The 56,166-nt window shown below is 73.9% G+C and carries 47 protein-coding genes and 3 pseudogenes (1 of these 50 only partly in view); 23 read left to right on the plus strand and 27 right to left on the minus strand.

Going from position 1 to position 56,166, the window contains the following annotated elements; all coding sequences use genetic code 11:
- Positions 1-937: the 5' portion of a penicillin acylase family protein gene (locus tag ABZ576_RS24250; RefSeq protein ID WP_360744498.1), read on the minus strand. 1,853 nt of this gene lie to the left of the window's left edge; 937 of the gene's 2,790 nt are visible here — the first part of the coding sequence; its start codon is at positions 935-937; the stop codon falls past the left edge of the window.
- Between the two features lie 206 nt (positions 938-1,143).
- Here ABZ576_RS24250 and ABZ576_RS24255 point away from each other — a divergent pair, with 206 nt between their 5' ends.
- Positions 1,144-1,746, plus strand: coding sequence for a hypothetical protein (locus ABZ576_RS24255; RefSeq protein WP_360744501.1), 603 nt, complete (start codon positions 1,144-1,146; stop codon positions 1,744-1,746).
- A 218-nt stretch (positions 1,747-1,964) separates the two neighbouring features.
- Positions 1,965-3,032 (plus strand): RNA ligase (ATP), encoded by a 1,068-nt coding sequence (locus ABZ576_RS24260; RefSeq protein ID WP_360744504.1) that lies wholly within the window; start codon positions 1,965-1,967, stop codon positions 3,030-3,032.
- 16 nt (positions 3,033-3,048) lie between these two features.
- On the opposite strand, the gene soxR is transcribed toward ABZ576_RS24260, so the two are convergent.
- Complete coding sequence (gene soxR, locus ABZ576_RS24265) at positions 3,049-3,507, minus strand: redox-sensitive transcriptional activator SoxR (protein ID WP_360744507.1); 459 nt, start codon at positions 3,505-3,507, stop codon at positions 3,049-3,051.
- 105 nt (positions 3,508-3,612) lie between these two features.
- On the opposite strand from soxR, the gene ABZ576_RS24270 reads away from it, so the two are divergent.
- A complete protein-coding gene (locus ABZ576_RS24270) occupies positions 3,613-4,074 on the plus strand; it encodes a MaoC family dehydratase (protein ID WP_360744510.1) in 462 nt (153 codons plus the stop codon).
- A 2-nt stretch (positions 4,075-4,076) separates the two neighbouring features.
- Here the strand turns inward: ABZ576_RS24270 and ABZ576_RS24275 are convergent, their stop codons facing one another.
- From ABZ576_RS24275 to ABZ576_RS24285, 3 genes are all read right to left on the minus strand, one after another.
- Complete coding sequence (locus ABZ576_RS24275) at positions 4,077-4,700, minus strand: TetR/AcrR family transcriptional regulator (protein WP_360744513.1); 624 nt, start codon at positions 4,698-4,700, stop codon at positions 4,077-4,079.
- A gap of 133 nt (positions 4,701-4,833) precedes the next feature.
- Positions 4,834-5,121 (minus strand): YiaA/YiaB family inner membrane protein, encoded by a 288-nt coding sequence (locus ABZ576_RS24280; protein ID WP_360744516.1) that lies wholly within the window; start codon positions 5,119-5,121, stop codon positions 4,834-4,836.
- Positions 5,122-5,181: 60 nt separating this feature from the next.
- On the minus strand, positions 5,182-6,333 hold the full coding sequence (locus tag ABZ576_RS24285; protein WP_360744775.1) for an acyl-CoA dehydrogenase family protein: 1,152 nt from the start codon (positions 6,331-6,333) through the stop codon (positions 5,182-5,184).
- Between the two features lie 102 nt (positions 6,334-6,435).
- Here ABZ576_RS24285 and ABZ576_RS24290 point away from each other — a divergent pair, with 102 nt between their 5' ends.
- Entirely contained in the window at positions 6,436-7,077 is a 642-nt protein-coding gene (locus ABZ576_RS24290) for a TetR/AcrR family transcriptional regulator (RefSeq protein ID WP_360744519.1), read from the plus strand.
- Positions 7,078-7,126: 49 nt separating this feature from the next.
- Here the strand turns inward: ABZ576_RS24290 and ABZ576_RS24295 are convergent, their stop codons facing one another.
- From ABZ576_RS24295 to ABZ576_RS24345, 11 genes and pseudogenes are all read right to left on the minus strand, one after another.
- Positions 7,127-8,452, minus strand: coding sequence for an MFS transporter (locus tag ABZ576_RS24295; protein WP_360744522.1), 1,326 nt, complete (start codon positions 8,450-8,452; stop codon positions 7,127-7,129).
- A gap of 134 nt (positions 8,453-8,586) precedes the next feature.
- Positions 8,587-9,669, minus strand: a complete 1,083-nt coding sequence (locus tag ABZ576_RS24300) for a Zn-dependent alcohol dehydrogenase (RefSeq protein WP_360744524.1) — start codon at positions 9,667-9,669, stop codon at positions 8,587-8,589.
- Between the two features lie 14 nt (positions 9,670-9,683).
- A complete protein-coding gene (locus ABZ576_RS24305; RefSeq protein ID WP_360744527.1) occupies positions 9,684-11,072 on the minus strand; it encodes an aldehyde dehydrogenase family protein in 1,389 nt (462 codons plus the stop codon).
- 154 nt (positions 11,073-11,226) lie between these two features.
- Positions 11,227-11,910, minus strand: a complete 684-nt coding sequence (locus tag ABZ576_RS24310; RefSeq protein ID WP_360744530.1) for a class F sortase — start codon at positions 11,908-11,910, stop codon at positions 11,227-11,229.
- Positions 11,897-12,577 carry a hypothetical protein gene (locus tag ABZ576_RS24315; RefSeq protein WP_360744533.1) on the minus strand — a complete coding sequence of 227 codons (681 nt, stop codon included), beginning with the start codon at positions 12,575-12,577 and terminating at the stop codon, positions 11,897-11,899. Before ABZ576_RS24315 ends, ABZ576_RS24310 begins: the two co-directional genes overlap by 14 nt.
- A 103-nt stretch (positions 12,578-12,680) precedes the next feature.
- A complete protein-coding gene (locus ABZ576_RS24320; protein ID WP_360744536.1) occupies positions 12,681-13,922 on the minus strand; it encodes an MFS transporter in 1,242 nt (413 codons plus the stop codon).
- A gap of 19 nt (positions 13,923-13,941) precedes the next feature.
- Positions 13,942-15,324 (minus strand): citrate:proton symporter, encoded by a 1,383-nt coding sequence (locus ABZ576_RS24325; protein WP_360744539.1) that lies wholly within the window; start codon positions 15,322-15,324, stop codon positions 13,942-13,944.
- 124 nt (positions 15,325-15,448) lie between these two features.
- Positions 15,449-17,689, minus strand: coding sequence for a molybdopterin oxidoreductase family protein (locus ABZ576_RS24330; RefSeq protein ID WP_360744542.1), 2,241 nt, complete (start codon positions 17,687-17,689; stop codon positions 15,449-15,451).
- Between the two features lie 184 nt (positions 17,690-17,873).
- A pseudogene (locus ABZ576_RS24335) lies at positions 17,874-18,206 on the minus strand (TetR/AcrR family transcriptional regulator); the annotation flags it as partial.
- A gap of 330 nt (positions 18,207-18,536) precedes the next feature.
- A pseudogene (locus tag ABZ576_RS24340) lies at positions 18,537-18,803 on the minus strand (helix-turn-helix domain-containing protein); the annotation flags it as partial.
- A 169-nt stretch (positions 18,804-18,972) separates the two neighbouring features.
- The gene (locus ABZ576_RS24345) at positions 18,973-19,614 is read right to left on the minus strand and encodes a hypothetical protein (protein ID WP_360744545.1); all 642 of its coding nucleotides are present in this window, start codon (positions 19,612-19,614) and stop codon (positions 18,973-18,975) included.
- A 153-nt stretch (positions 19,615-19,767) separates the two neighbouring features.
- Between ABZ576_RS24345 and hmgA the strand changes: the two genes are divergently transcribed.
- From hmgA to ABZ576_RS24365, 4 genes are read left to right on the plus strand one after another with little or no spacing between them, the layout of a single operon-like run.
- On the plus strand, positions 19,768-21,078 hold the full coding sequence (hmgA, locus tag ABZ576_RS24350) for a homogentisate 1,2-dioxygenase (protein WP_360744548.1): 1,311 nt from the start codon (positions 19,768-19,770) through the stop codon (positions 21,076-21,078).
- Between the two features lie 45 nt (positions 21,079-21,123).
- Positions 21,124-21,873, plus strand: a complete 750-nt coding sequence (locus ABZ576_RS24355) for a GntR family transcriptional regulator (RefSeq protein WP_360744551.1) — start codon at positions 21,124-21,126, stop codon at positions 21,871-21,873.
- 25 nt (positions 21,874-21,898) lie between these two features.
- The gene (locus ABZ576_RS24360; RefSeq protein ID WP_360744554.1) at positions 21,899-23,116 is read left to right on the plus strand and encodes a type ISP restriction/modification enzyme; all 1,218 of its coding nucleotides are present in this window, start codon (positions 21,899-21,901) and stop codon (positions 23,114-23,116) included.
- Between the two features lie 10 nt (positions 23,117-23,126).
- Positions 23,127-24,347 carry a CaiB/BaiF CoA-transferase family protein gene (locus ABZ576_RS24365; protein WP_360744557.1) on the plus strand — a complete coding sequence of 407 codons (1,221 nt, stop codon included), beginning with the start codon at positions 23,127-23,129 and terminating at the stop codon, positions 24,345-24,347.
- A 108-nt stretch (positions 24,348-24,455) separates the two neighbouring features.
- On the opposite strand, the gene ABZ576_RS24370 is transcribed toward ABZ576_RS24365, so the two are convergent.
- The 3 genes from ABZ576_RS24370 to ABZ576_RS24380 form a co-directional block, all read right to left on the minus strand.
- Complete coding sequence (locus ABZ576_RS24370) at positions 24,456-24,725, minus strand: hypothetical protein (RefSeq protein WP_360744560.1); 270 nt, start codon at positions 24,723-24,725, stop codon at positions 24,456-24,458.
- A gap of 126 nt (positions 24,726-24,851) precedes the next feature.
- Complete coding sequence (locus ABZ576_RS24375; protein WP_360744563.1) at positions 24,852-25,679, minus strand: anti-sigma factor; 828 nt, start codon at positions 25,677-25,679, stop codon at positions 24,852-24,854.
- Positions 25,676-26,218, minus strand: a complete 543-nt coding sequence (locus ABZ576_RS24380; protein ID WP_360744566.1) for a sigma-70 family RNA polymerase sigma factor — start codon at positions 26,216-26,218, stop codon at positions 25,676-25,678. The genes ABZ576_RS24375 and ABZ576_RS24380 overlap by 4 nt, the downstream gene beginning before the upstream one ends.
- Before the next feature lie 210 nt (positions 26,219-26,428).
- Here ABZ576_RS24380 and ABZ576_RS24385 point away from each other — a divergent pair, with 210 nt between their 5' ends.
- The 4 genes from ABZ576_RS24385 (at position 26,429) to ABZ576_RS24400 (ending at position 33,226) form a co-directional block, all read left to right on the plus strand.
- Positions 26,429-28,000: a DUF4331 domain-containing protein gene (locus tag ABZ576_RS24385; RefSeq protein ID WP_360744569.1), complete on the plus strand. Its 1,572-nt coding sequence runs from the start codon at positions 26,429-26,431 to the stop codon at positions 27,998-28,000.
- Positions 28,001-28,088: 88 nt separating this feature from the next.
- On the plus strand, positions 28,089-29,705 hold the full coding sequence (locus ABZ576_RS24390; RefSeq protein WP_360744572.1) for a hypothetical protein: 1,617 nt from the start codon (positions 28,089-28,091) through the stop codon (positions 29,703-29,705).
- Positions 29,702-31,567, plus strand: coding sequence for a nickel transporter (locus tag ABZ576_RS24395; RefSeq protein WP_360744575.1), 1,866 nt, complete (start codon positions 29,702-29,704; stop codon positions 31,565-31,567). The genes ABZ576_RS24390 and ABZ576_RS24395 overlap by 4 nt, the downstream gene beginning before the upstream one ends.
- Before the next feature lie 27 nt (positions 31,568-31,594).
- Positions 31,595-33,226 (plus strand): protein kinase, encoded by a 1,632-nt coding sequence (locus ABZ576_RS24400; protein ID WP_360744578.1) that lies wholly within the window; start codon positions 31,595-31,597, stop codon positions 33,224-33,226.
- A 44-nt stretch (positions 33,227-33,270) separates the two neighbouring features.
- Here the strand turns inward: ABZ576_RS24400 and ABZ576_RS24405 are convergent, their stop codons facing one another.
- Entirely contained in the window at positions 33,271-34,077 is an 807-nt protein-coding gene (locus ABZ576_RS24405; RefSeq protein WP_360744581.1) for an SGNH/GDSL hydrolase family protein, read from the minus strand.
- 261 nt (positions 34,078-34,338) lie between these two features.
- Between ABZ576_RS24405 and ABZ576_RS24410 the strand changes: the two genes are divergently transcribed.
- The 5 genes from ABZ576_RS24410 to ABZ576_RS24430 all read left to right on the plus strand — a co-directional run bounded on the left by ABZ576_RS24410 (position 34,339) and on the right by ABZ576_RS24430 (position 41,502).
- The gene (locus tag ABZ576_RS24410) at positions 34,339-34,770 is read left to right on the plus strand and encodes a hypothetical protein (RefSeq protein ID WP_360744584.1); all 432 of its coding nucleotides are present in this window, start codon (positions 34,339-34,341) and stop codon (positions 34,768-34,770) included.
- 413 nt (positions 34,771-35,183) lie between these two features.
- Positions 35,184-36,005, plus strand: coding sequence for a glycosyltransferase family 2 protein (locus ABZ576_RS24415; protein WP_360744587.1), 822 nt, complete (start codon positions 35,184-35,186; stop codon positions 36,003-36,005).
- On the plus strand, positions 36,002-36,991 hold the full coding sequence (locus tag ABZ576_RS24420; RefSeq protein ID WP_360744590.1) for a glycosyltransferase family 2 protein: 990 nt from the start codon (positions 36,002-36,004) through the stop codon (positions 36,989-36,991). Before ABZ576_RS24415 ends, ABZ576_RS24420 begins: the two co-directional genes overlap by 4 nt.
- Positions 36,984-37,784: a polysaccharide deacetylase family protein gene (locus ABZ576_RS24425; RefSeq protein ID WP_360744593.1), complete on the plus strand. Its 801-nt coding sequence runs from the start codon at positions 36,984-36,986 to the stop codon at positions 37,782-37,784. Before ABZ576_RS24420 ends, ABZ576_RS24425 begins: the two co-directional genes overlap by 8 nt.
- Complete coding sequence (locus tag ABZ576_RS24430) at positions 37,777-41,502, plus strand: lipopolysaccharide biosynthesis protein (RefSeq protein WP_360744596.1); 3,726 nt, start codon at positions 37,777-37,779, stop codon at positions 41,500-41,502. Before ABZ576_RS24425 ends, ABZ576_RS24430 begins: the two co-directional genes overlap by 8 nt.
- A 16-nt stretch (positions 41,503-41,518) precedes the next feature.
- On the opposite strand, the pseudogene ABZ576_RS24435 reads toward ABZ576_RS24430, so the two are convergent.
- Positions 41,519-42,925, minus strand: a pseudogene (locus tag ABZ576_RS24435) (xylan 1,4-beta-xylosidase); the annotation flags it as partial.
- 165 nt (positions 42,926-43,090) lie between these two features.
- Here ABZ576_RS24435 and ABZ576_RS24440 point away from each other — a divergent pair.
- Positions 43,091-44,185 (plus strand): DUF5925 domain-containing protein, encoded by a 1,095-nt coding sequence (locus ABZ576_RS24440; protein ID WP_360744599.1) that lies wholly within the window; start codon positions 43,091-43,093, stop codon positions 44,183-44,185.
- 15 nt (positions 44,186-44,200) lie between these two features.
- A complete protein-coding gene (locus ABZ576_RS24445) occupies positions 44,201-44,980 on the plus strand; it encodes a DUF72 domain-containing protein (protein ID WP_360744602.1) in 780 nt (259 codons plus the stop codon).
- 153 nt (positions 44,981-45,133) lie between these two features.
- Here the strand turns inward: ABZ576_RS24445 and ABZ576_RS24450 are convergent, their stop codons facing one another.
- A complete protein-coding gene (locus ABZ576_RS24450; protein WP_360744605.1) occupies positions 45,134-45,505 on the minus strand; it encodes a GntR family transcriptional regulator in 372 nt (123 codons plus the stop codon).
- Between the two features lie 71 nt (positions 45,506-45,576).
- On the opposite strand from ABZ576_RS24450, the gene ABZ576_RS24455 reads away from it, so the two are divergent.
- The 3 genes from ABZ576_RS24455 to ABZ576_RS24465 all read left to right on the plus strand — a co-directional run bounded on the left by ABZ576_RS24455 (position 45,577) and on the right by ABZ576_RS24465 (position 47,432).
- Complete coding sequence (locus ABZ576_RS24455) at positions 45,577-46,506, plus strand: GNAT family N-acetyltransferase (protein ID WP_360744608.1); 930 nt, start codon at positions 45,577-45,579, stop codon at positions 46,504-46,506.
- On the plus strand, positions 46,487-47,026 hold the full coding sequence (locus ABZ576_RS24460; RefSeq protein WP_360744611.1) for a DUF402 domain-containing protein: 540 nt from the start codon (positions 46,487-46,489) through the stop codon (positions 47,024-47,026). The genes ABZ576_RS24455 and ABZ576_RS24460 overlap by 20 nt, the downstream gene beginning before the upstream one ends.
- A 271-nt stretch (positions 47,027-47,297) precedes the next feature.
- A complete protein-coding gene (locus tag ABZ576_RS24465) occupies positions 47,298-47,432 on the plus strand; it encodes a hypothetical protein (RefSeq protein ID WP_360744614.1) in 135 nt (44 codons plus the stop codon).
- Between the two features lie 12 nt (positions 47,433-47,444).
- Here ABZ576_RS24465 and ABZ576_RS24470 read toward each other — a convergent pair whose 3' ends face one another.
- Entirely contained in the window at positions 47,445-47,903 is a 459-nt protein-coding gene (locus ABZ576_RS24470) for a GNAT family N-acetyltransferase (RefSeq protein WP_360744617.1), read from the minus strand.
- A 201-nt stretch (positions 47,904-48,104) separates the two neighbouring features.
- Between ABZ576_RS24470 and ABZ576_RS24475 the strand changes: the two genes are divergently transcribed.
- A complete protein-coding gene (locus tag ABZ576_RS24475; protein ID WP_360744620.1) occupies positions 48,105-49,178 on the plus strand; it encodes a lytic polysaccharide monooxygenase in 1,074 nt (357 codons plus the stop codon).
- A 147-nt stretch (positions 49,179-49,325) separates the two neighbouring features.
- Here ABZ576_RS24475 and ABZ576_RS24480 read toward each other — a convergent pair whose 3' ends face one another.
- The 4 genes from ABZ576_RS24480 to ABZ576_RS24495 all read right to left on the minus strand — a co-directional run bounded on the left by ABZ576_RS24480 (position 49,326) and on the right by ABZ576_RS24495 (position 56,162).
- Positions 49,326-50,186 (minus strand): alpha/beta fold hydrolase, encoded by an 861-nt coding sequence (locus ABZ576_RS24480; RefSeq protein WP_360744623.1) that lies wholly within the window; start codon positions 50,184-50,186, stop codon positions 49,326-49,328.
- A gap of 283 nt (positions 50,187-50,469) precedes the next feature.
- The gene (locus tag ABZ576_RS24485; RefSeq protein WP_360744626.1) at positions 50,470-51,438 is read right to left on the minus strand and encodes a hypothetical protein; all 969 of its coding nucleotides are present in this window, start codon (positions 51,436-51,438) and stop codon (positions 50,470-50,472) included.
- The gene (locus ABZ576_RS24490; protein WP_360744629.1) at positions 51,435-54,944 is read right to left on the minus strand and encodes a DNA polymerase III subunit alpha; all 3,510 of its coding nucleotides are present in this window, start codon (positions 54,942-54,944) and stop codon (positions 51,435-51,437) included. Before ABZ576_RS24490 ends, ABZ576_RS24485 begins: the two co-directional genes overlap by 4 nt.
- A gap of 315 nt (positions 54,945-55,259) precedes the next feature.
- Positions 55,260-56,162 carry a S1 family peptidase gene (locus tag ABZ576_RS24495; protein ID WP_360744632.1) on the minus strand — a complete coding sequence of 301 codons (903 nt, stop codon included), beginning with the start codon at positions 56,160-56,162 and terminating at the stop codon, positions 55,260-55,262.
- Positions 56,163-56,166 lie beyond the last annotated feature (4 nt).

The raw sequence follows: 56,166 nt of genomic DNA on the forward strand, positions 1-56,166 counted from the left end.
CGGCGAGCAGGGACAGGGCGTTGGTGACCTCGCCGCCACCGCCGGAGCCGAACAGCGAGCCGATGACGGAGGCGAGCGCCACCAGGTCGGTGACCTTGAAGTGTTCTATCGTCCCGGCGTTGGTGATCGAGTCCTTGTGGCCGGTCAGGACGTACTCGCCGGGGAAGTAACGGCCGCTGTCGGAGGCGTCGATGTAGGCGTTGACGCCGTCGATGTAGGCCCTCACGTCGTCGAGGGCCTGCCGGCCGCGGGTGCCGTTGCGCGCCACGGCGCCGTCGATCTGGGCCTGGAGGTCGGCCTCGGTGTAGGGCGCGCTGCGGTAGAACTGCTGCTCCAGGCCCTGGTTGGCGGCGGCGCCGCCCGCGAAGGCGGTCAGCTGCCCGCGGCCCACGTGCCGGAAGACGTCCATCAGCCACAGCCGGTCCTCGGCCGCCGCGTATCCGGCGCCGAACTCGGTGCCGTACCGGGTGGTGCCCGTGATGTGCGGCACACCGGTCTTCTTGTCGCGGACGATCGTCACGTCGGTCCGGCCGGCGGGCTTCTCGGTGGAGGCGACCTGGTCGGCGGGGACGCCGAACGAGGCGTCGTTGAAGAAGGAGTTGATTTTCGCGTCGGTCAGGCCGGGGTAACCGGTGGCCAGGCCGGCGTACGGGCCGAGCTGGTCCTCGGCGTGCGCGGGCTGGGTGCCGAATGCCTGGTTGAGCAGGATCTGCGCGAGTGTCGCGTTGCCGTTCTCACCGGGCGGAAGGATGTCCGAACACCGGCCGCCGCAGTAGTCGTTCGGCGCCGTGGCGTCGGTGGCGGCCGCGGCCGTTCCGGTGAGGGGAGTGAGGAGACCGGCGACGAGGACGCATACGGACGCGGTCTTCAGGAACCCGGAACGGTGGCGGAACGTTCTCAGTCTGTCAAGGGCGGTACGTGGGGTTCGCCGTGGCATGGCAGCTCCTATGACAGGGGTGGCCGAACGTTACCGCCGGTATCCCCCCGTTCGAAGATGAACATGCGTCACTTTTCGGAGTGCGCGAGCAGATACCGAGAAGAGATGGAGCCGAATCGCCTGTCGATACGTCTATTCGGCGACGTCCGCGCGATGACGCCGAAGTGACCGGAGTACAGGTGCAGGTGTGACGGAGGTGCAGGGCGATGGCAGGTTTCCGGAGTCTGGCGAGACAGGTACGCGATCCGGGCTGTGATCTGGCACTGCGGCGGTACTCGCTGCGCAAGTGCCTCGAGAAGTTCGCCCCTTACGGGCATCGGGCGACCTGGGACCACCTGTGCTCCCGGGCGGGCTTCGGCCCGGAGGACCGCTCCCCCGACCCGGCGCGGCTCGTGGCCGCGCTGGAGGAGCTGGAAGAGGCCCGTGACGTCTGGCTCTCCTATGAGACCGACTTCACCGAGCGCCGGAAGAAGGAGAAGCACGACGGGCTGCGCCGGCCGGGCAGCGTGGACGACTGGCACCGGCTGACCTGGGGCGGGTTCGGCGTCGCCTGGTGCGACGACCCGCGGGTCCATCCGCGGGAGCCGCTGGCGGAGGTGCTGCGCCGGCTGATCGCGGCGCTGGAGCGGGAGCCGGGCGCCTGCTGCCCGGTGTGCCAGGGCGAACGGCTGGTCTGGAAGTACGGCCTGGACCACGAGCCGTCGTCCGGCCCGGTCTGCGCGGACTGCGGGATCCTGGTGCCGCGGCCCGTCCTCACCGAGCGGGCCCTTCGGTACGCCAGGCGGGAACGCCTGCTGATGTCGGCCTGAGCGGCCGGTGTCACCGGGGGCGGCCCGAGCGGCGGGCGGCCCCGGGCAAGGGGTGCGCAGGGGATGCCGCACCCCTCCCGCGGAGCGTGCCCGGCGGGGCGCGCACACGGCGGAGCCGGCCGGGACCGGACGCTAGCAGGTTCAAATCCGGTCGCTCCACCGCTTTCACGTCCGCAGAGTGGGAGGCGATGCAACCACACCGATGAACCGGGGGTCCCATGTCCACGCTGCGCGTCACCGCCGAAGTGCTGACCGTCCACGAGCATCCGAACGCCGACGCACTGGAGTTGGCCCAGGTGGGCCTGTACCGGGCCGTCGTCGCCAGGGGCGCCTACCGCACCGGCGAGGCCGCCCTCTACATCCCCGAGCAGGCGGTCCTGCCGGCCGGGCTGGTGGCGGAGCTGGGCCTGACCGGCCGGCTGGCGGGCGGTCAGGCCAACCGGGTCAAGGCGGTACGGCTGCGCGGTGAGCTGTCGCAGGGCATCGTGTGCCGGCCGGAGGCGCTCGCGGACGTCGATCTGGCGCGGGCGGCGGCCGAGGGCACGGACTTCGCGGAGCGGCTGGGCATCACCAAGTGGGTGCCGCCCGTCCCGCCGACGATGAACGGGGACGTGGAGCCGGCGCCCGATCTGCTCCCTTGGGTCGACATCGAGAACATCCAGCGCTACCCGGACATCTTCATGCCGGGCGAGCCGGTGGTGCTGACGGAGAAGCTGCACGGTTCGGCCTGCCTGCTGACGTATGTGGCCGAGCAGGGGCGGGTCTACGTCTCCTCCAAGGGTTTCGGGGCCAAGTCGCTGGCGCTGAAGGAGGACCCGCGCAACCTGTACTGGCGCGCGGTGCGCGGGCACGGGGTCGCCGAGGCGGCCGCACGGCTGTGCGAGCGGCTGGGCGCCACGCGGGTCGGCATCTTCGGCGAGGTGTACGGCGCGGGGGTGCAGGACCTGGCCTACGGGGCCGACGGGCGGCGGGACACCCTCGGGTACGCGGCGTTCGACGTCTCGGCCGAGGTGGCCGGGACCGTGCGGTGGCTCGACCCGGCCGAGGTGCTGGCCGGGGAGCTGCCGTCGGTGCCGCGGCTGTACGCCGGGCCGTACGACATCGAGCGGGTGCTGGAGTGCGCGAGCGGACGGGAGACGGTGTCCGGGCGGGAACTGCACCTGCGGGAGGGCGTCGTGATACGCCCCGCGGTGGAGCGGTACAGCGCGGTGACGGGGGGCCGGGCGATCGCCAAGGCCGTGAGCCCGGCATACCTGACCCGGAAGGGCGGGACGGAGTTCGAGTAGGCCGCGGGTCCGTCCGTCAGCGGCTCTCGGGCAGCAGCCGCGACCCCGTCAGCCGCTCGCCGAACACGTCGTCGGGATTGGACAGCACGCAGTTCTCCATGGACAGGCACCCGCAGCCGATGCAGTCGGTGAGGTGGTCGCGCAGGCGGTTCAGCTGCCGGATCCGCTCGTCCAGCTCCGTGCGCCACTTCTCCGACATCCGGGCCCAGTCCTCCCTGGTCGGTGTCCGTTCCTCGGGCAGTTCGGCCAGGGCCTCGCGGATCGTGGCCAGCGGGATGCCGACCCGCTGGGCCGCGCGGATGAAGGCGACGCGGCGCAGCGTGTCGCGGGTGTAGCGGCGCTGGTTGCCCGATGTGCGCCGGCTGCAGATCAGGCCCTTGGCCTCGTAGAAGTGCAGGGCGGAGACGGCGGCGCCGCTGCGCGCGGACAGCTGGCCGACGGTCAGCTCGTGGACCTTCTCGGGAATCTGGGGCACTCCTCAGAGACTACCGACCCGGCGCCGGTCGCGGTCCGTTGACAGGGGCCCCCGACCCGACCATGCTAAGCAGTTGCTTAGACATGCGAGCGAGAGGCCGGGAACATGGCAGAACCGAGGACCTTCACCTCCCCCGACGAGCTGAAGGCGGCCGTGGGCGAGCAACTGGGCCACACCGACTGGGTGGAGATCGACCAGAAGCGGATCGACCTGTTCGCCGACGCGACCGGGGACCACCAGTGGATCCACGTGGACCAGGAGAAGGCCGCCGCGGGTCCGTTCGGGACCACCATCGCGCACGGCTACCTCACCCTGTCCCTGCTCCCGCTCTTCGCCCCCCAGCTCATCCGGGTCGAGGGCGTGAAGATGGGCGTCAACTACGGCACGAACAAGGTCCGCTTCCCCGCGCCGGTGCCGGTCGGCTCGCGGCTGCGCGCCACCGCGACGATCACCGGCGTCGAGGACGTCACCGGAGGGGTGCAGGTGAGCGTCGCCTTCACCGTGGAGCGCGAGGGCGGCGACAAGCCGGTGTGCGTGGCGGAGTCGGTGTCCCGGTACTACGTGTAGGGCTACGCGGCCCCGACCATGCGCAGCACGAGGTCGGCGTAGAGCGCGCCGACCTCCTCGGGGGTGCGCGGGCCGTTCACGTCGAACCAGCGGGCGACGTCGATGCAGAGCGACAGCACGGCGAGCGTGGTGCCCTTGACGTCCGCCACGTCGAACTCGCCCGAGGCGACACCGTCCTCGATGATCCCGCGGACCTCGGCGTCCACCTGCCGGCGCAGCGCGACGATCTCGGCGCGGGCGTCGGGGCCCAGGGCGTCGAGTTCGTACTGCACGACCCGCGCGGTGGTGCGCCGCCCCGCGTGCCAGCGGACGAAGGAGCCGACCGCGTCGGCCAGCCGCTCCCTGGCGCTGCCCTCGCGGCGGGCCGCCGTGCGCAGGATGTCGAGGGCCTTGTCGTGGCCGATCCGGCTGATCCGGTGGAGCAGCTCTTCCTTGGTCTTGTAGTGGATGTAGAGCGCGGCCGGGCTCATGCCGGCACGGCCCGCGATGTCCCGGGTCGTCGTCGCGTGGTAGCCACGCTCGGCGAAGGCCTCCACGGCGGCGACGAGCAGCCGCCGGGCCGCGTCAGGGGTGACCTCTTCCCACGGCTCCACTTCGCCGCCGGTCGTCTCCTGCGCCGTACTCATCGCTCGCTCGCCCCTCTCGGTGACAGGAGCACCACCATACCGCCGATGGTGAGCGAGCGCTTAGCGGAGCCGCCCGGAGCCACGCCGGGCCGTGCGCGGCCGCTCACGGCTTCCCGGGGCGTCGAGGATTCTGTCAGATCTTCTCGAAGGGGTCGTGCTCGGCGAGCAGCTTCTCCAGGCGGGCCTGGTCCACGCGGCTGACGATCTGCCCGGCCTCCTGCCGGTCGCGGATCACCTTGGCGAGAGTGAAGGCGGAGGTGACGAGGTAGAGCACGGCGATCGCCAGGAAGCCGCGCACCCAGGCGCTCGCCTCCAGCCGGAAGATGCCGATGGCGGTGGCCGCCATCGCGACCGCGAAGGAGGCGACGGCCTGGCCGTAGAAGGCGGAGGTGCTCTGCTGTTTGACCGGTGTCTCACTCATGGCACGAAGCATCGGCGGACGCGGCCCGCGCCGCATCCGCCGGGATACTCAGGAAGGTACTCAGAACGCCGAGACGCCGGTCAGGGCGCGCCCGATGAGCAGCTTCTGTATCTGGCTGGTGCCCTCGTAGAGGGTCATCACGCGGGCGTCGCGCAGCAGCTTGCCGGCCGGGTACTCGTCGATGTAGCCGTAGCCGCCGAAGACCTGGAGGGCGTTGTTGGCGGCGCGGACGGCGGCCTCGGAGGCGAACAGCTTGGCCTTGGAGGACTCCACGGCGAACGGCTCGCCGCGGTCGATGAGGTCGGCGACCCGCCAGGTCAGCAGCCGGGCCGCGTCCACGTCGACGGCGATGTCGCTGATCAGCTCCTGCACGAGCTGGTGGCGGGCGATGGGCTTGCCGAACTGCTCCCGCTCGCCGGCGTACCCGACGGCCGCGTCCAGCGCGGCCTGCGCGATGCCGACACAGCCCGCGGCCACCGACATCCGGCCCTTGGCGAGCGCGGACATCGCGACCGAGAACCCCTTGCCCTCCTCGCCGAGCAGCGCGGAGGCCGGCACGCGCACGTCCTCCAGGACGAGTTCGGCGGTGGCCTGGCCGCGCAGGCCGAGCTTGCCGTGGACGGGGCGGCGGGTCAGGCCCGGGGTGTCGGTGGGCACCAGGAAGGCGGACACGCCCTTGTGGCCGGGGGCGTCGGTGGACCGGGCGAAGAGCAGGACGACGTCGGCCCAGGTGCCGTTGGTGATGAACATCTTCGTGCCGTTGACGACGTAGGCGTCGCCGTCGCGCACGGCGCGGGTGGTGAGGTTGCCCGCGTCGGAGCCGGTGCCGGGCTCGGTGAGCCCGAAGCAGCCGACGTACTCGCCCGCGGTGAGCCCCGGCAGCCACTGCCGCTTCTGCTCCTCCGTGCCCCAGGCGGCGATCGTCTTGGCGACGAGCCCGAGGGAGACGGAGACGATGCCGCGCACCGAGGAGTCGCCGCGGCCCAGCTCCTCCGTGACCAGGCAGTAGGCGAGGTGGTCGCCGCCGGAGCCGCCGTACTCCTCGTCGATGGTCAGACCGAGGAAACCGACCTCGCCGAGCTTCTTCACGATGCCCCGGTCGACCTCCTCGGCCCGGTCCCAGGCGACGACGTGGGGAGCGATCTCGCGCGCCACGAAGTCGCGCGCGAGCCGCCGTACGGCCGTCTGCTCCTCGCTGAGCCCCAGGTTCACCACGAGATCACCCCACACCGAACGGATCCGTCACCGGATCTTGAAAGTCGTACATTTAAATTAGCACTGCTAGTTTCCATCCGCAGCCCTACTATGTGCGCCATGGCCCGACCGCGCAAGCCCCTCCTCAGCACCGACCGGATCGTCGCGACGGCCCGGGACCTCGTGGACCGGGAGGGCCTGGCGGCGGTCTCCACCCGCCGGCTCGCCGCCGAACTGGGGGTCAGCGGGCCCTCCCTCTACAACCACTTCCGCACCAAGGACGAGATCCTGGAGGCGGTGGCGGACTCGGTCAGCGCACTGGTCGACCTGTCGATGTTCGAGGACGGGCGGGACTGGCGGACCGCGCTGCACGACTGGGCGGTCTCCTACCGGGCGGCCCTGCGCGACCACCCGAACATCGTCCCGGTCCTCGCCACGGGCCCGGGGCGGCGCCCGGCCGGGCTGAAGCTCGCGGACGCGGTCTACGGCGCGATGGTCGACGCCGGCTGGCCGCCCGCGCAGGCGACCTCCATCGGCGCGCTGATGCGGTACTTCATCATGGGTTCCGCGCTCGGCTCGTTCGCCGGCGGCTTCGTGGACGACGAGAGCGCCTACGACCCCGCGGACTACCCCCACCTCGGCCAGGCCCACCTGCTCGCCGAGCAGCAGGAGAAGATCGACGAGCGGGCCTTCGAGACGGGGCTGACGGCGCTGCTGGACGGTCTGGCGGGGCAGTACGAGCAGGTGCGGACGACCGCGTAGGCCGGTTCGGGCCGCCGGGGCGGGCGGCCGGCGGCCGGAACCGGCGCAGTCAGCGTGAACCCGCCCGGCCGGAGAGGATCCTGATGGACACGAGGGCGATCGCGGACAGCGCGACGAGGTAGCCGGACACCGCCATCGAGGTGCCCGTCGCCTCCAGCAGCAGCACCATCACGAAGGGCGCCAGGCCGCCGCCGAGCACGGCCGCGATCTGGTAGCCGAGGGAGGCCCCGGTGTAGCGCATCCCGGGCGTGAACAGCTCGGCGAACAGGGCGGCCTGGGGGCCGTACATGATGCTGAGGAAACAGCTGGCGACGAAGGTGCCGACGGCGAGCCACAGCAGCGAGCCGGTGTCGATCAGCAGGAACAGCGGTACGGCCCACAGGGCGATGCCGGCCGCGCCGGACGCGTAGACACGGATGCGGCCGATCCGGTCCGAGAGCGCGGCCGCGGCCGGGATCAGCACCAGCTGGGTGAGGCTGACGCACAGGGAGACGGTGAGGACGGCGCTCTTGCTCATGCCGAGTTCACGGGTGGTGTAGTCGAGGACGCCGGTGATCAGGATGTAGAAGGTCGCGGTGTTGACGGCGAAGGATCCGCCGGCGAGGAGGACCGTGCCGAGGTGGCCGCGCAGGATCGTGCGCAGCGGGGAGGGCTGCTCCGCCTTCTCCTTCTCGGCCAGCGCCCGCTCGGCCTCGCGGAACGCGGGGGTCTCCTCGACGCGCGCGTGGATGTACCAGGCGAGTGCGAGGACGAACAGGCCCGCGACGAACGGCACGCGCCAGCCCCAGGCGGCGAAGGCCGAGTCGGTGGTGAAGGCTCCGGCCAGCAGGAAGACCGAGTTGGCCGTCACCACGCCGATCGGCACGCCGAGCTGGACGACACTGCCGTAGACACCGCGCCTGCCCTCGGGGGCGTACTCGGTGGCCAGCAGCATCGCGCCGCCCCACTGGGCGCCGACCGCGACGCCCTGCACGACACGGAGGGCGACCAGCAGGACGGGCGCGGCGACGCCGATCGTGTCGTACGTCGGGAGCAGGCCGATGCCGGTGGTGGCGATGCCCATCAGGGTGAGCGCGAGGACCAGCATCGGCTTGCGGCCGCGCTTGTCGCCGAGGTGTCCGGCCACGATGCCGCCGAGCGGGCGGGCCAGGAAGCCCACGGCGAAGGTGGCGAAGGAGGCGAGGACCCCGGCGGTGGGGCTGCCGGCCGGGAAGTACAGGTCGCCGAGGACGAGGGCGGCGGCTATGCCGAAGACGAAGTAGTCGTACCACTCGACGGCCGAGGCGAGGGCCGCGGCGGTGGCGACGCGGCGGCGGTTGCCGGTGGGCGCGGCGGTCGTGGCGGGAGCGGGGTGAGCGGAGGGGAACGTGTCCATGCGTGCACACTCCGGTGGGTGCGGTGGGGACGTTCCCGGGGAACATACTGACTGGACGGTATGGGGTCAACGGGTGTGCACGGAGATCCGTGACGCCCGGGGGCCGCTGCCCCCGGGCGTCACGGATCCGCTGGTCAGAACAGTACGAGCGCCCGGCCGCCCTTGCCCGCGAGCATGTTCTCGAAGGCCGCCGGGATGCCTTCCAGACCGATCCGCTCCGTCACCAGGGCGCCCAGGTCGAGGCGGCCCTCCCGGACGTGGGCGGCAAGCACCGGCAGGTCCTTCGCCGGGTCCGAGTTGCCGTAGACGCAGCCGGAGAGGGTCCTGCCCCAGTGGAAGATCTCCAGGGCGTTGAAGGTGACCTGCTGGTCCTTGCCGCCGATGCCGACGACCGTGGTGCGGCCGCCGCGGCGGGTGGAGTCCCAGGCCGTGCGGATCGTGGTGGCGCGGCCGACGCACTCGACGGCCACGTCGACGCCCTGTCCGCCGGTGAGGCCCCTGATCGCGCGGGCGGTGTGCTCGGAGGCGACCACGTAGTCGGTGGCCCCGGCCGTACGCGCGAGCTCCTCCTTCTCCGGCGTGACGTCGACCGCGACGATCTTCGACGCGCCCGCGATCCGCGCCGCCTGGAGGGCGGCGAGGCCCACTCCCCCGACGCCGAACACGGCGACCGTCTCGTCCGGCCGGACCCGCGCGGAGTGGTGGACGGCGCCGTAGCCGGTGAGGACGGCGCAGCCCAGGAGAGCGGCGTCGGCGAGCGGGACGCCGTCCGGGACCGGAAGGGCGCAGGAGGCGGGGACGACCGTCTCCTCGGCGAACGCGGCGACGTTGAGGCCGGGGTGCAGGTCGGTGCCGTCGGTGGTGCGGGCGTAGACGTCGGCGGCGCCGCTCAGCGCGTGGGCGCACAGCCAGACCTCGCCGAGCGTGCAGGCGTGGCAGGTGCCGCAGGACGGCGCCCAGTTGAGGACCACCGGCGCGCCGGGAGCGAGATGGGTGACGCCCTCCCCGACGGCGACGACCGTGCCGGCGCCCTCGTGGCCGAGGACGGCCGGGACCGGCACCCGCATGGTGCCGTTCGACAGGGACAGGTCGGAGTGGCAGACGCCGGCGGCGGCGAGGCGGACCCGGACCTGGCCGGGTCCGGGGTCGGGCAGCTCGATCCGGGTGATCTCCAGCGGGGCGCCGATGGCGGGCAGGACGGCGGCTCGTACGGCCATGACGTAGGACTCCCTTAGAACTGGAGGGACTTGGTCTGGAGGAACTCGGCGAGCCCGTGGCTGCCGAGTTCCCGGCCGACTCCGGACTGCTTGTAACCGCCGAACGGCGCGAGGGGGTTGAACCGGCCGCCGTTGATGTCCACCTGGCCGGTGTCCATACGGCGCGCGAAGGCCACCGCCTCGGCCTCGTCGCCGGCCCAGACGGCGCCCGCGAGGCCGTACACCGTGCCGTTGGCGATGCGCAGGGCGTCCTCCTCGTCGTCGTACCTCAGGATCGACAGGACCGGACCGAAGATCTCCTCCTGGGCGATCGTCATCTCCGGGGTGACGTCCGCGAAGACGGTCGGGCTGACGAAGTAACCCGTGTCGCGGGGTGCTTCGGGGCCGCCGGCGACCAGGCGGGCGCCCTCGGCGATGCCCTTCTCGATGTAACCGCGCACCCGCGCCTGCTGGCTGGCGCTGACCACCGGGCCGATGCGGTCGCCGTACTTCGCGGCGGCCACCCGGGCCAGCTCGACGGCCTCGGCGTACTGGTCGCGGTGGACCAGCATGCGGGTCCAGGCGCTGCAGGTCTGGCCGGAGTTGGCCATCACGTTGGCGACGCCGACGTTGACCGCCCTGGCCAGGTCGGCGCTCGGCAGGATGACGTTGGCGGACTTGCCGCCCAGCTCCAGGGCGACCTTCTTGACGGCCGCGCCGGCCACGGCGCCGATCCGCCTGCCGACCGCCGTGGAGCCGGTGAAGGAGACCAGGTCCACGCCCGGGTGTTCGGCGAGCGCCTGTCCGGCGACCGGACCCAACCCGGTGACCAGGTTGAACACGCCCGCGGGTACGCCCGCCTCGTGCACCGCCTCGGCGAACCGCTGGGCGGTGAGCGGGGTGTCCTCGGCGGGCTTGAGGACGACCGTGCAGCCGGCGGCGAGGGCCGCGGCGACCTTGGCGACGATCTGGTGCAGCGGGTAGTTCCAGGGTGTGATCGCGCCGACCACGCCGACCGGCTCGTGCAACACGGTGGAGTTGCCGACCCGCTCCTCGAAGGGGTGGCGGGCGGCGAGTTCGGCGAAGGCGGCGGCGACCGCGAGGGGCGAGCCGACGTGCACGGAGTCGGCGAACTTCGGCGGCGCGCCCAGTTCCGCGGTGACCGTCTCGGCGATCTCGGCCCGGCGGGCCTCCAGCGCGTCCCGCAGCGCGGCCAGGCGTGCGGCGCGCTCGGCCGGGGGCGTGGCGGCCCAGCCGGGCAGGGCGGCGCGCGCGGCGCGTACGGCCGTGTCGACGTCCAGCGCGCCGCCGGCCGGGACCCGGCCGACGACCTGCTCGTCGGCGGGGTTGACGACCTCGATCACGTCCCTGCTGTCGGCGGGGCGCCAAGCGCCGTCGATGTACAGGCCGTCGTGTGCCTTCATGCTCTTCCTCCCGGCGGGTCCGCGTCGTCCGGCACACAAACTAGCGGTGTTAGTTTTCGGGCGCCAGACACCCTGTGGTCACAGACGTACCGGGCCATCATGACGAACGGACCGGCCGGCGCGGACAGCGCGTCCGCACCGGCCGGTCCACCGGTCACCTGGTCGCGGTCAGATGGGCGAAGACCACCACGTTGCTGGTGTAGCCGGTCCGCCGGCTGAAGAGGCCGCCGCAGGTGAGGACCCGCAGCTCCGGGCGCCCGGTCGGGCCGTAGACCTCCTTGTCCGGGAAGCCGGCCTTGTCGTAGACCTTGACCCGGTCCACGGAGTAGACGGCGGTGCGCCCGTCCGCCCGCGCAACCTCGATGCGCCTGCCGCGCCGCACCTGCGCGAGCCCGGCGAACACGGCCGGCCCGGTCCTGGTGTCGCGGTGGCCGACGGCGATCGCGGTGCCGGGCTCGCCGGGCGTGGGGCCGCCCTGGTACCAGCCGACCAGCTTGGGCCGGTCGACGGGCGGGGTCTCCAGCTCCCGGTTGCGGTCGAGCCGGAGCGGGATGACCGGGGCGTCGACGCCCAGCGAGGGCACGCGCAGGGTGGTCGGGCGGGACCGGGGCAGCGGGCGGGGCGGGGGTGCGGGCGGGGAGTCGGCCCCTTCCCGGCCGGCGCCGCGCCCGTCGGCCCGGTCGGACGTCCGGTCCCCGGCCGCCGGAGGCTCGGCCGGCCTGCCGTCGCCCCCGCAGCGCACCACCGACACCAGGACGACCACGAGCAGGGCCGTCCTGGCCAGACGGTAGGCGCGGGTCCGGTGCCAGGGCCTGCGTCGGTGCCTACGCGACACCATGGGGCCGCCGGCGGTTGCGCCGGTAGTACACGACGGCACCGACACCGACCAGGCCCACGGCGGCCGCGGCGGCCACCGGCGAGTACGCGGCGGCCGTGTCGATCAGGCCGCCGCCGCCCGCGTGCACACCGCCCTTCGGCCCGTTGTGGTCGCCGCCCTGGCCCCAGGAGGTGTCGTTCTGCTGGTGGTCCGCGATCTGCCCGCCCGGCCCCTTGTTCCCGTCGTGCTGGTTGTCGTGGCAGTTGACGCGGAAGACCTTCTCCTTCAGCGCGGGGGGTGTGCCCACGGTCCAGCTGATCTTGTACTGCCCGTCCGCGAGCCCCAGCGGGTCGGTGTGCCCGGCACCCCCGGCGAGCTGGATGGTACCGGTGACGATGGCCGCGGTGGCCAGCGGAGGCTGCGCGGTGATGGTGTAGGCGATGGCGGGCAGGGTGTCGAAGTTGACGGCCTCCAGATAGAACCGGCAGACCACGGGATCGTCCTTGGCCGACCCCACGAGCGTTCCGTGCAGGTGCCGCTCGTCGTGGATCCGGATGTCGCCGTTCTCCCCCTGGGCCACCGCGCTCGGCGCCGCCACCCATGACGCACCCGCCGCGGCGAGGGCGGTGAGGACGACTGTGGCGCCCGCGCGGGAGCCGACGGCACGTGGGAGTGTCAGGGTGGGCATGCGCAATCCTCCGAGTTCAGACGATTTTCATACAAATCGCTCTTTCGCCTCGGACTCTGCGTCATACCCCCCGTGGCCGCCGGGAGCGACGCCCGACGCGCCGTCAGAGATCGCTCGTGCGGCGCAATCCCGGCCGCTTCGGCCCCTCCCGGTCCGCCCGCCGGCCGTCTTCGCCCCCGGGCCGTCCGGGGGAACGCAACGCCACCCCCGACGACAGCAGCAGCAGCGCGCCCAGCAGCACGAACGGCGCCGCCACCCCCGCCAGACCGGCGACCAGGCCCGCCGCGGCGGGTGCCGCGACCTGGCCGAGCCGGTTGCCGGTCAGGCGCAGGGCGAGTGCGGTGGAGCGGGCCCGGGCGGGCGCCGCCTGCACCACCGTCGTCATCGACAGCGGCTGGCCCACGCCCAGGCAGAAGCCGAGGACCGTGAGCATCACGCCGAGCCCCCACACCGGCACCGGCAGCGCGATCCCCGCGCACAGCAGCGCGGCCAGCAGACAGGTCACGGTGAGCAGGGCCGACCGGCCGAGCAGCCTCAGCAGCGGGGTCAGGACGAGCCGGCAGGCGATGGTGGCGCCGGCCCGCAGACCGAGCAGGACGCCGATCACCGAGGGGGCGATGCCCCGGTGCTCGCCGACCACCGGGAGGTAGGCGGTGAGGATGTCGGTCGCGGACAGCACCGACAGGCTGATCAGCATGCCCGCGGGCACGCCCCGGGCGCGCAGGATGCCGGCGACCGGCACCCGCCCGCCGGGTGCCGGTCGGGAGCCGGCTGCCGTACGGTCCTCGATGCGCCACAGGGAGGTGAACGCCACCGCCGCGCCCGCGCCCGCCACGACGAGGGCGAGCGCGCTGCTGCGCGCCATGTCGGGGCCGCCGATGAGGGCGCCCGCGGCCACCGGTCCGGCGAGCTGGCCGAGGGAGGCCCCGATGGTGAAGTGCCCGAAGTTGCGGTCCTGTTCGTGCGGCGCGGACTGGCGGGCGACCAGCGACTGGGCGCCGATCACGAAACACAGGTGGCCGAGGCCCATCACCCCGCTCCACAGGGCCATCGCCCACAGCGAGTCCGCGACTCCGCCGAGCGCGCAGCCGCCGGCGATGAGGACCACGCCCGCCGGCAGCAGGGGTGCGCAGCGGCCGTGGTCGGTGCGGCGGCCGAGCGGTACGGCGGCGAACAGCGGCAGCAGGGCGTACACACCGGCGATGACACCGACCGCCCGTTCGTCGGCGCCCAGCGCGAGGGCCCGGTAGGAGACGGCCGGCCGGGCCATCGACACCGCCCCCTGCGCGCAGCCGAAGGCGATGACGAGGCGGAGCAGCCAGCCGCGGTTCCCGCCGGGCGCCATGGAACGTCCTCCCAGGTGATCAGATGATGCCGAACAGGATTCCCGCGCCCAGGACCACCAGCGAGGTGAGGGCGGCCCACTTGACCACGAACCGGGTGTGGTCGCCGAACTCGACCTTGGCCATGCCGACCAGGACGTACACAGCGGGGACGAGCGGGCTGGACATGTGCAGGGGCTGGCCGACCAGGGAGGCGCGGGCGATCTCCAGCGAGGAGACGCCGTGCGCCTGGCCCGCCTCGGCGAGCACCGGCAGGACGCCGAAGTAGAAGCCGTCGTTGGACATGAAGTAGGTCAGCGGGATGCTCAGCACGCCGGTGACGAAGGCCATGTGCGGGCCCATGCCGTCGGGGATGTTGTCCACCAGCCAGGTGGCCATGTGGTCCACCATGCCGGTGCCCTGGAGGACGCCGGTGAAGACGGCGGCGGCGAACACCATGCCGGAGACGTTGAGGACGTTCTCCGCGTGGGCGGCGATGCGGGCCTTCTGGTCCGGCATGTGCGGGAAGTTGACGGTCAGGGCGAGGGCCGCGCCGAGCAGGAACAGCACCGGGATCGGCAGCCACTCCATGATCATGGCGGTGAGCAGGGCGACCGTGAGCAGTGCGTTGAACCAGTACAGCCTGGGGCGCAGGGTGGGGCGGTCGGGGTCCAGCCCCTGCAGGCCCTCCTCCTCGGGCTCCTCCGGGAGGCCCGCACCGGCACCGCCGGCCTTCGCCGCCACGGTGTCGGAGCCGGCGGCGACCAGGACCGTCTCCGGCTCCTCGGCCAGGGCCTCGTCCAGCGTGAGCACGCCGAGCCGGCTCCGCTCGCGGCGGCCGAGGACGTAGGCGAGGGCGAGGACGAACACCAGGCCCATGGCGAGGGCGGGGATCATCGGCACGAAGATGTCGCTCGCGTCGAGCTTCAGGGCGGTGGCGGCCCGGGCGGTGGGACCGCCCCAGGGCAGCGTGTTCATCACGCCGTTGGCCATGGCGGCGACGCCGGTCATCACGACCAGGGACATCTTCAGGCGCTTGTACAGCGGGTACATCGCCGAGACGGTGATCATGAAGGTGGTGGAGCCGTCGCCGTCCAGGGAGACGATCGCGGCGAGAACCGCCGTACCGACGACGATGCGCAGCGGGTCGGCCTTGCAGAACTTCAGGATGGCCCGTACGACCGGGTCGAAGAGGCCGACGTCGATCATCACACCGAAGTAGACGATCGCGAACATGAGCATCGCCGCGGTGGGGGCGAGGCCGGTGACGCCGTCGATGACGTAGTCGCCGAGCTTGGCGCCCTTGCCCACGAACACGCAGAAGAGCGCGGGTACGAGCACGAGCGCCGCGATCGGCGACAGCTTCTTCAGCATGATCAGGACCAGGAAGGTCGCGATCATGGCGAAGCCGAGGATGGTCAGCATGAATGGATACCTAACGTTCGCCCTTGAACATCCCACCTGGGGGTCGGCGGTGCGATGACGTTAGGTCCGTCCAAACGGCGTTAACAAGACGTTGACGCGCGAGCAATACGCGCAAAACTCCAGGTCACGGGAGTGCGGTGAGCGCGGTGAGCTCGACGGGGACGCCGTTGAGCACCGCGTTGCCCGACAGCGGGTCGAGCAGGCTGCCGTCGAGCAGCTGGTTGACGTTGACTCCGGGGTCGGTGGCGGCATGGCTGAGCCGGGTGCCGGGCCGGTCGTGGCCCCAGCCGTGCGGCAGGCTCACCACCCCCGGCCGGACGCCGTCGGTGACCTCCGCGGGGACCACCACCTCTCCCCCGGCGCCCTTGAGGCGTACCTCCGCGCCGTCGCGGACGCCGAGGCGGGCGGCGTCCTCCGGGTGGACGTGCACGGTGCAGCGGTTGCTGCCGCCGGTGAGCGCGGGCACGTTGTGCATCCAGCTGTTGTTCGAGCGCAGGTGGCGGCGGCCGACGAGGACCAGACCCGCGGGGCGTTCGCGCAGGGCCGCGCGGAGCCTGGGCAGGTCGCCGGCGATCGGTCCGGGCAGCAGCTCGATCCTGCCGCTGCGGGTCCTGAGCGGCTGCGGCAGGCGCGGGCGCAGCGGGCCGAGGTCGATGCCGTGCGGGTGGGCGAGCAGCCGCTCCAGGGTCAGCCCCTCGGGCCGGGCGCCGAAGCCGTCGCCGTAGGGGCCGAGGCGCAGCATCATGTCGAGCCGCCGTTCGGGGCCGTTGTCGCCGGTGAGCCGGGCCGCGAGGTCGCGTGGGTCGCGGCCGTGCACCGGCGAGTGCTCGTCCCGGACGGCCTTGCCGAGGGTCTGCTCGACGACCATCGCGTCCACGGCGGCCGGGTCGGCGCCGTGCATCCCCGTGGCCGCGAGGACGAGCCGGGCGAGGATCTCGCTCTCCGCCATGCGGCCCGGCTCCAGCGGGACGGCCGCGCGGGTGTAGCGGACCTGGTTGCGCACCGCGAGGGTGTTGAAGGCGAAGTCGTGGTGCGGGCTCTGGGCGGGCGGGGGCGGCGGCAGCACGACGTGGGCGTGGCGCGAGGTCTCGTTCAGGTACGGGTCGACGCTGACCATGAAGTCCAGGGAGGCCAGCGCCTTGTCGAGCCGGCGGCCGTCGGGCGCGGAGAGCACCGGGTTGGCCGCGACGGCGATCAGGGCGCGGACCGGGGTCCCCTCGTCGGTCGGTGTGTCGATCTCCTCGGCGAGCGCGGAGAGCGGCAACTCGCCCTTGGCCTCGGGGTGCCGGCGCACCCGGGAGTGCCAGCGGCCGAGCGCGAAGCCGCGGCCGGGGCCGGCCGGGCGGGGTGCCCGGGCGGTGGCGGCCTGCGGGAAGAGGGCGCCGCCGGGACGGTCCAGGTTGCCGGTGAGGATGTTGAGTACGTCGACCAGCCAGCTGGCCAGGGTGCCGTGCGGGACGGTGCAGCTGCCGATGCGGGCGTAGACGGCGGCGGTGGGGGCGGCGGCGAGGTCGCGCGCGAGGTCGCGGATGTCACCGGCGTCGAGGTCGCAGGCGGGTGCCACGGCCTCCGGGGTGAACTCGCCGAGTGCGTCCGGGAGTTCGTCGAGGCCCTGGACGTGCGGGGCCAGGTGCCCGAGGTCGACCAGTTTCTCCGCGAAGAGGGTGTGTGCCATCGCGGCGAGCAGCAGGGCGTCGGTGCCGGGGCGTATCGCCAGGTGCCGGTCGGCGAGCCGCGCGGTGCGGGTGCGGCGCGGGTCCACGACCGTGAGCCGGCCGCCGCGGGCCTTGAGGGCCTTGAGCCTGCCGGGGAAGTCGGGGGCGGTGCACAGACTGCCGTTGGATTCCAGCGGGTTGGCGCCGATCAGCAGCAGGTGGTCGGTGTGGTCGAGGTCCGGCACCGGGATGGCGTGGGGATCACCGAACAGCAGGCCGCTGGAGACGTGCTTGGGCATCTGGTCGACCGTGGAGGCGGTGAACAGGCTGCGGGTGCGGAGCGCGCCGAGCAGCACCGGCGGGTAGAGGGCGCCGGCCACGGTGTGCACGTTGGGGTTGCCGAGGACCACGCCGACGGCGTCGGGGCCGTAGCGCTCCACGACCGGGCGCAGGCCCGCGGCGACCGCGTCGAACGCTTCCTCCCAGGTGGCCTCGGACAGGACGCCGTCCTTGCGGACGAGCGGGGTGCGCAGCCGGTCGGGGTCGCCGTCGACGGCACCGAAGGAGGCGCCCTTGGGGCAGATGAACCCCTTGCTGAACACGTCCTCCCGGTCCCCGCGGGCGCCGGTGACGCGGGTGCCCTCGATGGTGAGGGTCAGCCCGCAGGTGGCCTCGCACAGGGGGCAGATTCGCAGGGCGGTGCGGGACACGGGTCCTCCCGGAGGGTCGACGGCGGGCCGGCCAGGACACGGGCGGGCCCGGGGCGAGCATACCGACCGGTATGGACAGGGGGGAGTCCTGGCGCGGGGCCGTTCCGCCGGCGCGGCGGGGCCGTTCCGCCGGCGCGGCGGGGCCGTTCCGCCGGCGCGGCGGGGAGTCCGGGCGCGGGACCGGTCAGTCGAGCACGCGCGCGAGGTACGCCCGCAGCAGGTCCCGGGTCTCGGCGATGATCGCCTCGTCGCCCTGCGGATCGATCCGGAAGGCCAGCTGGACGAGGGTGTCGGCGCTCTCGACGGCGACCAGGAAGACCCGCCGCAGGTCCGTGTCCGGGGTGCGGGAGAGATAGCCGGCGAGGAGTTCGGTCAGCCGGTCGGCGACCCGGGTGTTGGGCTCGGCGTTGCGGGAGCCGACCGGGATCTGGTTGCCGAAGTCGACCAGGGAGAAGCCGGGCTCGGTGCGCTTCATGGCGAGGTACTCGTCCAGAACGGCGTCCATCGCCAGCCGCCAGTCGGCCGGCCGGGCGGAGGACGCCGTGCACTCGGCGGGCGCCGTTCGCTCGGGTGCCGCGGTTCGGTCCTGCGCCGCCGATCGCTCCGGTGCGGCCGATCGCTCCGGTGCGGCCGATCGCTCCGGTGCCGCGCCGGGGGGCGCGGTGCGCTCCGGTGCGGCGCCGGCGGGCGCCGTGCGCTCGGTCGGCGCGCCGCGTTCCGCGGGCAGCGCCCGCTCGGACACCCCGCCGCGCTCGGCGTCCGCCCCGCGCGCGGCCGGCACGGTGCGCGCGGGAGCCTCCGGCCGCCCGGATCCGTCCGGCCCGGGGGCGGCAGCGGCGGACGCCGCCCGCAGCCGTTCGGTGACGCGCTCGATGTACCGCTCCAGGTTGCGCTGGGCGAGGGCGTCGGCCATCTGCCGCTTGTTGCCGAAGAAGCGGTAGACCGAGCCGATGGGGACCCCGGCGCGCTGGGCGACCGCGCGGGTGCTCAGGGCGTCGTAGCCGACCTCGTCGAGGAGTTCGGCGCAGGCGTCCAGGATCCTGGTCAGCCGTTCGGCACTGCGCCGCTGGACCGGCGCGCGGCGGAGCGATGTCGCGTGGGGCACGGGCTTCATGATGCCTTTCCGCCGGGGTCCGGTGAACCTCGCCCCACAGTACGGAGAAGGGTGGCCCCCACACTCACACGCCGGCGGCACCCGCCCGCGACCGCACCCGCACCCACGCTGCCGCCCGCCACCGCACCCACGCTCCCACCCGCGCCCACGCCCGCATGCATCAACGCGCTCATTCGCCGACGGCGTACCCGGCCCCGGCCCGCCCGCCCGCCGCGTCCGCACCCGCGCCGGTCTCCACCCCCGCGCCCGTCCCCGCGTCCACCCCGGCACCCGTTCGCGCACCCGCACCCGTATCAGCTCCCGCACCCGTCTCCGCACCCGACACCGTTATGTCGGCGGTGCTCTGCACGGGCTTGCCGTGGACCGCCCACACCGTGCCGTCGTCGGCGTACAGGCGCGCGGTGACCTGGTGGGTGCCGTGCGGCAGGCCGGCGGCCAGGTGGTGGGTGGCCGTGCGCAGCCGGGCGACCCGGCGGCCGTCCACGAAGAGGTGGGCGAGCCCGCGACCGGTGACCGCCGCCGGCTCCGCGCCGGGCGCGGACCAGCGGAAGCGGCGCAGGGTGAGCCGGACGTCCCAGCCGCCGGCCGGGTCCGGGGTCACTTCGACGCCGACCTCGGGCGCGTTCTTCCCGGGCACCTCGCGCAGGTGCCGGCCGGTCTCGTCGGTGTCGTCCAGGACCTTCCCCACCGGTGAGGGCGAGACCGTGCCGCCGTGCGCCTCGCCGGTGGTGCAGGCCGCCGCTCCCCACGGCAGCAGGACGCACACCGCGAGCGCGGCGAGGGGTCCGCGCGTCCACTTCGTCCATGACATGACCGGGAGCGTAGAACAGCGGCCCGCCGCCCAGGATCCCCCTCAGGTCTGGTTCCGGCCGTACCCCACTGGGATGACCCGGACCCCTCTTGCGCGGGCGCGCACTCATTCCTACGGTGATGCATAGGAATCGAGAAGTGCGAGGGAGCGAACATGAGCGGGGACGCACGGAAGACCGCCGAGGGGCTGTCCTATCTGACCGGGTTCGGCAACGAACACGCCTCGGAGGCGGTGCCGGGCGCCCTGCCCGAGGGCCGCAACTCGCCGCAGCGCGCGCCGCTCGGCCTCTACGCGGAGCAGCTGAGCGGTACGGCGTTCACCGAGCCGCGGGCGCACAACCGGCGCTCCTGGCTCTACCGCATCCGCCCCTCGGCCCAGCACCCGGCGTTCACCCGCACCGACAACGGCGCACTCGGCACGGCCCCCTTCACCGAGACTGCGGCCGACCCCAACCGGCTGCGCTGGAACCCGCTGCCGGAGCCCCCGGCGGGCACCGACTTCCTCGGCGGTCTGTGGACGCTGGGCGGGAACGGCGACGCGGCGCAGCGCGCGGGCATGGCCGTGCACCTCTACCACGCCAACGCCTCGATGGAGCGGGTCTTCTCGGACGCCGACGGGGAGCTGCTGATCGTGCCGGAGCGGGGCGGGCTGCTGCTGCACACGGAGTTCGGGCGCCTGCATGTGGAGCCGGCCGAGGTGGCGTTGGTCCCGCGTGGGGTGCGCTTCCGTGTGGAGCTGCTGGACGAGTCCGCCCGCGGTTATGTGTGCGAGAACTACGGGGCGCCGTTCCGGCTGCCCGACCTCGGGCCGATCGGCGCCAACGGGCTGGCCAACCCGCGGGACTTCCGTGCCCCGGTCGCCGCCTACGAGGACGTCGAGGGTCCGGTGGAGGTGGTGAACAAGTTCTGCGGCAACCTCTGGACGGCGACCTACGACCACAGCCCCCTGGACGTGGTCGCCTGGCATGGCAACTATGTGCCGTACGTCTATGACCTGCGCACTTTCAATGTGATCGGGACCATCTCCTACGACCACCCCGATCCGTCGATCTTCACGGTCCTCACCTCCCCGTCGGACACCCCCGGCCTGGCCGGCGTCGACTTCGTCGTGTTCGCGCCGCGCTGGCTGGTGGGCGAGGACACCTTCCGGCCGCCGTACTTCCACCGGAACGTGATGAGCGAGTACATGGGCCTGATCGAGGGCGCGTACGACGCCAAGGCGGAGGGCTTCGTGCCGGGCGGCGGCTCGCTGCACAACATGATGTCGGCGCACGGCCCGGACCGGGAGACGTTCGACCGGGCGAGCGCGGCCGAGCTGCGGCCGCAGAAGATCGACGACGGTCTGGCCTTCATGTTCGAGACCCGCTGGCCGGTGACCCTCACCCCGCAGGCGGCCGGCGCGGAGCACCTCCAGCAGCGCTACGACGATGTGTGGCGGGGACTCCAGCGCCACTTCCGGGGGTGAGGCCGCCATTGCGCCGAACGTTCTCCGACAGGTACGGATAGCCCCGTGACCTCCTTCGCTCCGGATTCGATCGTCCTGAACCGCAAGCTGCCGCTGTGGTACCAGGTGTCGCAGTCGCTGCGCGCCTCGATACTGGGCCGCTCCGCCGAGGACCCGCTGCGCCTGCCCACCGAGGAGCAGCTGGCGGAGCACTACGGGGTGAGCGTGCTGACCATGCGGCAGGCGCTGAAGGAGCTGGAGGACGAGGGGCTGATCAGCCGGCACCGGCGGCGCGGCACGTTCATCGAGCCCGGGGTCCGGCGCGGGGCGCCGGTGCGGCTGCTGGGCTCGGTGGACGCGATCGTGGCCCAGCAGTCCGGGATGACGACCGAGCTGCTGGACCAGGGCCGGGTGCCGGTTCCGGCCGGGCTCGCCGAGTACTTCCCGGACCTGGCGGAGGTGGCGGCGTACCACCGTCTGCGCGGGGACGAGAAGACCGGCGAGCCGACCAACCACGCCGTCAACCACGTCCGTCCCGAACTGGCCGACCGCATCGACCCGGACGACCTGGTCCGCTGGCCGATGACGAAGGTGCTGCGGGACGTGGTCAAGGCCGACATCAGCCGGATCACCGACACCGTGGAGGCCCGGCTCGCCGACCCGGAGACGGCACGGCTGCTCGAAGTCCCGCTGCTCAGCCCGATCCTGCACTACACGGGTGTGACGTACGACACCGGTGGCCGGGTGCTGGACGTGGCGGTCATCCACTACCGGGGCGACCGGTTCTCGTTCACCGTCACGCTGGACGCCACCTGATCCGCGGGGTGCGTGAGGCCGTACCATGCCGGGCGTGACGCACGACGACGCTCCGCTGCTGGCGGACCTCATGCCGTGGTCCGTCGCACCCCTGCGGCCGGGCCGCGCCTGGCCGACGGCGCCCGATCCGGCCTCCCTGAGGGCCCGTTGGGACGCCCTGGTGAAGGCCGCGGGGCCGGACCGGGAGGCCCTGTTCCAACCGACCCGCGCCCGTACGCTCTTCTCGGCGGTGAGCCGGCTGCCCGGCGGGTCCGGCGGCACCGAACGGCTCGCGCGCGCCGGGGGCCCCTGCGGGGAACCGGTGCGGGTGCTGACCGCCCCCTTCGACGAGCAGTGGCTGATCCCGGACCACCGGCTGATCGACACGGCCCGCCCCGAGCTGTGGCGGGTGGCGGACGCCCACCAGGTCTTCACGGCCGAGACGGGCGACCCGGGCACCCCGCTGCTGGCGACCGCGCTCCTGCCCACGCTGCGCACCGGCCGGATCCGCCCCCTTCACCGCCGTCCCGGCGGCGCGGAGCCCAACCTGGCGCCCGGTCTGCTGGACCACCTCACGGCCCGCCTGGGCACCCGCCCCACCGCGCCGGACGTGCTGGCCTGGATCCTGGCGGCGGTCCGCCCCGGGCTCACCGTGCCGCTCACCGGCGACCCGGACGTGTGGGCGTCCGGTGTGGAGCTGGGCCGCCGCGTGCTCTGGCTGATGCGCCGCGACGGCGAACGCCCCAAGCTGCCGGGCGGCCGCCGCCCGTACGTCCGCGCCCCCCTGCCGCGCCTCCCGCTGACCCTGCGCTACGACGCCGACGAGGAGACCCTGCACCTGGACGAGGGCCGCGTCTCCCCCGTACCGCCCGAGGCCTGGGAGTACGAGGTGGCCGGAGTCCGGGTCCTGGAGTCCTGGTTCGCGGCCCGCACCGGCCCGGCCGAACCGGGCACGCTCGCCGCGATCCGCCCGGCGGCCTGGCCGCAGGCCTGGACGTCGGAGCTGCTGGAGCTGATCACAGTGCTGGCCCTGCTGGCGGACCTGCGGCCGCGCCGGGCCGCCCTGGCGGTGACGTCCCCGGTCACGGCGAGCGACCTGCGGCAGGCGGGCGTCCTGCCGCCACCGGAGTCCGCCCGCCGCCCCGCCTCGGTGCTGGACCACCACGAGGAGGGACCGGAGGGCCAGTTCGCCCTCGTCTGGCACGACGGGGAACCGTCCGGCCCGCTCGACCGCACTGCTGACAAAGGCGCCGCCCAGGGGTGATGATCCGGGCATGGATGAGCCGATGGACCAGCCCGTGCGCCCCCAGCCCCTCCCTCTGGAGGGGATCACCGTCGTCGCCGTCGAACAGGCCGTGTCCGCGCCCTTCGCGACCCGTCAGCTCGCCGACCTCGGCGCCCGGGTGGTCAAGGTGGAGCGCGTCGACGGCGGCGACTTCGCGCGGGGCTACGACACGGCGGCCGGCGGCCTCGCCTCACACTTCGTGTGGTGCAACCGCGGCAAGGAGTCCATCGCGCTGGACCTCAAGGACCCGCGCGGCCTGGACGTCGTACGGCGGCTGGTCGCGGACGCGGACGTGTTCGTGCAGAACCTCGCGCACGGCGCGGCGGCCCGGCTCGGCCTGGACGCGGCCACCCTGTGCGCCGCGCACCCGCGGCTGATCGCCGTGGACATCTCGGGCTACGGCGGCTCGGGGCCGTACGCGGACAAGCGGGCCTACGACATGCTCGTGCAGTGCGAGGCGGGCTTGGTGTCGGTGACCGGGACGCCCGAGCAGCCGGTGAAGGCGGGGGTCCCGGCGGCCGACATCGCGGCGGCGATGTACGCGTTCTCGGGTGTGCTGGCCGCGCTCGTGCGGCGCGGGACGACCGGGCGGGGCGGTCCGGTGGAGATCTCCATGCTGGAGGCGCTCGCCGAGTGGCTGGGCCACCCGCTGCACCACGCGATGCACGGTGGCGAGCCGCCGGCCCGCACCGGGCTCGCGCACGCCGTCATCGCGCCGTACGACGCCTACCCGACGGCGGACGGCGGGCGGGTGCTGCTGTCGGTGCAGAACGACCGGGAGTGGCGGCGGCTGGCCGAACAGGTCATCGGCCGCCCGGAACTGGGCACGGACCCCACCTACGCGACGAACGCCGCGCGGGTCGCGCACCGGGAGCGGACCGATGCGCTGGTCGCGGGGGCGCTGGTGGCGCTGGACGGTGAGGAGGCGCTGGCCCGGCTGGAGAAGGCGGGCATCGCCTGCGCCCGGCTGAGGGACGTGCGCGAGCTGGCGGAGCACCCGCAGCTGGCGGCCCGGGAGCGGTGGCGTCAGGTGGGGTCGCCGGTCGGGCCGCTGAAGGCGCTGCTGCCCCCCATCACGCTGCCGGGCGGGGACGAGGCACGGATGGGGGACGTACCCGCCCTCGGGCAGCACACCGGGGCGCTGCTGCGCGCCGTGGGGATGACGGACGGCGAGATCGCAGCGCTGCGCCGGGACGGTGTGGTGGCCTGAGCGCGGGTGTCCCCGTGCGGTGGACCGCGCCGGTGGCCGGTCGCGGGCCGTTCCGGTGGCCGGTCGGTGGGCCGCCGCCGCGGCCGGCGCAGCCGCGGCAGGCTGGGGTCAGTGGCCGCCGAACAGCGAGCGGCGCAGCCGGCGCAGCGGCGCGAAGAGGGAGACGCGACTGACCCGCGTACCCCGGTCGCTGCGCCTGTGCGCGGAGTCACGCGCCGTCAGCTCACGCATCAGCGAGGTCGCCTCGACCGTCTCCCGCTGCGGTATGGCGGGACCCGCCAGTACCGACAGATGGCGGTCGAGGCGCGAACTGGTCGCGCTGCTCCCGCAGGTGATCGCAGGGACCCTGGCCCTGCTGCGCACTGTTATCTGCTCCATGTCACTCCCCACCCGTACGAGTCCACCCGGCCCGGGCAGGCTAACCCTATCGTCCCAGTGGGGCACGCGGGTATCTCGGCCACAGGATTCACCTTCCCCGTAAGGGGGTTGACCATCCCTCTTCGACTACTCTCCGAATCCAACCGATTTCAGGGTGAGTTGGACAATGGGCTGGCTGGTGGGGTGAGCTGATCCACCGTCAGGCTCGACGGTTACGGCGAGTGACGTCGACGAGGGGTCGAGACCCTTGGCGACCAAGGGCGTGTCGCCGCCGAGGAGCCCCAGGGAGCGCGGTTGCGCGCGGGGGCGCATGAGCCAGAGCTGGTGGACGCGTCCGCCGGCCGGGGTGCCGTATCCGCTGAGGGTGACGACGGCCTCCCGCTCAGATACGGAAGCGATCACTCCGATACTGCGGCCCCGCGCGTCCTCGCCGCTCGCCGCGCGGGCGTCGGGAGCGGCCAGAACGTGGGCGATCTCACGTGCCCGGTCCTGCTCGGCGGCGAGCCGGTCCTCGGTGCGGTGCGCCTGGACCGCGAAGAGGGAGGCGACGACGAGGGCCGCCGCGGCGGTCGCCGTGGCGAAGGGCGCGAAGGAGGCGAAGAGGGGACGCGCGCGGCGGGTGCGGGCGCGCGACGGCGGCGGCTGGGCGCCCCAGACGTGCGGCGGCAGCTGCGGCGCGCGCTCCCGGGCGGCCGGCGGCGCCTGCTCCTGCGGGGTGGTGCGCACGGCGGCCAGCACCCGGTCGCGCAGGGCGGCCGGCGCGGGGGCGGCGGTGGACCAGGCGAGGCGGACCGCGTCCTCGGCCAGCTCCCGCACCTCGCCGGCACAGCGGTCGCAGCCCGCCAGATGCTTCTCGAAGCGGCGCCGCTCGCCCGGTTCCAGGGCGTCGAGCGCGTAGGGCGCGGCGAGCGAATGCGGGTTCCCGCGGCCCAGCAGCCTGCCGACGATACTCATGCGGCGCCTCCCAGGCACTCGCGCAGCCGGCTGAGTCCGTCGCGCATCCGCGTCTTGACCGTGCCGAGCGGCAGCGAGAGCCGCTCGGCCACCTCACGGTAGGTGTAGCCGTCGTAGTAGGCCAGGGTCACCGACTGGCGCTGGAGGGCCGTGAGCCGGTTCAGGCAGCGGCGCACCCACTCGCGTTCCAGGCCGGCCTCGACCTCCTCGGCGACCTGGTCGAACGCCGGTTCCCCGGCACGCAGGGCCTCGCGCTGCTCGCGTTCCCCGGCCGCGCGGGCGCTGCGCACCCGGTCGACGGCGCGGCGGTGGGCGAGGGTGAGGATCCACGACAGGGCGCTGCCCCGGCCCGGGTCGAACCGGGCGGCGGAGCGCCACAGTTCCAGCAGCACCTCCTGGGCGACCTCCTCGGACTGCGCGGGGTCGCGGACCACCCGGCGCACCAGCCCGTACACCGGCCCCGACACCAGTGCGTACAGGTCCTCGAACGCCCTCTGGTCACCGCCGGCCACGAGCACCAGCAGTTCCTCCGCCTGCATGCGGGCCCCCTCTCCGTGGCCGCAGCCGGGTCTTCCTCGCGCACCGCGCATCCGCACCGAGACACACCTCCCCGAGGTGATACGGATCAGCGGGCCGGAAACGCGGGTCGCGAGCCGGGAAAAAGTTTTTCCCCGGCCGACCCATCCGATCGGCGGTTCCGCTCCGTATACCCGTCCGTCAAAGGCAAGTCGGCACTGAGGACGGACGGCATGACACCTGTTTTCTCCAGGGACGCCCTCTCCCGGAGCGTGTTCTCCGGGAGCGGCGCGGGACGCGCGGGCCTGGCCACGCTCATCTGCGGCGCACTGGCCGCCGGAGGGCTCACGGCCGCCGGCGTGGCCACGCTGGCACCCGGGGCGGCCTCCGCCTCCTCGCACCGCGAGGCCCCGCTGATCTCGGGCACCCCGCAGTACGACAACACGGACCTGTACGCGTTCGTCAGCCCGGACAAGCCCGACACGACGACGATCGTGGCGAACTGGATCCCGTTCGAGGAACCGGCCGGCGGACCGAACTTCTACACGTTCGCCGACGACGCCCGGTACGACCTCCACATCGACAACGACGGCGACGCGCAGGAAGAGCTGATCTTCCGCTACACCTTCCGGACCCACACGAAGAACGGCAACACGTTCCTCTACAACACCGGTCCGGTCACCAGCCTGGACGACCCCGACCTCAACATCACGCAGACGTACGACGTCGAGCTGCTGCGGCTGAAGAACCAGCACGTGATGTCGCGGACGAAGGTCGCGGACGACGTACCGGTGGCCCCGTCGAACGTCGGCAAGGCGTCGATGCCGGATTACGGCAAGCTGCGCGCGCAGGCGGTGCACAAGGCGGCGGGCGGCGCCGCGACCTTCGCCGGCCAGGCGGACGACCCCTTCTTCCTGGACCTGCGCGTCTTCGACCTGCTCTACGGCGGCAACCTCACCGAGGTCGGCCGGGACACCCTCAAGGGCTACAACGTCAACTCCATCGCGCTCCAGGTGCCCAACGACCTGATCCGCGAGTCGTCCCACCAGCCGGTCGTCGGGATCTGGTCGACCACCCAGCGCCGTAACGCGCAGGGTTACTGGAGCCAGGTCTCGCGCCTCGGCAACCCGCTGGTCAACGAGGTCGTCAACCCGCAGAAGGACAAGGACAGGTTCAACGCGTCCCAGCCCGCGTACGACGCCCAGTTCCTGAAGAACGTCACCAACCCCGAGCTGCCGAAGCTCATCGAGTCGATCTACAAGATCAAGGCTCCCGCCGAGCCGCGCAACGACCTGGTCGACGTCTTCCTCAAGGGCGTCAAGGGCCTCAACCAACAGCCGCACGTGAAGCCTTCGGAGCAGCTGCGGCTGAACACCTCGGTCAAGCCCACCATGCACCCCAAGCGGCTCGGCGTCCTCGACGGCGACAACGCGGGCTTCCCCAACGGCCGCCGGCTCACCGACGACGTGATCGACGAGGCGCTCCAGGTCGTGGAGGGCGAACTGGTCGGCGCCAAGAACGACCTGGGTGACGCCGTCGACAAGAACGACAAGCAGTTCGAGAAGTACTTCCCGTACGTCGCCGAGCCCACGGCCGGTTCGCGCGGCCGGCTCGCCAAGGGCACGACGGCGGGCGCGGACGTGCGCAGCCAGCTCGGGGACGCCCTCCAGCCGGCCGGTTCCTCCTCCGGCGGCTCCGGCGACACCATGCTGATCGCCGCCTCGGCGGCCTCGGGCGCGGCCGGGATCCTGCTGATCGGCACCGCCTTCGCGTGGTGGCGCCGGCGCGTGCAGCGCGCGTACTGATCCCCGCACCCACCCAGACCGGCGCGGCCCGTATTCCCCTCCCCCCACGGCGGGCCGCGCCTTCCCTACACCCCATGGAGGACACGGCATGGGCCCGCGCGGGCACGACGACGAGAAGGCCGGGCAGAGGGCGCACGAGAGCCGGGACGGCCTGCCCGCGCCACCTGAGCCGAAGGCGGGGACGGCCGCCGCCGCCCCCGGTGCGGACCGGCACGCCGAGGGCCGTCCGGCCGCCGGCGCGGACGGGAAGACCATCGCCCTGGACGGGGAGGCCGCCGGCGCGGACGGGAAAGCCACCACCGCGGACGGGAAAGCCACCACCGCTGGCGGGGCGGTCGGTGACGTGTGGGGCGGTGGCGTGCGGCGGGGCGGGAGTGTCGGGGGCCGGCGGCTGCGGACCCTGCGACTCGCGTGCGCCGCGGCCCTGCTGGCGGTCGCCATGACCGGCGGTGCGATCGCGCTGGGCGCGGACCGGGCGCCGGTGTCCGCGCCGCTCGTCGCCGACGTCACGGACCCGGGCGTGCCGGGCGGCGGCAACCTCGACGCGAGCGTCGCCTCGCTCCAGGCGCACCTGCGGGCCCAGCCGGGGGATTCCGGCGGCTGGGCCGCCCTCGGCCTGGCCTACGTCGAGCAGGCGCGGACCGGAGGCGACCCCTCCCGGTACCCGCAGGCGGACCAGGCGCTGCGGCGGTCCCTGTCCCTGGCGCCGGGCAACGACCCGGCCCTGGCCGGCCGCGCCGCCCTCGCCGCCGCCCGGCACGACTTCGCCGGCGCCCTGGCCTTCGCGGACGCGGCTCTCCGGCGCAACCCGTACAGCGAACGCGCGCTGGCCTCCCGCGTCGACGCGCTGGTCGAGCTCGGCCGGTACCCCGACGCGGCGAAGGCCGCACGGACCGCGGACGCGCGCCGGCCGGGCGTGCCGGTCTTCACCCGGTACGCCTATGTGCACGAGCTGAGCGGGGACGTGGCCACCGCGCGCCGCGTCCTGCAGCAGGCGCTGTCCGCCGCCGCCTCGCCCGGTGACACGGCGTACGTGGCCACCCAGCTCGGCCAACTCGCCTGGAACGAGGGCGACCACCGGGCGGCGCTCACCTACTACGCCCGCGCCCTGGCCGCCGACGACGGCTACCTCCCGGCGCTGGAGGGCCGGGCCCGCGCGCGGGCGGCGCGCGGTGACCGCGCCGCGGCCATCGAGGACATGGAGGCGGTGGTCGCCCGCTCCCCGCTGCCCGGCCCGCTGGTCGCGCTGGGTGAGCTGTACGAGGCGCGCGGCGCGGCCGGCGACCGGGCGCGGGCCCGGCGGCAGTACGCGCTGGTCGACGCCTGGACCGCGCTGGCCCGCGCCAACGGCGTCAACGCCGACCTGGACACCGCGCTGGCCGCCGCCGACCACGGCGACAAGGCCGCCGCCCTGCGCGCGGCCCGCGCCGAATGGGACCGCCGGCACACCGTGCACACCGCGGACGCCCTCGCCTGGGCGCTGCACGTCAACGGCCGTGACGCCGAGGCCCTGCCGTACGCCCGCCGGGCCACGGCCACCGGCTACCGCAACGCCGCCTTCCGCTACCACCGCGGCGTGATCGAACTGGCCACGGGCCACCGGGCGGCCGGCCGTGCCTCGCTCGCCTCCGCCCTGGAACTGAACCCCGGGTTCTCCCCGCTGGGGGCGGCGCGGGCGCGCGAGGCGCTGGAGGGGGCCGAGTGAAGCCGCGTCTGCTGTGCGTCCTCCTCGCCGTGGCCGCCCTCGCACTCCTGCCGGCCGGTACCGCGGCCGCGCATCCCCTCGGCAACTTCACCGTGAACCGCTACGACGGGCTTGTCGCCGCTCCCGGGCAGCTGCGCGTCGACCACGTGGAAGACCTCGCCGAGATCCCGGCGACCCAGGCAAGGCCCGCGATCGAGCGGCTGGGACTCGGCGCGTGGGCCCGGCAGCGGTGCGCGCGGGCCGCCGCCGGCAGCGGGCTCACCGTCGACGGCCGCACGGCCACGCTGACGGCCGTCCGCGGCACCGCGCGGCTGCGCCCCGGCCAGGCCGGTCTCGACACCGTGCGCGTGGAATGCCGGCTGACCGCCCCGCTGCCCCGCGGCCGCGCCGTCCTGCTGGGCTTCCGCAGCGCGGGTGCCGCCGACGGGCCCGGCTGGCGGGAGATCACCGCGCGGGGCGACCGTATGACGCTCACCGCGACGGACGTGCCGGGAACGTCGGTCTCGCGGGAACTGACCTCCTACCCGCAGGACTTGCTGTCCTCGCCCGCCGGCACCGGTGCGGCCTCGCTGCGGGTGCGGCCGGGCGGTCCGGCGCTCGGGGCGGACGCACGGCGGCAGGCGGCCCCGGGCGCCGGGGTGCTGCCCCGGGGCGCCGACCGCTGGACCCGGGCCCTGGACGACCTCGTGGCCCGCGACCACCTGACCGTCGGCTTCGCCGGGCTGGCGCTGCTCATCGCGGTCGCCCTGGGCGCCCTGCACGCCCTCGCACCGGGCCACGGCAAGACGCTGATGGCCGCGACGGCGGCGGCGCGCGGGGGCCGGGCACGGCTGCGGGACGTGCTGCCGCTGGCCGCGTCGGTCACCGTGACCCACACCCTCGGTGTGGTCGCGCTCGGCCTGCTGGTCACGGCCGGCTCCGCCGCCGCGCCCGCGGTGATCTCCTGGCTGGGGATCGCCAGCGGCGCCCTCGTACTGGCGGCGGGCGTCACCCTCGTACGCCGGGCCTGGCGCGACCGGGCGCGGGGAACCGCTGCCGCGCGGGCGCGCGCTCAAGAGGCCGGGGCGGACGGGGAAACCGGGGTGGAGGAGGAGAGCGGGAGGGCCGGTGAGGACCGGGAGGCCGGGGAGGGCGGAGAGGACCGGGAGGCCGGGGAGAGCCGGGCGGACGTCGAGCGGCGGGAGTTGGCGGTGGTCGGCGCGGACGGCACCGGCCACGGAGCCGCCCACCATTCGCACCCCCACGACGGTGTGGCACACACCCATGGCGACCACACACACAGCCACCCGCCCGCCCACGTAGACCAGACCCACGTAGACCAGACCCACGTGAAGCACGCCCACGGGGGCCACACCCACGTGGACCACACCCACACGCACAGCGGCCACAACCACAGCCACAGCCATAGCGGCCACAGTCACAGTCACGCCCACAGCCACTCCCACGGCGGGCACACGCACACCCACGGCGGGCACACGCACACCCACGGCGGGCACACGCACACGCACCCCACCGCTCCCACCCTCCGCGGCACGATCCTGCTCGGCTTCGCCGGTGGGCTGGTGCCCAGCCCGTCCGCCGTGGTCGTGCTGGTCGGCGCCGCCGCGCTCGGCAAGGCGTGGTTCGGACTGCTGCTCGTGGTGGCGTACGGGGCCGGACTCGCGCTGACCCTGTCGGCGGCCGGGTTCGCCGTCGTACGGCTGGGTGCGGGGGCGGCCCGGGTACTGGACCGGCGCGCACGCTGGACCGTGCACCCCCTGACCGCCCTCGTGCGCCGGACCCTGCCGCTCGCGTCCGCGCTGGTCGTGGTCGCGCTCGGCACGGGACTGGTGCTCAAGGGGGCCGCATCCGCGCTGGGCTGAGCTACTTTTGTGGAGGATTCGCGCGAGATGCCTTGGGGGGCGCCCGTGTCAGGAACGCCGGGCCCTGAACGTGTGATCGCGGGCCGCTACCGTCTGCTGTCCCCGCTGGGCGAGGGTGGCATGGGCACGGTGTGGCGCGCCCGGGACGAGGTGCTGCACCGCGAGGTGGCCGTCAAGGAGGTGCGGGCCCCGGCCGGACTGCCGGCCGCGGACGTCGAGCGGATGTACGCGCGCCTGGAGCGCGAGGCGTGGGCGGCGGCGCGGGTCGCGAACCGCAACGTGATCACGGTGTACGACGTGGCCATGGAGGGCGGCCGGCCCTGGATCGTCATGGAACTGGTGCGCGGGCTGTCGCTCGCCGACCAGCTGGAGGCGGACGGCTCGCTGCCGCCGCAGCGGGCCGCGCACATCGGCGCCGAGGTGCTGTCCGCGCTGCGCGCCGCGCACGCCGCGGGGGTGCTGCACCGGGACGTGAAGCCGGCCAACGTCCTGCTGGCGAACGACGGCCGGGTGGTCCTCGGCGACTTCGGGATCGCGACCGTGGAGGGCAGTTCGGCGCTGACGATGACGGGCGAGGTGATCGGCTCGCCCGAATTCCTCGCGCCGGAGCGCGCGCTGGGGCGGACGCCGGGTCCGGAGTCGGACCTGTGGTCGCTGGGCGTGCTGCTGTACGCGGCCGTCGAGGGCATTTCCCCGTTCCGGCAGGACACACCGCTGAGCACGCTGCGGGCGGTGGTGGACGAGGAGTTGCCGCCGCCGCGCTGGGCCGGGCCGCTCGCGCCCGTGATCAGGGGGCTGCTGCGCAAGGACCCCGCCGAGCGGCTGCCGGCGGAACGGGCGGAGCGGGAGCTGCGGCTGGTCGCGGCCGGCGGGACGCCCGGGGCGGACACCGCGCCCGCGCCGTCGCCGTACCCGTCCGCGGCTCCGGCCCGGTCCCCGGAGCCGTCGCGCACTCCGCCGGCGCCGCTGCCCACCGGGTACCCGGACCCCGGCACCACGGCGGCCGGGCGGGTGCCGCACCCGCGGCGCGAGCGCCGTACCGGCGCCGTCCTGGTGGCGGGGGTGCTCGCGCTGGCGGCGGCGCTGGCGGGGCTGACGTACGCGCTGGTCGGCCGTGACGACGGGAAGGAGCGGGGCGGCGGCACCGTGAGCACCGGCCCGGTGAGCGGCGGCTCCTCGCCCTCGCCCAGCGGGAGTGCGGAGGCCGGCACCGAGGCGCCCGCGCCGCCCCGCGGCAGTGCCTCGGCGAGCAGCCGGCCGGCCCAGTCGGTGCACGTCATGCTGACCGGCGCGCACACGGAGTACTCGGGGAGCTGCCCGCCGCCGGCCGGGCAGGCGCCCTCGCTCACGGCGCGTTTCACGGTGGGGCGGCTGCCCGCGCAGGTGGAGTACCGGTGGGTCCTTTCCCACGGTTCCCCGCCGGACCCCGGGTGGCACACACTGGCGTTCCCGGCGGACGGACCGCGTACCCGGCAGCGGCAGGTGACGGTGACGGCCCACCCCGAGACCCCTGGCGGGACGGTCGGGGGCGAGGTCGGCGTGGAGGTGCGCGGCCCGGTGCGGGCCACGTCGAACACGGTGGCGTTCTCGGTGACGTGTACGACACCGGCGGAGACCCCGTCGGACGGGGTCTCCGCCTCACCGTCTGGTTCGCCCTGAGCGGCGGCCGGTGAATTCCACCCTGCCGGGCGAGCCCGTACGGGTTACGCGGCGCCCGTGAACGCCGGCAGGTAGCCGCCGGACTGGCCGGCCGCGGTCGGGTGGTACGACTCACCGATGCTGAGCCAGTTGACGCTGTGCAGCCAGGAGTTGCCGGAGCAGATCTCGTGTCCGGTGAACGTGCCGCGGACGTCGCCGAAGACGAAGTTGTGGGCGGTGGCACGCGCCTTGATGGTGTCGTCGATGTAGTCGGCGGCGCCGTTGATCGCGGACCGCTTGGTCTCGGAGAGGCCGAGGCAGGACTGGCCGAGCAGGTAGAAGCGGGGGTAGCCGATGACGACGACCCGGGCGTACGGGGCCTTGGCGCTGATCGCGTTGTAGACGGTGTCGAGCTTGCCGGGGAGCGTGTTGGCGACGTACGCCTTGGCGGTGTTGATCCGGGAGAGGCAGGAGCTGTCGGACTGGAGCACGCAGGTCGTCATGACGTCGGCGAAACCGGCGTCGTTGCCGCCGACGGTGAGGGACACCAGTGAGGTGGAGGAGTCGAGCGAGCCGAGCTGGGTCGAGAGCACGTCGTCGGTGGTCGCGCCGGAGCAGGCGGCGAAGGTGAACGAGGACGGGCCGTGGGCGGCGTTCCACAGGTACGGGAAGGCCTTGGTGCTGCGGTTGCAGTCGCCGCTTGAGCTGATGTAGCTGCCGGCGCCCACTCCGGAGGAGTAGGAGTCGCCGAGCGCCACGTATCCGCCGGCCGCGGCGGTCGAGGACGCCTGCGCCGAAGCGGCCCCGGTGAGACCGAGGCCGACGGCGAGGAGGAGCGAGGTAACGAATCCGGTAATTCGGGAACGTCTCATGGAACCTCCCTTTAGCAGGATCTCTGCCTGGACTGTCGTACCAGCTACGCGTGTTGACAGGAAGTGTCCATGCCAAAACTATTGCCGTATCAACAGGATCGACCCGAGACGTTCACCGCTCGTACCGCACGCATCCACACCCTTGCTGTTGACTGACCGTCAGCAGCGCACCGGGGTCGGAGGGTCGTCGTCTTGACGGCCTCCGCGCGGCTGCGCCACATTGAAGCCCGGTATCCGGCGCGTCGGGGGGCAAAGTCGCCCATGCAGACCTTCGGCATCAGGACACCTTCACCGGACGGCGGACCGGCGGACACCGAGCGGGCGCGGCCGGGGCCGGCGAGGAGCCTCACGCCGCTGCTCGCGGGGGCGGCGACCGCCGTCGCGGCGACCGGTGCGGTGCTCGCGCTCCTCGACGCCGGTACACCGCTGCGGGCTCCCTCGACGTTCCTCTTCCTGCTCCTGGCACCGGCCGCGGCGATCGCCGCGGCGCTGCGCGGGCTGGACCCCTTCGGCCGGGTGCTGACCGCCCTCTCGGGGGCGGTCGTCGTCAACATGCTGGTCGCACAGGGGATGCTGGCCGTGCACCGCTGGTCGGCCCGTGGCGGGGTGGTCGCCGTGACCGTACTGAGCGTGCTGGTCCTGCTGTCGACCCTGCTCCGGGAGCGGATTCCCGGAAAACACCCACAAACCTGACGAAGATGGGCGAAGGTTGTTCAGTAGCCGAATCAACAGGAAAACGGGGCAGCCTTCCGGGTCCGGCCCCTAAGGTGCACACGTCCAAACCGTCGTACATCTCGCCCGCACCGACACGCCGGCACATGGTTCCAGGGGAGGGCTCAGGGCCACGGCGCTTCCGGGGCAGGGCGCGGTGGGGGGGTGCCGTGCTCGGTGACCGCAGCGGTGACCGGGTCGTGCGGCGCGACCGGCCGCCGGCCTTCCCGGGACCGGCCGGCTGTGCCACCTCGTCAGCGGGGGCGGAGGCCGCCACGGGCGTCCGCCCGGTGGCCGGTCCGCCGTGCCGGGGACGAGAGCCCCCCTTTCGAACCGGACACCAAGCCGGGCCGCCCAGGGGCGGGCGGTCCACCGGACGAGAGGGAAGAGAATCCATGAGTTCCGTCCTGCGCCCGCCTGGTTCGGGTGAAGACCCGTCGACGTCCGCCGACTACCGGCCCATCTCCTCCCACCTGGCGATCACCCCGCCGGTGAGCGTGGTGATCCCCGCCATGAACGAGGCGGAGAACCTGCCCTACGTCTTCAAGTCCCTGCCGCACTGGATACACGAAGTGGTGCTGGTGGACGGCAACTCCACCGACGGCACCGTCGAGGTGGCACGCTCCCTCTGGCCGGCCGTCAAGGTCGTCGAGCAGCGCGGCAAGGGCAAGGGGGACGCCCTGATCACCGGGTTCGAGGCGAGCACCGGCGACATCATCGTGATGGTCGACGCGGACGGCTCGGCCGACGGCGGCGAGATCGTCAGTTACGTCTCCGCCCTGGTCTCCGGCGCCGACTTCGCCAAGGGCTCGCGGTTCGCCAACGGCGGCGGCACGGACGACATGACCCTCATCCGCAGACTCGGCAACCGGGCGCTGTGCGCGGTCGTCAACCACAAGTTCGGAGCCCGGTACACCGACCTGTGCTACGGATACAACGCGTTCTGGCGGCACTGCCTGGACAAGATCGAACTCGACTGCACCGGCTTCGAGGTCGAGACGCTGATGAACATCAGAGTGGTCAAGGCGGGGCTGAAGGTGCAGGAGATACCCAGCCACGAGTACCTCCGCATCCACGGCACCAGCAATCTCCGGGCCGTCCGGGACGGGTTACGGGTGCTGCACGTGATCCTGAGGGAGCGGTCCAACCGGCGGGACCTGCGCCGCCGCACCCGTCACTCCCCGCTGCTGCGCGCCGGCCGGGGAGAGGTCTCTTGACGGGTCCCGGCATCTCCGTCGTGATCTGCGTGTACACCGAGGACCGCTGGGAGGACATCCTCGCGGCGGTCTCCTCCGTCCGCGCGCAGTCCTACCCGGCGCTGGAGACACTGCTGGTCGTGGACCACAACCCGGCCCTGAGGGACCGGCTGGCCCGCGCGTTCGAGGGGACCGACGGCGTGCGGGTGCTGCCCAACGCGGGACCGCGCGGCCTGTCCGCCGGACGCAACACCGGCATCGCCGCCTCCCGGGGCGAGGTGATCGCCTTCCTCGACGACGACGCGGTGGCCGAGCGGGACTGGCTGCGCCACTTCGCCGCGGGCTACGCCGACCCGCGTGTGCTGGCGGTCGGCGGCCGTACGGTGCCCAGCTGGGCCTCGGGCCGGCGGCCCGCCTGGTTCCCGGAGGAGTTCGACTGGGTCGTCGGCTGCACCTACAAGGGACTGCCGCCCGGCCGGATCCGGGTCCGCAACGTCCTCGGCGGCAACGCCTCCTTCCGGCGTACGGCGTTCGAGGCCGCGGGCGGCTTCGCCACCGGTATCGGCCGGGACGGCGGCCGCCGCCCGCTGGGCGGCGAGGAGACGGAGCTGTGCATCCGCCTCACCCGCGCCCGTCCCGACGCCGTCCTGCTCGTCGACGACCGGGCGGTGATCCACCACCGGGTGCCCGCGCCCCGCGAGCGCTTCGCCTACTTCCGCACCCGCACCTGGGCCGAGGGCCTGTCCAAGGCCCTGGTGGCGCGCAGCGTCGGGGCGGACAAGGGACTGGAGTCCGAACGCCGGTACGCCACCCGGGTGTTGCCGGCCGGGGTGGCCCGTGGCCTGCGGGACGCGCTGCTGGGCCGGCCGGGCGGGGCGGGGCGCGCCGGCGCGATCGTCGCCGGGCTGCTGAGCGCCGCCGGCGGTTACGCGGTGGGCCGTGTGCGGGCGCGGTGGGCCGGCCCGGCGTTCGCCGCGGTGCGCGTCGAGGGGGCGGGCCATGAGTGACGTCCCGGTGCCCGTCCTCATGTACCACGCCGTGGCGACCGCCCCCAACGCCGCCACCCGTGCCCTGTCGGTCGTACCGGAGGCGTTCGCCGAGCAGATGGAACTCATCGGCGGCCTGGGGCTGACCCCGGTCACCACCGCCGACCTCGCGGCCGGCTGGCGCGGCGGCCGGCCGCTGCCCGCCCGGCCGGTGGTGATCACCTTCGACGACGGCTACGAGGGCGTCCACCGGCACGCCCTGCCCGTGCTCGCCCGGCACGGCTTCCCGGCGACCCTGTTCGTCTCCACCGGCTGGCTGCGCGGCACCCACGACACCGGGGGCGGCCCGGACACCATGCTCGACTGGCGGCAGGTGCGCGAACTGGCCGCCGCCGGAGTGGAGATCGGCGGGCACAGCCACACCCACCCCCAGCTCGACCAGCTGTCCGACGCCGAGCTGCGCGCGGAGCTGCTCCGCTGCACGCGGATCCTCGCCGGCGAGCTGGGCACCCGCCCGGTGTCGTTCGCCTATCCGTACGGCTACTCCAGCCGCCGGGTCCGCCAGGCGGTGCGCGCGGCCGGGTACGCCCAGGCGCTCGCCGTCGGCAACGCCCTCGCCCGTCGCGGCCAGGGGCCCTACGCGCTGCGGCGGGTCACGGTCCGCCGCGGCACCGGGGCCGAGGAGTTCGAACGGCTGCTCCTCGGCCGCGCCGTCGCCCGCACCTTCGCCCGGGAGCGTGCCCTCACGCAGGGGTACGCCCTCGTCCGCAGAGCCCGCCAGGTCCGCCGGAAGGCCATCTCCTCCCGTGTCTGAAACGACCACCACGACCGATGCCGGGACGCCCGGCGCGGCGGCGCCCGCGAAGTCCGGGCGCCGGCTGCGGCTGCCCGCAACGGGCCGCTCCGGCGGCAGTCCCCTGTTCCGCAACGCCTACGCGCTGATGTTCAACACCGGCATCTCCGCCGTCCTCGGCCTCGGCTTCTGGCTGGCCGCGGCGCGCTACTACTCCGAGTCCGCGGTCGGCCAGGGATCGGCCGCCATCGCCGCGATGAAGTTCCTCGCCGGGCTCACCGCGGTCACCCTGACCGGTGCCCTGGCCCGCTTCATCGCGGTCTCCGGCGACCGCACCGGGCGGCTCGTCCGCCGCATGTACGCGGGCAGTTCCCTGATCGTGGCGCTGGCCGCGGGCGCCTTCCTGCTGACGCTGGACGTGTGGGGGCCGTCGTACCGCTTCCTGCACGGGACGCTGGGCGGGCTCGGGTTCATCGCGGCCGTCGCCGCCTGGAACGTGCTCACGCTCCAGGACGGGGTGCTGACCGGGCTGCGCAGCGCGCCCTGGGTGGCGGTGGGCAACACCGTGTTCTCGGCCGTGAAGCTGGCCCTGCTGGCCGCGTTCGCCGTCGCCCTCCCGACCACCGGGGTCTTCGTGTCCTGGGTGGCCGCCATCGCCACCTCGGTGCTGCCGCTGGGCTGGCTGGTGTTCCGGCGGCTGGTGCCCCGGCACGAGGAGGCGACCGGGGACCACGCCGAGCCGCCGACTCCGGGGGAGATCGGCAGATTCCTGGCCGGGGACTACACCGGCTCGCTGTTCTCCCTCGCCGTGGTCCACCTCGTGCCGGTGCTCGTCGCCGCGCGGGTCGGCGCCGAGGAGAACGCGTACTTCTACATCGCCGCCACCATAGGCGGTACGACGAACCTGCTCGCCGTCAACATGGGCGCCTCCCTCACCGTCGAGGGCGCGCACGACCCGGCCCGGCTGGCCGCCAACACCCGGGCGGCGCTCGCGCGGATGGCCCGGATCATGCTGCCGGTCGCCGGTCTGCTCTTCCTCGGCGCGCCCTGGATCCTCGGCGTGTTCGGGGCGGGCTACGCGGACGCGGCGACGTCGCTGCTGCGCCTGTTCGCGGTCGGCGCGGTGCTGCGGACGGTGATGGAGACCCACTTCGCGGTGCTGCGCGCGCAGAGCCGCACCGCCGGACTCGCCTGGCTGCAGGGCCTGCTGTGCGTGCTGGTGCTGGGCCTGACGCTGCTGCTCCTGCCACGGATGGGGCTCACCGGCGCGGGTGTCGCCGAGGTCTCCAGCCTCGCGGTGATCGTGGCGATCGCCGCGCCGAAGCTGTGGCGGACGGTACGGTCCGCGCCCGCCGCGCCGCCGGTGACGGCGGCACCGGACGGGGACCTCGCCGACCTCGGGACCCCCGAGGTCCCCGCCGGTCTCCCGGCGCGGCGGCCGGGCCCCGCCTGGGCGCCGGACTCCGACACCCTGTCCCTCGGGCTCCCCGTGGACTTCGACCACGGGGAGCGCCGGCCGGACGTCCGCCCGGGCCCGGACACCCCGGCCGCCGACGCCGTACCCGCGCACGCCGGGCCCGCGCACGCCGTATTCGCGCACGCCGGGCCCGAGGACGCCGTACCCGCGCACGCCGGGCCCGAGCACGCCGGGCCCGAGGACGCCGTACCCGAGCACGCCGTACCCGAGCACGCCGGGCCGGGGGAGCCGGTGGCGCCTGTCCGCGGCCGTCCGCTCTGCCCCACCCGGACCGGGGTCGTCCTCGGCTGTCTGCTGGTGGCCGCGCTGGTGCTGTACTGGGTGCCCGCGCTGCGGCTGGACGAGGCGGACCTCGACCGGATGGGCGGGCTCGGGCTGGTGTCCGTGCTGCCGCCGCCGACACCGGCCGGGGCGGCCCTGATGATCGCCGTCTTCGGCGCGCTGCTCGGACGGCGCCGCGAGCACCGGGCGCTGCTGCTGGTCACACTGGTGGCGACCGTGGTGTCGCTGCACGCCCTGCCCGCGGTGATCGAGACCGAGCCGCGGTTCCCCACGGCCTGGCAGCACCTGGGGTTCCTCGACCACATCGACCGCACCGGCTCCGCCGTCCCGGACCTGGACGCCCGCTGGAGCTGGCCCGGCTTCTTCGCGGTGGCCGCGTTCGTCGGCCGGGCGTGCGGGGTCGGCGACTTCACCGAGGTCATCCGCTGGTGGCCGACGGTGCTGCAACTCGCTTACCTGCCGCCGCTGTTCCTGCTCACCCGTGCGCTGCGGGCGAGCTGGCGGGCGAAGTGGACCGGCGTGTGGATCTTCGCCCTGAGCGGCTGGGTCGGCCAGGACTACTTCTCCCCCCAGGGCTTCACCTATCTGCTCTACCTGGTGTTCGTGGCGGTCCTGCTGGTCTGGTTCCGTCCGCCGCGGGTGATCTGGAGGCGGCTGCGTCCCGGCGAGGCCGAGGTGGAGCCCGTCGACCGGCGCGGACGGGCCGCTCTGCTCCTGCTGCTGATCGGTCTGTACGCCGCCACCGTGCCGGCACACCAGCTCACCCCGTTCGTGATGCTGGGCGTGCTCACCGCCCTCGTCCTGGCCGGCCGGTCCGAACTGCGCGGCCTGCCGCTGCTGTTCGCGGTGCTGGTCGCGGTGTGGATCGGCTTCCTGGCCGAGCCGTACTGGTCCGGGCACTTCGACGAGCTCTTCGGCGGGGTCGGCGGGGTCGGCGGCAATGTGTCCACCTCGGTCTCCGGCCGCATCGAGGGCGGGAGCCCGGCCCACAAGCTGGTGCTGTACGCCCGGGTACTGCTGGCCGGCTCGGTCCTGGCGCTGGCCTGCTGGGGCTGGTGGCGGCGCCGTCGTCACCTCTTCCGCGAACGGTCCCTGCCCATCCTGGCCTTCGTGCCGTTCCTGGGCTTCGGCATGCAGTCCTACGGCGGTGAGATGGCGCTGCGGGTCTTCATGTTCGCGGTGCCGGGCGCGGCCCTGCTCGGCGGGCTCGCGCTCTTCCCGCGCACCGGCGGCGCCGGGCGGGAGCGCCGGCCGCTGCTCGCCCCGGTGGCCGCACTGCTCACCGGGCTGCTGCTGATGGGCGGTTTCCTGGTGGCCCGCTGGGGCAACGAGCCGTTCGAGCGGACCCGGCCCGGCGAGGTGGCGGCCATGGACTGGGTGTATGCCCACGACAGGCCGACGGTCCGGCTGCTGTGGCTGTCCCCGGACCCGGTCGCCGACGTGACGCCGGCGCTGCCCTGGGGCGCGCGGGACATGGAGCGGGTGACCTATGTGCCGACCGCGGCACCGGCCGACCCGGCGGCGGTGTCGGGCCTGGTCGAGGCGCTCCGGGAGGCGGGCCCGAACTCCTACCTGATGGTCAACCGGGGTCAGCTGACCTACCTGGAGCTGGACGCGGGCTTCCCGGCGGACTGGGCGCCCCGGCTGATCACCCACCTGGACGGCCGGCCGGAGCTGACGAGGGTCCTGGCGAACGAGGACGTCACGGTGTACGCGCCGCGTGCGCGGCCGGCGGGCCCGGTGCCACGGCCGGATCCCGGGCCGATCGGCCCGCAGGTGACCTGGACGCCGTGGTCGGTGGTCGGCGCGCCGGCCGCCGTGGCCCTGGTCGTGCTGCTGGCCGCCCGGGAACTGGTGCGGGTGGCGGCCCGGCCGGGCGTGCGCCGGCTGCGGCTGGTCCAGGGGAGTTTCTGGTTCTCGCTGCCGCTGCTGGCGGTGGTGCTGGCCTCGCTGGTGCAGCGGTTCGTGACCCTGAAGTGAGGGTGCGGCCGGTCCGGCGGTCGAGCCACTGCACGTCGTACGCGGCCATGGCGAGGCGCTTGCCGTCGATCCGGGCGCCGACCGGCCGGTCGAGGGTGTTGACGACGAGAACGGTCCGGCCGGTGGCCAGGACGCGGACACGGGGCGCGTCGTCCGCGGCGACGGTCACGGTCGCGTACCGGGTGCCCGGCGGGAACGCCGCGGCGAACCTGGACAGCAGGCCGTACATGGGCAGTTCCCGGCCCCCGCCGCCGGTGTCCGTCGGGGACCAGAGGCAGCCGGGGCAGCGGCCCGTCCGCTTCTGCGGGTTCCAGTAGAAGCCGGAGTCGGCGCCGCCCCTGGCCAGGGCGATCAGTCCGGCGGCGTGGACGGCGCGGCGGTGGGCCTCGGACCAGTCGTCGCGTTCGTCGTCGCCGTCGGCGGGCTCGACGTAGTACTCCGCCCACCACAGCGGGAGGTCGCGGGTCTGCCGCCGCAGCCACTCGCTCACCGCGGTGAACTTGCCGGTGGCCGCGAACTCGTCCGGCACCGGCTCGCCGTCCTCGGTGTAACTGGATCCGTCGACGACCACGAAGTCGGCCCCGGCCTTGTTCCTGTTCCAGTACGCGAAGGCGTCCAGGACCCGCCGGTCCACGGCGCCCCAGGGGCCCTTCAGCGCGTCGGAGGCCTTCTCGTCCCGCGGGTCGACGCTGTCCATGCCCAGGTACGGGCCGCCGACCAGGATGTCGCGGTCGACCTTCTTCAGCGCCCGGTAGACCAGGTTGTACATCGTCGTGTACCCCTCGTGGTCCCAGCGGCCCCGGGCGTCGTTCCAGAAGCCCTTGAACTCGTTCCAGACGAGGAAGTGACGTACGTCGGGGTAGCGCCTGGCGACGGTCGCGGCGAGGTCGGCGAAGTCCTGGTAGTGGTCGGGGGTGGGCGCCGTCTCCAGGGCGGCCCGGCTCCAGTCGGTGCCGCCGGCGCGGCCGCCCTTCATCCAGTCCGGCGCGCAGCACAGCGTGATCACGGGCGTGCCGCCGGAGGCGCGGACGAAGTCGACACGGCGGTCCAGCGCGCCGAAGTCCCAACGCCCCTTCACCGGTTCGGGGTTGTCCGCGCCCCAGCCCATGATCGCCTGGTCCTGGGGCAGCCCGGCGGTGCGTGCGAGGCGTCGCTCCACGCGTGCCGTGGCGTCCGGGGCGCCGTGGTCGGCGCTGTACTGGGTGTGGGTGAAGCCCCAGCCGACGGAGGCTGCCGGCCGTCCGGGCGGGTCGGCCGGGCCGCCGTCGGCGGTGTCGCCGTCCCGGGTGGCGCCGGCGGTGCCCCGCTCGCCGGGCGGCGTGCTCAGCAGCGTCACGACCAGGGCCAGCACGGTCCCCGCCACGCCGAGCAGGGCGGCGAGGCGCCACCGCCGATTCCGCGCATCCCACCCACGACCGCCCATCGAGGACAACGGTAACGGCGGTACTCACGGCGGGGACAGCGGTCGGGAACACCGGGAACGGCGGGGAACCGGCCACGGCGGCCGCGGGTCGCGGACCGCTCCCCCGGCGCAGCGTCGGGGTGGAAATGCCGTGCGCGGAGGGCATCCGTGCCGGATCATGGCGGCATGTCTGCGAACCCACACGACGCTCTGCCGATCCGGCTCCACGTCGACGACTCCGACTCGCCGTCCGACGTCGTCGACGCGCTGTTCCTCGGCCGCTTCGCGACGGGCGAGCAGCCGTACTCGCACGCGGCGAACATCGACCGCGTGCGCTCGGGCGCGACCCTGCTGCCGGAGGGCGCCCGCGTGCTGCGGGTCGCCCGGGACGACGACCGCAGCGCGACCCTCGCCGAGGGGGACGGCTGGACCCTGCTGGTCTCCCGCTGGAACCGGGGCGCCGACGTCACGGTCACCGCGACCAGCGCCGAGCTGGCCGAGCGGATCCTCTCCCAGGCCACGGACGGCGCGGTCGACGAGCCGGAACCGCAGCCGGAGAACGTGACGATGGGGTTCTGGTACGTCTCCCCGCGGCGCGGCCCGCACCGGACGACCCGTCAGATCTCCGCCGGCACCTGGGAGGAGGTCCGGCCCAACTACACGGCCCCGGTGGCGGACGCGATGGACCGCCTGATGAAGACCACCCCCGAGGACATCGCCGGCCGGCTGCTGCTGCTGCACGGCCCGCCGGGCACCGGCAAGACCTCCGCCCTGCGCACCCTGGCCCGCTCCTGGCGGGAGTGGTGTCAGGTGGACTGCGTGCTGGACCCCGAGCGGCTCTTCTCCGACGTGGGTTACCTGATGGACATCGCGATCGGCGAGGACGACGGAGCGGGCAAGGGCCGCTGGCGCCTGCTGCTGCTGGAGGACTGCGACGAGCTGATCCGCGGCGAGGCCCGGCACACTGCGGGGCAGGCGCTGTCCCGGCTGCTGAACCTCACCGACGGTCTGCTCGGCCAGGGCCGCAACGTCCTGGTCGGGGTCACCACCAACGAGGATCTGGAGCGCCTGCACCCGGCCGTGGTCCGTCCCGGCCGCTGCCTCGCCCGGATCGAGGTGGGCCCGCTGACCCGCACGGAGGCGGTGCACTGGCTCGGCACCGAGGAGGGCGTCGGCCGTGAGGGGGCGACGCTGGCCGAGCTGTACGCGCTGCGCCGGGGCACCGCGCCGACGTCGGTGCCGGGGGCCCGGGAAGGCGCGGACGCGGGGCTCTACCTGTAGTGCTTCCATGAGGGTATGACCTTGTTCGTCGGCACGTCGGGGTGGCAGTACAAGGACTGGCGGGACCTCGTCTATCCGGCCGGGGTCCCGGCGCGGCTGTGGCTCGAGGAGTACACCCGGCTCTTCGGGACCGTGGAGATCAACAACGCGTTCTACCGCCTGCCGACGTACGACACCTTCGCCGCCTGGCGGGGCCGCGTCCCGCCGGATTTCGTGGTCGCGGTCAAGGCCAGCCGGTACCTCACCCACATCAAGCGGCTCAAGGAGCCCGAGGAGCCGGTGCACCGCCTGATGTCCCACGCGGCGGGCCTCGGCGACCGGCTGGGTCCGGTCCTCCTCCAGCTGCCGCCCACACTGCGCGCCGACCCGCCCCTGCTGGACGCCTGCCTGGCCTGTTTCCCGGCCGGTACGAGGGTGGCCGTGGAACCCCGGCACGACTCCTGGTGGACGCCGGAGCTGCGGCGGCTGCTGGAGTCCCGTGGCGCGGCCCTGTGCTGGGCGGACGTGCTGGCCCGCCCGGTCACCCCGCTGTGGCGCACCGCCGACTGGGGCTACGTCCGCTTCCACCAGGGGCGCGCCCGGCCGTGGCCGCGCTACGGCCGCCGGTCGCTGGAGACCTGGGTGGACCGCGTCGCGACGACCTGGCCGGACGGGGCGGACGTGTACGCGTACTTCAACAACGATCCCGGGGGTGCGGCGGTGCGGGACGCGGTGGCGTTCGGCAGGGCGGCACGGCGGGCCGGACGCACGGTGACCCGCACACCGGAAGCGGTGAAACCGGCGAGACCGGCCTGACCCGTTCGCCCGCCCATCCGCCTGCCCGGCACGGACCCGGCCCTGCCGCTCACCCTTCCCGGTAAGCCGCGCGCAGGGCGTCGCGTACCGCGGCGAGCGCCGCTTCCTCGTCCAGCCCCATCCGCCTGCCCGGCACGGACCCGGCCCTGCCGCTCACCCTTCCCGGTAAGCCGCCCGCAGGGCGTCGCGGACCGCGGCGAGCGCCGCTTCCTCGTCCAGCCCGAGCCGCCGGACCCGGTCGGCGTAGGTCTGCGCGGCCGCGGCGGCCTCACGTACCGCGGCGGAGCCGGCGGCGGCCACGAACGTGCCGTTGCGCCCGCGCGTCTCGATCACCCCGTCGCCCTCCAGCGCCCGGTACGCCTTGGCCACCGTGTTCACCGCGAGCCCCAGGGACTCGGCCAGCCCGCGCACGGTCGGCAGCCGGTACCCCACCGGGAGCACGCCGGAGCGCGCCTGCTCGGAGATCTGCGCCCGCACCTGCTCGTACGGGGGCGCGCTGTCGTCGATGCGGATCTTGAGGCTCACCAGCCGATTGTCCCGCATCCGCCGGAAAATGAGAGGCACCCCCGCCTCCCCTCCCCGTACGGTGCGTGCTCGTGACAGTCCTCGTACGCGACCTCCGTCCCGACGTCCCGTCCGACGCGGAGGGCTTCGCCCTGGTCCGCCGCCTCGCCCTGCCGTACATCCTCTTCACCCCGGACTCGGTCCGGCACACGGCCGCCCACCTCCACCCCGACGCCCGCTACCGTCCGCTCGTCGCGGAGGAGGACGGCGAGGTGATCGGCACGGCCCAGGTCCACCTGGTCCACGACAGCCCCGATCCGGGCCAGGGCTGCCTGAACGTCTACGTCCGCCCGGACCGCACCCACCGCGGGGCCGGCCGGCTGCTGGTGCGGGCCGCCGAGGAGTACCTGGCGTCCCTGGGGGCGAACAGGCTGTTCGCCTGGGCGCTGGACGAGCCGGCCAACCGGGCCTTCGCCGAGCGGCGCGGCTACCGGCGGGGCCGCAGCGCCCACTTCCTCCGGCTCGACCTGGCGCACGCCTCCCTGCCGCCGCTGCCGGAGGTCCCGGCCGGAGTCGAACTGCGCACGGCCGCCGCCTTCGCGGACGATCCCCGGCCGCTGTTCGACCTGGACGCGGAGACGGTGCTGGACGAACCGGGCGACGTGGCGACGGAGTTCACGGACTACGACGCCTGGATCGAGGAGACCTGGAACCATCCGCTGCTGGACCGGGAGCTGACCACGGTCGTCTGTGCCGGCGGCCGCCCGGTGGCCTTCACCGTGGCCTACACCGACGGCGCCGGCCGGTACTCCACGGCCATGACGGGGACCGCCCGCGCCCACCGGGGCCGCGGCCTGGCCAAGCTCGCCAAGGCCCACGCGCTGCACCGGGCCCGCGCCGCCGGCGTCACCGAGGCGTTCACCGGCAACGACACCGGCAACGCCCCCATGATCGCCGTCAACGAGTGGCTCGGGTACGAGAGGTGCGCGACGGAGGTGCGCTATGTCCGCGAACTCGGCTGAGCCGCTCGCCCGGTTGGAGGTCGTCCTGGTCAAGGCGGGCCGCATCAAGATCCGTTATCCGGCCGAGCTGCTCCGGGACGACGGCACCCGGATCGCGGTACGCGCCCTGTGGGCGGGTTCCGGTGTCCGCGACTTCGGGTTCGTGCGCTTCGAGCCGGGTGACGTGTTCACCGAGTACTACTGGCGCGACCGGTGGTACTCGGTGAAGGAGGTCCGCGCCGCGGACGGCTCCGTGAAGGGCTGGTACTGCGACATCACCCGCCCCGCGGTCCTCGTCCCCGCCCGGACCGGCTCGGACGGGGGGACCCCCGTCGGCGCGGAGCTGGTCGTGGAGGACCTCGACCTGGACCTGTGGCGCTCCGCGGACGGCCGGGAGGTGCGGCGGCTGGACGAGGACGAGTTCGCCGCGAGCGGGCTCGCGGAGACGGACCCGCCGGCCGCGGCCGCCGCGCTGGCGGCGCTCGACACCCTGGAGGCGCTGGCACGCGGGGCCGGCGGCTTCGGGGAACTGCTGGCCTGACCCGCACCGCTCCACTGACAGTACGTCACCGAATGATCGCGCTGCGTACGGGTGCACGGACCGGTGGTACGGCCCGTGCATCACCGGCCACTTCCGGGGCAACCGCAACCGTGAGCGTGCTCCCCCTCGTCACCCCCGGAGAGTGACACACGCCACCGACGGCGCCGGCGTGACCGCCGCCACTGACATACCGGCACCGATGAGTAACAGTCCCCAAAAGCGTCCGCCTCCGTGACACCGCGGAACCCGGTGGGCACTGAAGGAGGCAGCCATGCGCCGCGTGACCCTGCACAAGCCCCTGAAGAAGGCGGACAGCCGCCGGATCCGCGACGAGGCGGACGAGCGCCCGGCGGGGCGCCCGGAGGTGCGCAAGGACATCGCGCGGACCTGGTGGCCCGAGGCCTGACGCCGGGCAGCCTCAGCTCAGCCGCTTGCGGTAGTGGATGCGGTCGTAGGGGCCGTCGACACGGCGCTCCACGACCTCGTAGCCGTACTTCGGGTAGATCTCCTGGTTCTCCCACATCATCGCGTTCGTGTAGAGCCTGATCTCGTCGAGGCCCAGCGCACGCGCGTGCGCCTCGGCGAACCGCAGCAGCCGCCGCCCGACGCCCGTGCCGTGCGCCTCGGGGCGGACGGCGATGCTGTCCAGGAAGAGGTGGTCGGCGAACGCCTCCAGCACCACGAGCCCGGTGACGGGCGCCCCCGTGACGAACACCTTGCCGGCGACCACGTTCGCCATGTGGTCCGCCTCCATGGGCTGTGGCACCACACCGATGCGCGCGATGTAGGGGTGGTAGGCCGCGTCGGTCACCGCACGCACGGCCGGCACGTCCGCCACGACGGCCGTCCGGATCCGTTCCGGGTCCTGTTCGATCATGAGCGCATGCTAGACACCCCCTGGTATCTGAGCGCAGCCTGAGCAGTCCCTTAAGCGCACCATAAAGATCTCCTCCGCCCGCTCCCGGCAGCCGATTCCGCGCTCCTCCGGGGCTAGCTTCGGATCACCCCACGGGATCCGGGCCACGGCATCAGCCCGTCGGACGCGGCCCGCCCCACGGACCGTTCGGAGGAGTTCCGCATGCCCACCAGCTGTAAGGCCAAGGCGTCCGTCCTCGCCGCACTCGGCCTGGCACCGCTCGCGCTGACCGCGCTCGCCGCCGCCCCCGCGGCCGCCCACGGCTCGATGGGCGACCCGGTCAGCCGCGTCGCGCAGTGTTACGCGGAGGGGCCGGAGAGCCCGAGGACGGCCGCCTGCAAGGCCGCCGTGGCGGCCGGCGGCGCCCAGGCCCTCTACGACTGGAACGGCATCCGGATCGGGGACGCGGCCGGGCGGCACCGGCAGCTGATCCCGGACGGCAAGCTGTGCAGCGCGGCCGGCGAGGAGTTCAAGGGGCTCGACCTGGCCCGCGCCGACTGGCCGGCGACGAGCGTGCGCGGCGGGTCGTACACCTTCAGGTACCGGGTGACCGCTCCGCACAAGGGCACCTTCACCGTCTACCTCACCCGGCCCGGTTACGACCCGGCGAAGCCGCTGGCCTGGTCCGACCTGGATCTGGAGCACCCGGTGGCCAGGGCCACCGACCCGGTCCCGTCGGGCGGTTTCTACACGTTCTCCGGGAGGCTGCCCGAGCGGTCCGGCAGGCAGCTGCTGTACGCGGTGTGGCAGCGCTCGGACAGTCCGGAGGCGTTCTACTCCTGCTCGGACGTCGACTTCGGCGGCGCCGGCGGCACGGGGGGTACGAGCGGCACGCCCGGCTCAGGCGGCGCGGGCGGCGCGGGCGGTGCGGGGGACGCGGGCGGTGCGGGGGACGCCCGGCCCACGCCGGCCGGCTCCGCGCCGGTGCCGTCGGCCTCCGCGCCCTCCGACGAGCAGATCGCGGCCGGTGGCGACAAGTCGACGATCGAGCACCACGGGCACGGGGACGACGACGCGAGCACCTCGGCGGAGCCGGCCGCCGCCGCGGTGAAGTCCGCCGCCACCCGGGCCGGCGGGCCCAGGGCGGCCGGGGCCGCGGCCGGTCTCGCCGAGACGGGGGCGTCCGCCGGCACCTCCACCGTGGCGATCGGCGGCGCCGCGGCACTGGCGCTGGGCTCGGCGGTGCTGTTCCTGTCGGTGCGGCGGCGCGCAGCGGGTGGCGGCCACCGCCGGTGAGGGCTTCCGGCCCCCGTGAGGGTTCCGGCCCCGTAAGGGATCCGGCCCCGTAAGGGATCCGGCCCCGTAAGGGTTCCGGCCCCGTAAGGGTTCCGGGGAGGGTTCCGGGGCCTGTCCGGCGGCTCAGGCGGGACAGGCCCCGGCGGGTCAGCTGAAGGCCGAGGCGCAGCTGGTGGCGGTGGCGTGCGCCGGGTCGAGCGCGTTGGCCACCTCGTGGAAGGCGATGCGGTCGAACAGGGCGATCGCGAGGTGCTCGGAGAGGTCGAGCGGGCACAGGTCCTGGAGCAGGACGTTGCGGACGCCGGAGCCGCTCAGGTACTGGCTGCGCCAGGGGGTGGCCACCTCGTCGTACTTGGTGGCGATGACGGTGTACCGCACTCCGGGGACGGTGTCGCCGTCCGCGTTGAGCTTGGTGAGGAAGGCGGAGCCGGGGATCTGGTCGGCGAGGCCGGGGGTGGTGGCGTTGATGAGGTCCTCCGCGCCGGGGAAGTACGGCAGCAGGTTGGTGAGGCCGCTCAGGGTGGCGCCGTGGTTGTCGGGGGCGATGCCGACGAGGGCGTTCACCTTGGCGGCTCCGCCGAGGAACCTCAGGTAGTAGCGGGGCATCATCCCGCCCTGGGAGTGGCCGACCAGGTCGGCCTCGGCGGCTCCGGTCGCGGCGAGCACCTGGTCGACGAAGTCGGACAGCTGCTCGGCCGACGCGTCGATGGGGCCCAGGCCGTGGAAGAGGGGGACGCCGGGCAGCCGCCCGTAGTCGAGGGAGTAGACGCAGTAGCCGCGGCTCGTGAGGTAGGGGGCGAGGCCGAGCCAGTTGTCGACCGAGTTGCCCAGGGTGCCGTGGACGAGGACGACGGGGCGGGGGTGGGCGGCGGAGGGCTGGCAGGAGTAGTCGTTCCAGCCGGAGTGGGGGGCGTCGGAGGCGCTGGCGGTGGCGGCGGGTACGACGGCGACGGCGGCGGTGAGGAGCAGCGCGGCCAGGGGTCTGAGGACGCGTTTCCAGGGCAGCATCGTGTGATCTCCTTGCGGCTCAAGGGGAGGTGCACGGCCAACCCTGTGATCCGGATCACGGGATGCTGTTCACTCGTCAAGTTACGGGCGAGTAGTGCAAGTGTGAAGTTACGCGTCAGTAAAAACTGCCGGTGCTCACGAGTGACACGTGCAGCCTGCCGGGGCGTCACCCGGCCGGCCGGATCGGATCACCATGCGCAATCCGTACCGAACGGCCCCGCACCGCGCGGATCCCACCCCCGGCCGCCGGCCCCCGCGCCACTCCGCCCCGGGCCGGCGCCGGTCACGCCGCCAGCGTGCCCGGCATCACCGCACGCGGCCCGAACCTCGCCCGCGCGCGGTCCGCGACCTCCTCGATGCGGCGGACCCTCTCGTCCACGGGGTCGAAGGTGAGCTGGTGGGCGGCCTGGTCGGCAGGCGTCAGGCCCTCGGCGCGCAGAAGGAGCGCACGGACCCGGGCGCGCTGGAGACCGAGCGCCTCGTACATCCCGTAGGCCGCCCGGGTCAGGGCCGCCGAGTGCGCGGTCGGCTCCTCCAGGGTGCGGCTGCGGGTGGTCGAGGAACGGTCGGCGTAGCGCACGGTGAGGGTCAGGGTGCGGCACACCTTGTCCACCGCGCGCAGCCGGGCACCGATCTCCTCGGCGGCCGACAGCAGTGCCCTGCGGTGCCGGTCCGGGGCCAACTCGTCGACGTCGAAGGTGCGTTCCGTCATCAGCGAGCGCGAAACGGCGTTCGGGACGACCCGGCCGCGGTCGACGCCGTTCGCCCTCTCGCGCAGCTCGCGGCCCGCCTTCGCGCCGATCAGCCGCTGGAGCGTGGACAGCGGCGCGGCGGCGACCCGGCCCAGGGTGTCCAGGCCGTACTCGCCCAGGGTGCGGGCGGTCGCCGCGCCGACGCCGGGCAGCGCGGCGACCGGCTTGCCGGCGAGATACTCGGCGACGGCGTCCTCGGGCACCGCGCAGGTCACCCCGGGCCGGGCGTCGCGCAGCGCCACGCGGGCCAGCATCGGCCCGGGGCCGGCGCCGATCGCACAGTCGACGCCATGGCGCGCGAGGGCCCGCACCCGGATCACCGAGGCCAGCTCCACCGCGCTGCGCCCGAAGTACCGCTCGGCGCCGCGCAGATCGGCCAGCGCTCCGTCCGGCGGCAGCGCCTCCACGACCGGGGTGAAGTCCTCCAGCAGCCCCAGCAGTCCCGGCAGGGCCGCCTCGTACATCGGCGGCAGCTGGAAACGTACGCAGAGGATGGTCATCCCGCACTCCCCGGGCTCTGGTGCCACAACTTCCGTATCGCCGCGGGTACTTGCGCGGCGTCCTCACCCGCGGGGCGCAGATCGGCCCAGGGGTGCATCTCGTACCCCGTGGGCATGCGGATCGTCCGGTCCGCCATCGGGTCACGGGCCGCTGAGCCGGCCGGCGCGGGCAGCCCGTCGGAGCCGGCGACCCGGGCCCGGAACGGACCGTCCCCGCCCTCCGCCGCTCCCCCGTCCGCGCCGGACGGTCCGGCCAGCCGGGCCGCGACCCCGTCGAGCCCCTCCTCGCGCCGTGCCTCCGCCAGGTCGGCGAGGTTCCAGGCGGCGGAGCCGACCACGCTCAGACTGCGCGAGCCGCGCCGCTGCACCACTCCGCGCACCAGCAGCAGCCAGGAGTGGAAGACGGTGTGGGCGCAGGCGTCGTGCGAGTCGTCGAAGAACGCGAGGTCGACCAGGCCGGTGCCGTCGTCCAGGGTGGAGAAGATGACCCGCCTGCCGGAGCGGACCGGCGGGGTCTGGGTGGCCGCCTTGGCGCCCGCGACCAGCACGGTCTCGCCGTGCCGGGCCTCGCGCAGCCGGCGCGCGGAGACCACGCCCAGTTCCGCGAGGAACTCCCGGTGGTCGTCCATCAGATTGCGCGAGGCGTCCATGGACAGCACGCCCAGCTCGGCGCTGAGCTTCTCCTCCTCGGTCAGATCCGGCAGGCCGGCGGGTGCGGTCTTGCGCCCTCCGGCGAGTGGGAGCTGGCCTCCGCCGCCGCCCCGGGCGCCACGGTGCAGCTCGGTCAGGTGCAGCTGGAGGTCGCGCCGGTTGGCGCCGAACGCGTCCAGCGCGCCCACCTGCGCCAGCCGCTGGGCCAGCGGCCTGCTGGGCCGGGCCCGTTCCCAGAAGTCCAGCAGGGAGGCGTACGGCTGCCCGTCCGCGATCCGCCGCGCCTCGGTCTCGCTGATGCCGTGCACGTCGGAGAGGGCGAGCCGCAGCCCCCACGCCTCCGGCGATTCAGACACCAGTTCGATCCGGTGTGCGACCCCGGAGACGTTCACGTCCAACGGCAGGATCGGCACCCCGCGCCGCCGGGCATCGGCCAGCAGCAGCCGCTTCGGATACATCCCGGGGTCGTGCGTGAGCAGCCCGGCGTAGAAGGCGGCCGGGTGGTGCGCCTTCAGCCACGCCGACTGGTAGGTGGGCACGGCGAACGCGACGGCGTGCGCCTTGCAGAAGCCGTACGACCCGAAGGCCGCCACGATCTCCCAGGTCCGCTGGATCGTTTCCGCGTCGTACCCCCTGGCCGCCGCCTGCTGGGCGAACCACACCTTGATCCGCTCCTGCGACTCCGGGTCGGACAGCCCGCGCCGCACCCGGTCGGCCTCGCCCCGGCCGCAGCCGGTCAGGACGGAGACGATGTCGATGACCTGCTCGTGGAAGACGACGACGCCGTACGTCCCCCGCAGCGCCTCCTCCAGGTCCGGGTGCGGATAGCGCACCGGCGCCCGCCCGTGCCGCGCCTCGATGAAGGGCCGCACCATGTCGGCGGCGACCGGGCCCGGCCGGAACAGCGAGATGTCCACGACCAGATCGTGGAAGGTGGCGGGCTGGAGCCGCCCCACCAGGTCCCGCTGGCCCGGCGACTCGATCTGGAAGCAGCCGAGCGTCTCGGTGGACCGGATCAGCCGGTAGGTCTCCGGGTCCCCCGGCGGCACCGCGTCCAGTTCGATCCGCTCCCCGGTCGCCCGCTCCACCTCGGCGACCGCGTGCGCCATCGCCGACTGCATCCGCACGCCCAGCACGTCCAGCTTGAGCAGTCCGAGGTCCTCCACGTCCTCCTTGTCGAACTGGGACATGGGCAGCCCCTCGCCGCTGGTCGGCACCACCGGCGTCCGGGCGAGCAGGGAGGCGTCGGACAGGAGCACGCCGCACGGGTGCATGGCCACCCCGCGCGGCAGCGCGTCGAGCGCCTCCACCAGCTCCCACAGCCTGCCGAACCGTTCCTTCTCCCCCGCCAGCCGCTTCAGCTCGGGCAGCTCCTCCAGTGCGGCGCGGGCGTCCCTGGCCCGGATGTGCGGAAAGGACTTGGCGACCCGGTCGATCTCGGCCGGGTCCATGGACAGCGCGGCGCCCACGTCCCGGATGGCGTGCCGGACCCGGTACGTCTCCGGCATGGCGACGGTGGCGACCCGCTCGCCGCCGAACCGCCCGATGATCGCCCGGTAGACCTCCAGCCGCCGCGCGGACTCCACGTCGATGTCGATGTCGGGCAGCACGAGGCGCTCCTTGGACAGGAAGCGCTCCATCAGCAGCCCGTGCTCGACCGGGTCGGCGTGCGCGATTCCGAGCAGGTGGTTGACGAGCGACCCGGCACCGGAGCCGCGCGCGGCCACCCGGATGCCCATCCCCCGCACGTCGTCCACCACCTGGGCCACGGTCAGGAAGTAGGAGGCGAAGCCGTGGTGGGCGATGATGTCCAGCTCGTGGTGCATCCGCTCCCAGTACGCGCGCCGGCCGCCGTAGCCGAGCCGCAGCATCCCGGCGGTCGCCCGGGAGGCGAGCGCCCGCTGCGCGGTGCGCCGGCCGGCGCCGACGAGGTGCGCCTCGGGGAAGTGCACGCTCCCCATGCCCAGGTCGTCCTCGGGGTCGACCCGGCACTCGGCGGCCGTGGCCCGGGTCTGCTCCAGCAGCCGGTGGGCGGTGTCCCGCCGGTACCCGGCGGCCTCCACGATCCGCTCGGCGGCCTCCCGCATGTCCTGGGCGCCCTTCAGCCAGGCCGCGCCGGAGTCCAGCTCCCCGCGCGGGTCGATCGGCACCAGGCGCCGGGCGGCGTCCAGCACGTCGGCGACCGGCCCCTGGCCGGGGTCGGCGTACCGGACGGCGTTGCTGAGCACCGGCCGCACCCCCCGCTCGGCGGCGAGGCCGACGGTACGGGCGGCCAGCCGCAGGGAGCCCGCGCCGGTACCCGTCCGGCCGTGCCAGACGGCCTCGAGCCGCAGCGCGTCGCCGTAGACCTCGTGCCAGGCGGCGAGCAGCTCCGCGGCCCGGTCGGGGCGCCCGGCGGCCAGCGCGCGCCCCACGTCCGACTCCGGGCCGAGCAGCACCACCAGGCCGTCGCCGCGGTGGCCGGCCCAGGGGAGCAGCGGGGCCCCCTCGTCCGCGTGCGCCGCCGTGACCAGCCGGCACAGCTCGGCCCAGCCCCGGGCGCCGTCCCGGGCGAGGAAGGTCACCCGGGGAGCCGACTCGTCCAGGAAGGCACCCCCGCGCACCGGGGTGCGCCGCCGCTCCCGTCGTACGGCCTCCCGCGCCGCCACCGCCAGGTTCACCCCGAACAGCGGACGGACGCCGGCGCCGGCGCAGGCCTTGGCGAAGCGGACCGTCCCGGCGAGGGTGTCGCGGTCGGTCAGGGCGAGGGCGTCCACGCCCCGCTCCGAGGCACGCTCGGCCAGCCGCTCCGGATGGGAGGCCCCGTACCTCAGGGAGAACCCGGAGACGGTGTGCAGATGCGCGAAGCCCGGCACACACACCTCCCGCACTCGTGAGCCTTCGAACGACTCTCGAACATCAGTTCCAACATCCTCACCTCCACCATACCCCCATTTCCGAACATGTGTACGACACCTGTTCGGCCGCCTCCGACCTGCGCAAACGGCCACCGGGGACCCTCCGGCAGCACCCGGCGCACCGCCGCGGGCCGGACCGCCGCGACCGCCCCCGTCCGTCGGCCGCCCGGCTCGCGGCCGCCACGAGGAAGCCCCCGCACGCAGTCCGCGTGCGGGGGCTCGCCGGGAGATCCGGGCCGTCGGCCGTCGTGGCCCGTCAGGGAACGGTGCCCGTCAGTAGACGTGCACCCCGTAGGCGCTCAGCGCCTCGGTGACCGGCTGGAAGAACGTCGTACCGCCGGAGGAGCAGTTGCCGCTGCCGCCCGAGGTCAGACCGTAGGCCGTGGTGCCGCCGTACAGCGGGCCGCCGGAGTCGCCGGGCTCGGCGCAGACGGTGGTCTGGATCAGGCCGGAGACGATGTCGCCGCCGCCGTAGTTGACCGTGGCGTTGAGCGCGGTGACCCGGCCGCTGTGCGTACCGGTCGTGGAGCCGCGGCGGTAGACGGTCGTGCCCACGGAGGGCGTGGCCGCGCTGGTGATGTCCTGGCTGCCCACGGCACCCGACTTGGTCACCGAGCTGTTGGTGTAGCGCACGATGCCGTAGTCGTTGCCGGGGAAGCTGGAGCCGCTGGTGGTGCCGAGGGTGGTGGTGTGGGACGAGTTCGACCACCAGGTGCCCGCGCCGTCGGTGCAGTGCCCGGCGGTCAGGAAGTAGTAGTTGCCGCTGTTGTCCTGGACGTTGAAGCCCAGGGAGCAGCGCCAGCTGCTCGCGTAGATGGCGTCGCCGCCGGAGATCAGCTTGTTGAACGTGCCGGGGGTGCGCTTGATCGTGAGCGCGCCCGCGTCGGCGCCGGCCTGCTTCTTGATCGCGGCGATCTCGGCCTCGGACACCGTGCTGTCGACGGTGACGAGGACGCGGTTGGTCTTGCCGTCCACCGCCCAGGCCGTACCGGGGATGTCGGCCTTGAGGACGGAGTCGCTCGCCTTGGTCAGCTGCGCGGCGCTGAACGTGTGGACGTCGCTGGCGTTCGCGGTGGGGGCGGCGAACGCTGCTGCGGCCAGGAAGCCGGTGGCCACGGCGGTCAGCCGGGTCCGTCTCGCCGTGCCGGTGCGGGGAGTTGTGCGCTTGATCCTCACTTGG

It is taken from the genome of Streptomyces sp. NPDC013455, from assembly GCF_040632975.1.
Lineage (GTDB): Bacteria > Actinomycetota > Actinomycetes > Streptomycetales > Streptomycetaceae > Streptomyces.

What these genes read in the sequence shown, in the direction of transcription:
- ABZ576_RS24345 (WP_360744545.1), bottom strand. Translation starts at nt 19,614, where the DNA reads ATGTCATGGACGAAGTGGACGCGCGGACCCCTCGCCGCGCTCGCGGTG.
- ABZ576_RS24300 (WP_360744524.1), bottom strand. Translation starts at nt 9,669, where the DNA reads ATGGCCGTACGAGCCGCCGTCCTGCCCGCCATCGGCGCCCCGCTGGAG.
- ABZ576_RS24480 (WP_360744623.1), bottom strand. Translation starts at nt 50,186, where the DNA reads ATGCTGCCCTGGAAACGCGTCCTCAGACCCCTGGCCGCGCTGCTCCTC.
- ABZ576_RS24410 (WP_360744584.1), top strand. Translation starts at nt 34,339, where the DNA reads ATGCAGACCTTCGGCATCAGGACACCTTCACCGGACGGCGGACCGGCG.
- ABZ576_RS24475 (WP_360744620.1), top strand. Translation starts at nt 48,105, where the DNA reads ATGCCCACCAGCTGTAAGGCCAAGGCGTCCGTCCTCGCCGCACTCGGC.
- ABZ576_RS24375 (WP_360744563.1), bottom strand. Translation starts at nt 25,679, where the DNA reads ATGAGTATCGTCGGCAGGCTGCTGGGCCGCGGGAACCCGCATTCGCTC.
- ABZ576_RS24255 (WP_360744501.1), top strand. Translation starts at nt 1,144, where the DNA reads ATGGCAGGTTTCCGGAGTCTGGCGAGACAGGTACGCGATCCGGGCTGT.
- ABZ576_RS24440 (WP_360744599.1), top strand. Translation starts at nt 43,091, where the DNA reads ATGTCTGCGAACCCACACGACGCTCTGCCGATCCGGCTCCACGTCGAC.
- ABZ576_RS24325 (WP_360744539.1), bottom strand. Translation starts at nt 15,324, where the DNA reads ATGCTGACCATCCTCGGCTTCGCCATGATCGCGACCTTCCTGGTCCTG.
- ABZ576_RS24425 (WP_360744593.1), top strand. Translation starts at nt 36,984, where the DNA reads ATGAGTGACGTCCCGGTGCCCGTCCTCATGTACCACGCCGTGGCGACC.
- ABZ576_RS24290 (WP_360744519.1), top strand. Translation starts at nt 6,436, where the DNA reads ATGGCCCGACCGCGCAAGCCCCTCCTCAGCACCGACCGGATCGTCGCG.
- ABZ576_RS24370 (WP_360744560.1), bottom strand. Translation starts at nt 24,725, where the DNA reads ATGGAGCAGATAACAGTGCGCAGCAGGGCCAGGGTCCCTGCGATCACC.
- ABZ576_RS24295 (WP_360744522.1), bottom strand. Translation starts at nt 8,452, where the DNA reads ATGGACACGTTCCCCTCCGCTCACCCCGCTCCCGCCACGACCGCCGCG.
- ABZ576_RS24310 (WP_360744530.1), bottom strand. Translation starts at nt 11,910, where the DNA reads ATGGTGTCGCGTAGGCACCGACGCAGGCCCTGGCACCGGACCCGCGCC.
- ABZ576_RS24405 (WP_360744581.1), bottom strand. Translation starts at nt 34,077, where the DNA reads ATGAGACGTTCCCGAATTACCGGATTCGTTACCTCGCTCCTCCTCGCC.
- hmgA (WP_360744548.1), top strand. Translation starts at nt 19,768, where the DNA reads ATGAGCGGGGACGCACGGAAGACCGCCGAGGGGCTGTCCTATCTGACC.
- ABZ576_RS24415 (WP_360744587.1), top strand. Translation starts at nt 35,184, where the DNA reads ATGAGTTCCGTCCTGCGCCCGCCTGGTTCGGGTGAAGACCCGTCGACG.
- ABZ576_RS24400 (WP_360744578.1), top strand. Translation starts at nt 31,595, where the DNA reads ATGCCTTGGGGGGCGCCCGTGTCAGGAACGCCGGGCCCTGAACGTGTG.
- ABZ576_RS24460 (WP_360744611.1), top strand. Translation starts at nt 46,487, where the DNA reads ATGTCCGCGAACTCGGCTGAGCCGCTCGCCCGGTTGGAGGTCGTCCTG.
- ABZ576_RS24270 (WP_360744510.1), top strand. Translation starts at nt 3,613, where the DNA reads ATGGCAGAACCGAGGACCTTCACCTCCCCCGACGAGCTGAAGGCGGCC.
- ABZ576_RS24365 (WP_360744557.1), top strand. Translation starts at nt 23,127, where the DNA reads ATGGATGAGCCGATGGACCAGCCCGTGCGCCCCCAGCCCCTCCCTCTG.
- ABZ576_RS24380 (WP_360744566.1), bottom strand. Translation starts at nt 26,218, where the DNA reads ATGCAGGCGGAGGAACTGCTGGTGCTCGTGGCCGGCGGTGACCAGAGG.
- ABZ576_RS24260 (WP_360744504.1), top strand. Translation starts at nt 1,965, where the DNA reads ATGTCCACGCTGCGCGTCACCGCCGAAGTGCTGACCGTCCACGAGCAT.
- ABZ576_RS24385 (WP_360744569.1), top strand. Translation starts at nt 26,429, where the DNA reads ATGACACCTGTTTTCTCCAGGGACGCCCTCTCCCGGAGCGTGTTCTCC.
- ABZ576_RS24320 (WP_360744536.1), bottom strand. Translation starts at nt 13,922, where the DNA reads ATGGCGCCCGGCGGGAACCGCGGCTGGCTGCTCCGCCTCGTCATCGCC.
- ABZ576_RS24280 (WP_360744516.1), bottom strand. Translation starts at nt 5,121, where the DNA reads ATGAGTGAGACACCGGTCAAACAGCAGAGCACCTCCGCCTTCTACGGC.
- ABZ576_RS24465 (WP_360744614.1), top strand. Translation starts at nt 47,298, where the DNA reads ATGCGCCGCGTGACCCTGCACAAGCCCCTGAAGAAGGCGGACAGCCGC.
- ABZ576_RS24315 (WP_360744533.1), bottom strand. Translation starts at nt 12,577, where the DNA reads ATGCCCACCCTGACACTCCCACGTGCCGTCGGCTCCCGCGCGGGCGCC.
- ABZ576_RS24445 (WP_360744602.1), top strand. Translation starts at nt 44,201, where the DNA reads ATGACCTTGTTCGTCGGCACGTCGGGGTGGCAGTACAAGGACTGGCGG.
- ABZ576_RS24485 (WP_360744626.1), bottom strand. Translation starts at nt 51,438, where the DNA reads ATGACCATCCTCTGCGTACGTTTCCAGCTGCCGCCGATGTACGAGGCG.
- ABZ576_RS24275 (WP_360744513.1), bottom strand. Translation starts at nt 4,700, where the DNA reads ATGAGTACGGCGCAGGAGACGACCGGCGGCGAAGTGGAGCCGTGGGAA.
- ABZ576_RS24470 (WP_360744617.1), bottom strand. Translation starts at nt 47,903, where the DNA reads ATGATCGAACAGGACCCGGAACGGATCCGGACGGCCGTCGTGGCGGAC.
- ABZ576_RS24305 (WP_360744527.1), bottom strand. Translation starts at nt 11,072, where the DNA reads ATGAAGGCACACGACGGCCTGTACATCGACGGCGCTTGGCGCCCCGCC.
- ABZ576_RS24390 (WP_360744572.1), top strand. Translation starts at nt 28,089, where the DNA reads ATGGGCCCGCGCGGGCACGACGACGAGAAGGCCGGGCAGAGGGCGCAC.
- ABZ576_RS24360 (WP_360744554.1), top strand. Translation starts at nt 21,899, where the DNA reads ATGCCGGGCGTGACGCACGACGACGCTCCGCTGCTGGCGGACCTCATG.